Source organism: Mesorhizobium sp. B2-2-3 (genome assembly GCF_006442405.1).
Lineage (GTDB): Bacteria > Pseudomonadota > Alphaproteobacteria > Rhizobiales > Rhizobiaceae > Mesorhizobium.
Map to the genome: position 1 here is coordinate 225,918 of NZ_VFWC01000002.1, position 54,671 is coordinate 280,588.

59 protein-coding genes and 1 tRNA gene (2 of these 60 cut by a window edge) are annotated in these 54,671 nt (G+C 64.1%); 33 read left to right on the plus strand and 27 right to left on the minus strand.

Annotated elements, in window-relative coordinates:
* The 6 genes from FJ951_RS04200 to FJ951_RS04225 form a co-directional block, all read left to right on the plus strand.
* Window positions 1-63, plus strand: the end of a protein-coding gene (locus tag FJ951_RS04200; RefSeq protein WP_140496334.1) for a tetratricopeptide repeat protein. It extends 780 nt beyond the left edge of the window; the window shows 63 of its 843 coding nt (coding positions 781-843); its start codon lies off the left edge, out of view; it ends in the stop codon at window positions 61-63.
* Window positions 64-264: 201 nt separating this feature from the next.
* Window positions 265-741 (plus strand): DUF992 domain-containing protein, encoded by a 477-nt coding sequence (locus FJ951_RS04205; protein ID WP_140513720.1) that lies wholly within the window; start codon window positions 265-267, stop codon window positions 739-741.
* Between the two features lie 415 nt (window positions 742-1,156).
* Window positions 1,157-2,167: a hypothetical protein gene (locus tag FJ951_RS04210; RefSeq protein ID WP_140513721.1), complete on the plus strand. Its 1,011-nt coding sequence runs from the start codon at window positions 1,157-1,159 to the stop codon at window positions 2,165-2,167.
* Between the two features lie 9 nt (window positions 2,168-2,176).
* A complete protein-coding gene (locus FJ951_RS04215) occupies window positions 2,177-3,184 on the plus strand; it encodes a hypothetical protein (protein ID WP_140496337.1) in 1,008 nt (335 codons plus the stop codon).
* 73 nt (window positions 3,185-3,257) lie between these two features.
* Window positions 3,258-3,740: a DUF992 domain-containing protein gene (locus tag FJ951_RS04220; protein ID WP_140513722.1), complete on the plus strand. Its 483-nt coding sequence runs from the start codon at window positions 3,258-3,260 to the stop codon at window positions 3,738-3,740.
* Between the two features lie 178 nt (window positions 3,741-3,918).
* Window positions 3,919-5,355: an MFS transporter gene (locus FJ951_RS04225; RefSeq protein ID WP_140513723.1), complete on the plus strand. Its 1,437-nt coding sequence runs from the start codon at window positions 3,919-3,921 to the stop codon at window positions 5,353-5,355.
* A gap of 16 nt (window positions 5,356-5,371) precedes the next feature.
* Here the strand turns inward: FJ951_RS04225 and FJ951_RS04230 are convergent, their stop codons facing one another.
* The 9 genes from FJ951_RS04230 to FJ951_RS04270 all read right to left on the minus strand — a co-directional run bounded on the left by FJ951_RS04230 (window position 5,372) and on the right by FJ951_RS04270 (window position 14,567).
* Window positions 5,372-6,064: a response regulator transcription factor gene (locus FJ951_RS04230; protein WP_140513724.1), complete on the minus strand. Its 693-nt coding sequence runs from the start codon at window positions 6,062-6,064 to the stop codon at window positions 5,372-5,374.
* Window positions 6,061-8,793: a sensor histidine kinase KdpD gene (locus FJ951_RS04235; RefSeq protein ID WP_140513725.1), complete on the minus strand. Its 2,733-nt coding sequence runs from the start codon at window positions 8,791-8,793 to the stop codon at window positions 6,061-6,063. Before FJ951_RS04235 ends, FJ951_RS04230 begins: the two co-directional genes overlap by 4 nt.
* A gap of 53 nt (window positions 8,794-8,846) precedes the next feature.
* The gene (gene kdpC / locus FJ951_RS04240; protein WP_140513726.1) at window positions 8,847-9,416 is read right to left on the minus strand and encodes a potassium-transporting ATPase subunit KdpC; all 570 of its coding nucleotides are present in this window, start codon (window positions 9,414-9,416) and stop codon (window positions 8,847-8,849) included.
* Between the two features lie 12 nt (window positions 9,417-9,428).
* Window positions 9,429-11,522 carry a potassium-transporting ATPase subunit KdpB gene (kdpB, locus tag FJ951_RS04245; protein WP_140513727.1) on the minus strand — a complete coding sequence of 698 codons (2,094 nt, stop codon included), beginning with the start codon at window positions 11,520-11,522 and terminating at the stop codon, window positions 9,429-9,431.
* Window positions 11,519-11,734 (minus strand): hypothetical protein, encoded by a 216-nt coding sequence (locus FJ951_RS04250; RefSeq protein ID WP_140496344.1) that lies wholly within the window; start codon window positions 11,732-11,734, stop codon window positions 11,519-11,521. The genes kdpB and FJ951_RS04250 overlap by 4 nt, the downstream gene beginning before the upstream one ends.
* A gap of 27 nt (window positions 11,735-11,761) precedes the next feature.
* Window positions 11,762-13,462 carry a potassium-transporting ATPase subunit KdpA gene (kdpA, locus tag FJ951_RS04255; RefSeq protein ID WP_140513728.1) on the minus strand — a complete coding sequence of 567 codons (1,701 nt, stop codon included), beginning with the start codon at window positions 13,460-13,462 and terminating at the stop codon, window positions 11,762-11,764.
* Between the two features lie 22 nt (window positions 13,463-13,484).
* Complete coding sequence (gene kdpF / locus FJ951_RS04260) at window positions 13,485-13,574, minus strand: K(+)-transporting ATPase subunit F (protein ID WP_015315765.1); 90 nt, start codon at window positions 13,572-13,574, stop codon at window positions 13,485-13,487.
* A gap of 418 nt (window positions 13,575-13,992) precedes the next feature.
* A complete protein-coding gene (locus FJ951_RS04265; RefSeq protein ID WP_140513729.1) occupies window positions 13,993-14,217 on the minus strand; it encodes an alkylphosphonate utilization protein in 225 nt (74 codons plus the stop codon).
* A gap of 260 nt (window positions 14,218-14,477) precedes the next feature.
* Window positions 14,478-14,567 (minus strand) — tRNA-Ser (locus FJ951_RS04270).
* 375 nt (window positions 14,568-14,942) lie between these two features.
* On the opposite strand from FJ951_RS04270, the gene FJ951_RS04275 reads away from it, so the two are divergent.
* The 4 genes from FJ951_RS04275 (at window position 14,943) to FJ951_RS04290 (ending at window position 17,871) form a co-directional block, all read left to right on the plus strand.
* On the plus strand, window positions 14,943-15,692 hold the full coding sequence (locus FJ951_RS04275) for a hypothetical protein (RefSeq protein ID WP_246671679.1): 750 nt from the start codon (window positions 14,943-14,945) through the stop codon (window positions 15,690-15,692).
* Window positions 15,693-15,822: 130 nt separating this feature from the next.
* Window positions 15,823-16,140, plus strand: coding sequence for a hypothetical protein (locus tag FJ951_RS04280; RefSeq protein ID WP_140513730.1), 318 nt, complete (start codon window positions 15,823-15,825; stop codon window positions 16,138-16,140).
* 194 nt (window positions 16,141-16,334) lie between these two features.
* Window positions 16,335-17,324 (plus strand): BMP family ABC transporter substrate-binding protein, encoded by a 990-nt coding sequence (locus FJ951_RS04285; protein WP_140496350.1) that lies wholly within the window; start codon window positions 16,335-16,337, stop codon window positions 17,322-17,324.
* 241 nt (window positions 17,325-17,565) lie between these two features.
* Window positions 17,566-17,871 carry a GNAT family N-acetyltransferase gene (locus tag FJ951_RS04290; protein ID WP_246671680.1) on the plus strand — a complete coding sequence of 102 codons (306 nt, stop codon included), beginning with the start codon at window positions 17,566-17,568 and terminating at the stop codon, window positions 17,869-17,871.
* On the opposite strand, the gene FJ951_RS04295 is transcribed toward FJ951_RS04290, so the two are convergent.
* Window positions 17,866-18,252 (minus strand): hypothetical protein, encoded by a 387-nt coding sequence (locus FJ951_RS04295; protein ID WP_140513731.1) that lies wholly within the window; start codon window positions 18,250-18,252, stop codon window positions 17,866-17,868. The genes FJ951_RS04290 and FJ951_RS04295 overlap by 6 nt on opposite strands.
* Before the next feature lie 18 nt (window positions 18,253-18,270).
* Window positions 18,271-18,480: a SlyX family protein gene (locus FJ951_RS04300; RefSeq protein WP_140513732.1), complete on the minus strand. Its 210-nt coding sequence runs from the start codon at window positions 18,478-18,480 to the stop codon at window positions 18,271-18,273.
* Window positions 18,481-18,695: 215 nt separating this feature from the next.
* Here FJ951_RS04300 and FJ951_RS04305 point away from each other — a divergent pair, with 215 nt between their 5' ends.
* The 6 genes from FJ951_RS04305 to deoA all read left to right on the plus strand — a co-directional run bounded on the left by FJ951_RS04305 (window position 18,696) and on the right by deoA (window position 24,916).
* A complete protein-coding gene (locus FJ951_RS04305; protein ID WP_140513932.1) occupies window positions 18,696-20,228 on the plus strand; it encodes an ABC transporter ATP-binding protein in 1,533 nt (510 codons plus the stop codon).
* Window positions 20,225-21,364: an ABC transporter permease gene (locus tag FJ951_RS04310; protein ID WP_140513733.1), complete on the plus strand. Its 1,140-nt coding sequence runs from the start codon at window positions 20,225-20,227 to the stop codon at window positions 21,362-21,364. The genes FJ951_RS04305 and FJ951_RS04310 overlap by 4 nt, the downstream gene beginning before the upstream one ends.
* Entirely contained in the window at window positions 21,365-22,336 is a 972-nt protein-coding gene (locus FJ951_RS04315) for an ABC transporter permease (protein WP_140513734.1), read from the plus strand.
* 65 nt (window positions 22,337-22,401) lie between these two features.
* Window positions 22,402-22,794 carry a cytidine deaminase gene (gene cdd / locus FJ951_RS04320; RefSeq protein WP_140513933.1) on the plus strand — a complete coding sequence of 131 codons (393 nt, stop codon included), beginning with the start codon at window positions 22,402-22,404 and terminating at the stop codon, window positions 22,792-22,794.
* Window positions 22,791-23,597, plus strand: a complete 807-nt coding sequence (locus FJ951_RS04325) for a purine-nucleoside phosphorylase (protein WP_140513735.1) — start codon at window positions 22,791-22,793, stop codon at window positions 23,595-23,597. Before cdd ends, FJ951_RS04325 begins: the two co-directional genes overlap by 4 nt.
* Window positions 23,597-24,916, plus strand: a complete 1,320-nt coding sequence (gene deoA / locus FJ951_RS04330) for a thymidine phosphorylase (RefSeq protein ID WP_140513736.1) — start codon at window positions 23,597-23,599, stop codon at window positions 24,914-24,916. The genes FJ951_RS04325 and deoA overlap by 1 nt, the downstream gene beginning before the upstream one ends.
* 30 nt (window positions 24,917-24,946) lie before the next feature.
* Here the strand turns inward: deoA and FJ951_RS04335 are convergent, their stop codons facing one another.
* The 3 genes from FJ951_RS04335 to FJ951_RS04345 all read right to left on the minus strand — a co-directional run bounded on the left by FJ951_RS04335 (window position 24,947) and on the right by FJ951_RS04345 (window position 27,431).
* Window positions 24,947-25,510 carry a TIGR02281 family clan AA aspartic protease gene (locus tag FJ951_RS04335; RefSeq protein ID WP_140496364.1) on the minus strand — a complete coding sequence of 188 codons (564 nt, stop codon included), beginning with the start codon at window positions 25,508-25,510 and terminating at the stop codon, window positions 24,947-24,949.
* A 186-nt stretch (window positions 25,511-25,696) separates the two neighbouring features.
* Window positions 25,697-26,326, minus strand: a complete 630-nt coding sequence (gene upp / locus FJ951_RS04340) for a uracil phosphoribosyltransferase (RefSeq protein ID WP_140496366.1) — start codon at window positions 26,324-26,326, stop codon at window positions 25,697-25,699.
* A 130-nt stretch (window positions 26,327-26,456) separates the two neighbouring features.
* Entirely contained in the window at window positions 26,457-27,431 is a 975-nt protein-coding gene (locus FJ951_RS04345) for an adenosine deaminase (RefSeq protein ID WP_140513737.1), read from the minus strand.
* Between the two features lie 133 nt (window positions 27,432-27,564).
* On the opposite strand from FJ951_RS04345, the gene ubiE reads away from it, so the two are divergent.
* The 4 genes from ubiE (at window position 27,565) to coaBC (ending at window position 31,687) form a co-directional block, all read left to right on the plus strand.
* Complete coding sequence (ubiE, locus tag FJ951_RS04350) at window positions 27,565-28,341, plus strand: bifunctional demethylmenaquinone methyltransferase/2-methoxy-6-polyprenyl-1,4-benzoquinol methylase UbiE (protein ID WP_140513738.1); 777 nt, start codon at window positions 27,565-27,567, stop codon at window positions 28,339-28,341.
* Window positions 28,342-28,354: 13 nt separating this feature from the next.
* Entirely contained in the window at window positions 28,355-29,929 is a 1,575-nt protein-coding gene (gene ubiB, locus FJ951_RS04355; RefSeq protein WP_140496372.1) for a 2-polyprenylphenol 6-hydroxylase, read from the plus strand.
* Between the two features lie 73 nt (window positions 29,930-30,002).
* A complete protein-coding gene (locus tag FJ951_RS04360) occupies window positions 30,003-30,212 on the plus strand; it encodes a plasmid stabilization protein (RefSeq protein ID WP_140496375.1) in 210 nt (69 codons plus the stop codon).
* A gap of 2 nt (window positions 30,213-30,214) precedes the next feature.
* On the plus strand, window positions 30,215-31,687 hold the full coding sequence (gene coaBC / locus FJ951_RS04365) for a bifunctional phosphopantothenoylcysteine decarboxylase/phosphopantothenate--cysteine ligase CoaBC (RefSeq protein ID WP_210239736.1): 1,473 nt from the start codon (window positions 30,215-30,217) through the stop codon (window positions 31,685-31,687).
* Between the two features lie 74 nt (window positions 31,688-31,761).
* On the opposite strand, the gene FJ951_RS04370 is transcribed toward coaBC, so the two are convergent.
* Complete coding sequence (locus FJ951_RS04370) at window positions 31,762-32,337, minus strand: invasion associated locus B family protein (protein ID WP_140513739.1); 576 nt, start codon at window positions 32,335-32,337, stop codon at window positions 31,762-31,764.
* 366 nt (window positions 32,338-32,703) lie between these two features.
* Here FJ951_RS04370 and FJ951_RS04375 point away from each other — a divergent pair, with 366 nt between their 5' ends.
* Complete coding sequence (locus tag FJ951_RS04375) at window positions 32,704-32,982, plus strand: hypothetical protein (RefSeq protein ID WP_224557047.1); 279 nt, start codon at window positions 32,704-32,706, stop codon at window positions 32,980-32,982.
* Window positions 32,983-33,104: 122 nt separating this feature from the next.
* Window positions 33,105-33,581: an NUDIX hydrolase gene (locus tag FJ951_RS04380; RefSeq protein ID WP_140513741.1), complete on the plus strand. Its 477-nt coding sequence runs from the start codon at window positions 33,105-33,107 to the stop codon at window positions 33,579-33,581.
* A gap of 5 nt (window positions 33,582-33,586) precedes the next feature.
* On the opposite strand, the gene FJ951_RS04385 is transcribed toward FJ951_RS04380, so the two are convergent.
* The 5 genes from FJ951_RS04385 to FJ951_RS04405 all read right to left on the minus strand — a co-directional run bounded on the left by FJ951_RS04385 (window position 33,587) and on the right by FJ951_RS04405 (window position 38,821).
* Window positions 33,587-34,432 carry a citryl-CoA lyase gene (locus FJ951_RS04385; protein WP_140513742.1) on the minus strand — a complete coding sequence of 282 codons (846 nt, stop codon included), beginning with the start codon at window positions 34,430-34,432 and terminating at the stop codon, window positions 33,587-33,589.
* 16 nt (window positions 34,433-34,448) lie between these two features.
* Window positions 34,449-35,633: a CoA transferase gene (locus FJ951_RS04390; RefSeq protein ID WP_140513743.1), complete on the minus strand. Its 1,185-nt coding sequence runs from the start codon at window positions 35,631-35,633 to the stop codon at window positions 34,449-34,451.
* Between the two features lie 15 nt (window positions 35,634-35,648).
* The gene (locus tag FJ951_RS04395; protein WP_140513744.1) at window positions 35,649-37,172 is read right to left on the minus strand and encodes a tripartite tricarboxylate transporter permease; all 1,524 of its coding nucleotides are present in this window, start codon (window positions 37,170-37,172) and stop codon (window positions 35,649-35,651) included.
* Window positions 37,173-37,176: 4 nt separating this feature from the next.
* On the minus strand, window positions 37,177-37,713 hold the full coding sequence (locus FJ951_RS04400) for a tripartite tricarboxylate transporter TctB family protein (RefSeq protein ID WP_140513745.1): 537 nt from the start codon (window positions 37,711-37,713) through the stop codon (window positions 37,177-37,179).
* Between the two features lie 130 nt (window positions 37,714-37,843).
* Complete coding sequence (locus FJ951_RS04405; protein WP_140513746.1) at window positions 37,844-38,821, minus strand: tripartite tricarboxylate transporter substrate-binding protein; 978 nt, start codon at window positions 38,819-38,821, stop codon at window positions 37,844-37,846.
* A gap of 183 nt (window positions 38,822-39,004) precedes the next feature.
* On the opposite strand from FJ951_RS04405, the gene FJ951_RS04410 reads away from it, so the two are divergent.
* Window positions 39,005-39,853 carry an IclR family transcriptional regulator gene (locus FJ951_RS04410; RefSeq protein WP_224680568.1) on the plus strand — a complete coding sequence of 283 codons (849 nt, stop codon included), beginning with the start codon at window positions 39,005-39,007 and terminating at the stop codon, window positions 39,851-39,853.
* Between the two features lie 112 nt (window positions 39,854-39,965).
* Here the strand turns inward: FJ951_RS04410 and FJ951_RS04415 are convergent, their stop codons facing one another.
* Window positions 39,966-40,505 (minus strand): GNAT family N-acetyltransferase, encoded by a 540-nt coding sequence (locus FJ951_RS04415; protein ID WP_140513747.1) that lies wholly within the window; start codon window positions 40,503-40,505, stop codon window positions 39,966-39,968.
* A 309-nt stretch (window positions 40,506-40,814) separates the two neighbouring features.
* Between FJ951_RS04415 and FJ951_RS04420 the strand changes: the two genes are divergently transcribed.
* The 3 genes from FJ951_RS04420 to FJ951_RS04430 all read left to right on the plus strand — a co-directional run bounded on the left by FJ951_RS04420 (window position 40,815) and on the right by FJ951_RS04430 (window position 43,848).
* Window positions 40,815-41,792 (plus strand): tripartite tricarboxylate transporter substrate-binding protein, encoded by a 978-nt coding sequence (locus FJ951_RS04420; RefSeq protein ID WP_140513748.1) that lies wholly within the window; start codon window positions 40,815-40,817, stop codon window positions 41,790-41,792.
* A 75-nt stretch (window positions 41,793-41,867) separates the two neighbouring features.
* Window positions 41,868-42,329 carry a tripartite tricarboxylate transporter TctB family protein gene (locus FJ951_RS04425; protein WP_140513749.1) on the plus strand — a complete coding sequence of 154 codons (462 nt, stop codon included), beginning with the start codon at window positions 41,868-41,870 and terminating at the stop codon, window positions 42,327-42,329.
* A 10-nt stretch (window positions 42,330-42,339) separates the two neighbouring features.
* Entirely contained in the window at window positions 42,340-43,848 is a 1,509-nt protein-coding gene (locus FJ951_RS04430; RefSeq protein WP_140513750.1) for a tripartite tricarboxylate transporter permease, read from the plus strand.
* Between the two features lies 1 nt (window position 43,849).
* On the opposite strand, the gene nth is transcribed toward FJ951_RS04430, so the two are convergent.
* Window positions 43,850-44,653 carry an endonuclease III gene (gene nth, locus FJ951_RS04435; protein WP_140500181.1) on the minus strand — a complete coding sequence of 268 codons (804 nt, stop codon included), beginning with the start codon at window positions 44,651-44,653 and terminating at the stop codon, window positions 43,850-43,852.
* 22 nt (window positions 44,654-44,675) lie between these two features.
* Here nth and FJ951_RS04440 point away from each other — a divergent pair, with 22 nt between their 5' ends.
* Entirely contained in the window at window positions 44,676-45,170 is a 495-nt protein-coding gene (locus FJ951_RS04440; RefSeq protein WP_140500184.1) for a DUF2244 domain-containing protein, read from the plus strand.
* Between the two features lie 45 nt (window positions 45,171-45,215).
* Here the strand turns inward: FJ951_RS04440 and FJ951_RS04445 are convergent, their stop codons facing one another.
* Window positions 45,216-46,031: a class I SAM-dependent methyltransferase gene (locus FJ951_RS04445; protein WP_140500186.1), complete on the minus strand. Its 816-nt coding sequence runs from the start codon at window positions 46,029-46,031 to the stop codon at window positions 45,216-45,218.
* A 114-nt stretch (window positions 46,032-46,145) separates the two neighbouring features.
* On the opposite strand from FJ951_RS04445, the gene FJ951_RS04450 reads away from it, so the two are divergent.
* From FJ951_RS04450 to FJ951_RS04465, 4 genes are all read left to right on the plus strand, one after another.
* Entirely contained in the window at window positions 46,146-47,024 is an 879-nt protein-coding gene (locus FJ951_RS04450; protein ID WP_140500187.1) for a bifunctional helix-turn-helix domain-containing protein/methylated-DNA--[protein]-cysteine S-methyltransferase, read from the plus strand.
* Between the two features lie 161 nt (window positions 47,025-47,185).
* Window positions 47,186-48,091, plus strand: coding sequence for a ribokinase (locus tag FJ951_RS04455; protein ID WP_140513751.1), 906 nt, complete (start codon window positions 47,186-47,188; stop codon window positions 48,089-48,091).
* Between the two features lie 9 nt (window positions 48,092-48,100).
* Window positions 48,101-49,540: an amidase gene (locus FJ951_RS04460; RefSeq protein ID WP_140513752.1), complete on the plus strand. Its 1,440-nt coding sequence runs from the start codon at window positions 48,101-48,103 to the stop codon at window positions 49,538-49,540.
* A 110-nt stretch (window positions 49,541-49,650) separates the two neighbouring features.
* Entirely contained in the window at window positions 49,651-50,265 is a 615-nt protein-coding gene (locus FJ951_RS04465; RefSeq protein ID WP_140500192.1) for a LysE family translocator, read from the plus strand.
* Window positions 50,266-50,437: 172 nt separating this feature from the next.
* Here FJ951_RS04465 and FJ951_RS04470 read toward each other — a convergent pair whose 3' ends face one another.
* Window positions 50,438-51,379 carry a nucleoside hydrolase gene (locus FJ951_RS04470; protein WP_140500193.1) on the minus strand — a complete coding sequence of 314 codons (942 nt, stop codon included), beginning with the start codon at window positions 51,377-51,379 and terminating at the stop codon, window positions 50,438-50,440.
* Window positions 51,380-51,680: 301 nt separating this feature from the next.
* Between FJ951_RS04470 and FJ951_RS04475 the strand changes: the two genes are divergently transcribed.
* Together FJ951_RS04475 and FJ951_RS04480 are read left to right on the plus strand one after the other, a co-directional pair.
* On the plus strand, window positions 51,681-52,106 hold the full coding sequence (locus tag FJ951_RS04475) for an Hsp20 family protein (RefSeq protein WP_013893014.1): 426 nt from the start codon (window positions 51,681-51,683) through the stop codon (window positions 52,104-52,106).
* 76 nt (window positions 52,107-52,182) lie between these two features.
* Complete coding sequence (locus FJ951_RS04480; protein ID WP_140500195.1) at window positions 52,183-52,452, plus strand: DUF1150 family protein; 270 nt, start codon at window positions 52,183-52,185, stop codon at window positions 52,450-52,452.
* A 67-nt stretch (window positions 52,453-52,519) separates the two neighbouring features.
* Here FJ951_RS04480 and ptsN read toward each other — a convergent pair whose 3' ends face one another.
* The 3 genes from ptsN to rpoN all read right to left on the minus strand — a co-directional run.
* Window positions 52,520-52,984: a PTS IIA-like nitrogen regulatory protein PtsN gene (gene ptsN / locus FJ951_RS04485; protein WP_135898701.1), complete on the minus strand. Its 465-nt coding sequence runs from the start codon at window positions 52,982-52,984 to the stop codon at window positions 52,520-52,522.
* A gap of 58 nt (window positions 52,985-53,042) precedes the next feature.
* Window positions 53,043-53,621 (minus strand): ribosome-associated translation inhibitor RaiA, encoded by a 579-nt coding sequence (gene raiA / locus FJ951_RS04490; protein WP_140500197.1) that lies wholly within the window; start codon window positions 53,619-53,621, stop codon window positions 53,043-53,045.
* Window positions 53,622-53,885: 264 nt separating this feature from the next.
* A protein-coding gene (gene rpoN / locus FJ951_RS04495) for an RNA polymerase factor sigma-54 (RefSeq protein ID WP_140513753.1) crosses the window boundary here: on the minus strand, window positions 53,886-54,671 show its 3' portion. The gene runs 741 nt beyond the window's last position; only the last 786 of its 1,527 coding nucleotides appear in the window; its start codon lies beyond the right edge, outside the window; it ends in the stop codon at window positions 53,886-53,888.

The following is a 54,671-nucleotide window of genomic DNA, read 5'->3' on the forward strand; positions in this document are numbered from 1 at the left end:
GAAGCCGTTCGGCTCGATCCCACCTACCAGCCGGCCAAGGATGGCCTCGCCCGCGTCAGCTGACATCAGGCAAGGCCGGCCAAGCCCACACGCGTCGGATGCGTGTCCGAAAGGACACGTATCGCCGCAGATCGCCATCAATCCGGCAACCGCGCGCTGACCCCGCTGCAAGCCGTGATCGCCTGCCTTGTTCGCGCCAAGGTTTCAGCGGAACGGTCTGGCCCCCCAGCCGTTACTTTGAAGCGTTTTGCGAAAGGACCTCCCATGATCAAGAAACTCGTCTGCGCCGCTGCGCTCGTCACGACCATGTTCCCTGTCGCACCGGCAAGCGCCGGCAGATTGCAGCTCGGCACGCTCGACTGCACCATCGACGGCGGCACCGCCTATATCGTGACCTCCAACAAGGGTGTGTCCTGCGTCTTCCGTCCTTCCCATCACGGGGCGCCGGAAATTTACACCGGGGTCATCTCCAAGCTCGGCGTCGACGTCGGCCAGACGCACCAGGGCCAGTTGGTATGGGCCGTACTGGCGGCGACCCGTGACCGCGACGCGGGTGACCTTGCCGGCAGCTACTACGGCGTCAATGCCGAGGCGAGCGTAGTGACCGGCGGCGGCGCCAATCTGCTGGTCGGCGGCTTCGACAGCGCCTTCATGCTGGAGCCGCTCAGCGTCCAGGCTCAGACCGGCGTCAACCTGGCCGTTGCCGTGACCTCGCTTGAGCTGATCCACTCTCTCAAGTAACGGCACGTTGATCTTCTCGGCACGGACGGCAACCGCGCGATGATCAAAATAGCGCGCGGTGGACTTGGTTCCGCCGCGCGCTTTGCATTTGCGAACTGCTGTGACCAGGCCAAGCTAGCAGATCGAAATTATTGCCGATGGAAGACTTGCTCGTTCTGTGCTACCAACCGGAAATGTTGCTGGCTCTGCGCGAAAATGCGCGCGAGCTCCGGCAGATGTAAAGACATCGTCGAATGCAATTTTGTTGCAGCTGCCGGAGGCCGTGATGGATTTCATCGAGCAGTTATTCGGATTTTCGCCCGATGGCGGGTCGGGATCCTTCGAACTTCTTCTGATACTCGCACCATTCTTGATTGCCGCTGTCTGGTTTTTCATGCGTCGACAGCGACGTTGACGAAATGGCCGCGGACTGGCCATGAACCCGCTCCCCAAAGTACTGGATTTCCTGAACGCGCTCGCCGACGCGTTCACCGAGTGGCCATCGAACCTGCGCCAGATCGCTGCCCGGATCTGCGCCCTCGCCAGATTGCTCTGCGAAAGAATGAAGCTCCCCGATCGGTTGGACCGAAGCGGGCCGCAACGTTGCGTCAAGATCAGCGACCCCGCCTACAAACGCCCGGATCCCCTGATCTACGCGCAGCATTATTTGATGGGCCAGGGCCTCGCCGTCACATGGGACAACCCCGACATCGAGATCCGAAGCGGCGGCAATCCTGTCGCACCACATATGCTGGCGCCCGACACCGAATATGAAATCGTCGCCCGTATCTGGAACAACTCGACCGAGGCCCCGGTCGTCGATCTGCCGGTGAAATTCTCCTATCTGAGTTTCGGCATCGGCACGGTGTCGCATTGGATCGATGAGACCAGGACCGATCTCGGCGTCAAGGGCGGGGCCAACCATCCGGCTTTCGCGTCGGTCAAATGGCGAACTCCGGCAGCGCCTGGTCACTATTGCATCCAGGTCCTGCTCGACTGGCTCGACGATGCGAACCCGAACAACAACCTAGGCCAGGACAACACCACCGTCGGTGTCGCCCATTCGCCCGCAAGATTTGAATTTCGCCTGCGCAATGGCGAGCGGGAGAGGATGGGATTTCGTCTCGAGGCCGATGCCTATTCCCTTCCTGAATTGCCGGTCTGTGAGCCGCGCCCTCGCCCGAGGCCGCGTCGCCGGCCCTTGCGCACCTTCCCCGGCACCATCGCGGCAGTGCCTGTCGGCCACACCCGTCAATCGCATCCTTTGCCCGCCGGCTGGCTTGTCACGTTCGAGCCCGCACAAGCGGACCTTGCCCCGGGTGAGGAAATCCCCGTCACTGTCAATATTGAACCGCCAGCCGGTTTCACCGGCCGTAAGGCAATCAACGTTCATGCTTTCTCGGCCCGCGGCCTCGCCGGCGGCGTGACGCTCTATGTCGAGCGATAGGGGGTCGCCATGGCTTATCGGCACTACACCAAATGCGTATCGGTCGGAAATCACCACGGCAAACAATACGGGCAGATGATCATTGCGGCGGCCGTGGTCGCTTTGCCGCTCATCCTTGTGGGCGCCCTTCCCGGACCGGCCGCCATGCTGGTGGCGCTTGCGGCCATATTGGCCTATTGCCGCTGGTGGCTGTACGACCGGCTGATCTGTCTCGGTGGCGACGAATGCGCGGTGGGCTGGCTGCTCAAGGTCGATCCGCCGGAGGAGAAGTCGGGACTGGACCGGTTCGACACCGACTACAGTCTTAATCTGGTGCCGGGCAATGTCGTCGAATTCACCAACCAGGCAACGGCCGAAAAGATAGCGCCGTTTGGACGCCTGATCGCCAACACGCCTGCGATCCAGGGCGCGGGCCTCGACTGGAAAGGTCAGGAAGCGCGCCAATGGGCCAATGACGACCCGACCGCGGTGCTGCATTGCGAGTTCGAAGGCGCCGGCGTCTACGACCTCATGATAGCCTGCCTTGCGGCAATTCCAGTCGCCACGGCCGCCGCGGTTGCTTGCGCCATTCCCTTCTTCGGCTGGATCGCCTGCGCGGTCCTGTCGCTCATCGCGGCGGTCATCGTCATCATAGGCGGCATAGTCGGCCTGCTCGACACAGCCAATCCGACGGATCTCGACGAGAATCTCGGCGATCTTCACGTCAACGATCCGACGCGCCGCGGCGCGGACATCCTGTTCGTCAAGGGAACGTGGGTCTACGATTCGGCACATGACGGCTGGAACGAAATCCATCCCATCAAGCACTGTCAGAAGATCGGCACCTGGAACGGCAGCTGGAACGAATCCCCGGTTCCCGACGGCAGCCCCGCGCGCTGGTGTGAAGCCGTTGAGACGGCAGGATCGCCATTGACCGTCGCATCCCAGCAGGAGCCTCAGAACCAGTGGACGATACATCCCGCCATAGACGGTTGCCGGCCAAAGCCCGACGATCACCGACCGGACCCCGTGCACTGACCTGGCATCCTTCGCTCGCGAAGCAGTGTCATCTGCTCCTCAAAGATGGCTGCAGCGAATGCACGAGGGGCCCATGACACGCAAAATGATCCTTGCTGCCATCGTTGCCATTGCCAGCCCCGCCTTGGCCCAGGCACAGGACCAGGGCATCGAGCTCGGCACGCTTGAATGCGCCATATCGGGCGGCACCGGCTTCATCTTCGGCTCGAGCAAGGATCTGAGCTGCACCTTCACCCCTGCCGACAAGACTTTCGCGCCGGAAGCTTATTTCGGTGCCGTCAACAAATACGGCCTCGACATCGGCACGACCAAGCAGGCGGTGATGCGATGGCTGGTGCTGACGCCGCTGAAGAACATCTACGCGCCGGGCGCATTGGCCGGCGACTATGTCGGCGCCAGCGCCGAGGTGACGGCAACCGTCGGCGCCGGGGCCAATCTGCTGGTTGGCGGCTCCTCGCAGTCCTTCACCTTGCAGCCGCTCAGCCTGCAGACCCAGACCGGCATCAATTTCGCCATCGGTGTCAGCCAGTTCCAGCTGCGCAGCACGGAGAACTGATTGGCCGGCGATGCCGGCCGGCCAGGGATGCGGGCATCCACGAACATGTCCAAAAAATCGCTTGAGCTCAAGCTTGGTTGAGGTTCTACAAACCCATCCGACCATGGTCCTGCCGGACCCCCGAGCCGGCTCCTGGCGCCATGCGTTTGCATCGGGATATGAAATTCGAGGGACCGAAGTGACCGACATCAGCACAAACAGGGTCGACTGGCGCGCATTGTGGGCGAGCGGCGACCTCGCGCGCTTCTGCTTCATCAGCCTCGGCATCCTGCTGCACGCCACCAACGAGACGATGGTGGCGACCGTCATGCCCGCCATGATCGGCGAACTGGCGGGCGTGCAGCTCGTCGGCTGGTCGCTGGCGATCTATGAACTGGGCGCCATCGTCGCCGGTGCCGCGGCCGGACGGCTGGTCAGCTATGTGGCGCTGCGCACCAACATGGTGGTCGCGGCGCTGCTTTACGCGGCCGGCGCGCTGATCTGCGCCACCGCGCCCTCGATGCAATTGTTCCTGGCCGGGCGCCTGATCGAGGGCCTGGGCGGCGGCGCGCTGGTGTCGCTGGCTTTTGTCTCGGTGGAGCGCCTGTTTCCGCGGGCCATCTGGCCGCAGCTTTTCGGTATCATGTCGGCGATCTGGGGCGTCGCCGCCTTCAGCGGGCCGATGCTTGGCGCGATCATGACAGAGCTTCTGTCATGGCGCTGGGCGTTCGGCATCTTCGTGTTCGGCGGTGCGGCGATGGCGCTGGCGAGCTTCGTCGTGCTCGACACGCCGGAAGCGACGAGGCCTAGTGCCGGCGCGGGCAAGGCACCACCCTTCCCGCTCATAGCGCTTGGCTGCCTTGCCGTCGCCGTCGGGCTGATCGCCTCGGCGGGCGTCGACATCGCCCTTCTGCGCTCATCGCTGCTGATGGTGCTCGGCCTGGTCGGGCTTGTGTTGTTTTTCCGTATCGATGCGCTGAAGCCGAAATCGCGGCTTTTCCCCTCGCAGCTGTTCTCGTGGCGCACGCCGGTCGGCAGCGGCATGACCATGGTCGCCGCCTTCTCGGTGGCGACCTGTTCCTTTGCCATTTACGGCCCGCTGCTTCTGACCACGCTGCACCACGTTCCGCTCCTGACCACCGGCTACATCATCGCCGCCGAATCGATCGCCTGGTCGATCCTGTCGATCCTTGTCGCCAACGCGCCACAGGAGCGTGAGAGATTGATCATCGTCATCGGCGCCCTGATGATCGCCACCGGCCTGGCTGGTTTCGCCTACACCATCCCGGCAGGCTCGATCCCGCTGATCCTGGTATGCGCCCTTTTGCAGGGTGGCGGCTTCGGCGTTGCCTGGCCGTTCCTGACGCGCGTCATCGTGGCCTCCGCGCCGGAAGATGAGCAGACCATCGCCTCGGCCGCGGTGCCGACCATGCAGCGCATCGGCTATGCGGTGGGTGCCGCCCTTGCCGGCATCGTCGCCAATGCCAGCGGCTTCTCGCAAGGCCTGAACCGGGACGCGGCGGCTGATGTGGCAACCTGGCTGTTCCTCGCCTTCGTGCCGCTCGGCATCATTGGCTGCCTCGCCGCCCTGCGCACATCGACGACCGCGAACCGGCTGCCGGAAGCTGTCGGCTAATCAGGCCAGGCAACGCTCATTCGACCTCGCGCAGGCGGTAGCCGACGCCGGTCTCGGTGGTGATGTAGCGCGGCTGGTCCGGCGTCTTCTCGATCTTCTGCCGCAACTGCCGGACATAGACCCGCAGATACTGCACGTCGGTCGAATCGTTCCACACCTGCTTCAGCAGGAACTGGTGCGTGAGAACCTTGCCCACATACTGCACGAGAATGCGCAGAATATCGTATTCCTTGGGCGACAGCTTCACCTCCTTGCCCCCGACCTTGACGATGCGCTTGACCAGGTCGACGGAAAGATCTCCGGTTTGGAATACAGGCCTCTCGCCCTGCTGCTGGAACCTGTGCCGCAGTGCCACACGGATGCGCGCCACCAGCTCGTTCATTCCGAACGGCTTGGTGATGTAATCGTCGGCGCCGAGTTCGAGCGCGTCGACGATGCCGGCCTCGTCGGTGCGGCTGGAGAGAATGACCACCGGCATGTCGAAGCCGTCGTCGCGCCATTTGCGCAGCAGTTCATGGCCGCTCATGCCGGGCAGGCCTAGGTCGAGCAGCACGAGATCCGGTTTTTCCTGCACCATCAGCTCGATAGCCGCCTTGGCGTTCGGCGCCTCGCTGACCGCGTAGCCCTGGCTGGCGAGGCCGACCCGGAGCAACTTGCGGATCGGCGGCTCGTCATCGACGACCAGTATCCTGACGTTCGAATTGGTCATCGAGTCTGATCCGTGCTGGAGCCGATGCGATTGCCGATGTTGGGCAACTCCGCCGGCACCGGCATCCTGATGGTGAAGGCAGCACCCGAACGGTCGGTCCGGTTGGCGGCCGAGATCGTGCCGCCCATCGCCTCGATGAAGCCGCGGCAGATCGACAGGCCGAGCCCGGTGCCGGCGCGCACCTGGTCGCCCTTGCGCACCCGGTAGAAAGTATCGAACACGCGCTCAAGATCCTGCGGAGGGATGCCCAATCCCTCATCCATGATTTGAAGCACGACGGAGCCGATGTCGGTCCAGCCCTGCAGGCGGATCGTCGAGCCGGGCGGCGAATATTTCGACGCATTGTCGAGCAGATTGAACAGGACCTGCTCGAACAGCACAGGGTCGAGCCTCAGCATCGGCAGGTCGGGCGGAATATCGACCTCGATCTTGTGCTCGCTGGTGATCTTGCGGGCGCGATCGAGCGCGGTGCCGACGGCGTCGCCGACATAGTGCAGCGCATAGTTCGGCTCCATCGCACCGGATTCGATCTTGGTCATGTCGAGCAGATTGGCGATGAAGCGGTTCAGCCGTTCCGCTTCGTCGACCACCGTCGACAACAGCTCGGTCCGGTCCTGCTCGGGTAGATCAGGCGCGAACTCCCTGAGGGTGCCGGCCGCGCCCATGATGGCGGCGAGCGGCGTCTTCAGATCATGGGAGATGGAGGTCAGCAGCGCCGAGCGCAGCCTGTCGGCTTCGGCCGCGAGCTTGGCACGGTCGACATCGGCGACGAGCTGGATGCGCTCGATGGCGACCGCTGCCTGGTCGGCCAGCGCGTCGAGCAGCCGCTGCTGCTCGGGCGTCAGCAGCGGACCCTGCTTGTCGTTGTCGAGGCCGACCACGCCGACCGCCGTGCGCCCGGTGCGCAGCGGCAGATACAGCCGCTTCGCACCGGGCAGCGTATCGGCGCCGCGGCCGGCGGCGCGGTCGTGCTCCCAGGCCCAGCGGGCGGCGGCGATGTCGGCCTCGGCCAGCGTGTCGTCGGGCGGATAGCCCGCCTTGACGGTGATGGCGCCGTTTTCGGGCAAAAGCAGCACCACCCGCAATTTCAGCATCGAGGCGATCTGGAAGGCCGTGACCCACAGGACGTCGTCGAGCGTACCGGCGCCGGCAAGCTTCTTGGAAAACAGATAGATATCCTCCGTGGCCCGCGCCCGTGAGCGGGCGGCGGCGGCCTGACGCTGCACGCGCGCCGTCAGGTTGCTGGCGATGACGGCAACGACGAGGAAGACGGCAAACGCAACGATGCTCTCGGGATCCCTGATCGTCAGCGTGTAGCGCGGCTCGAGGAAGAAGTAGTTGAAGGCAAGGGCGCTCAGGAAACAGGCGTACAAGGCCGGCCACAGTCCGAACGTCACCGCCGATGTCAGTACCGCCAGCAGCAGCACGATCGCCAGATTGCGCACGTCGAGGAACTGATCGAGAACCGTGCCGACGGCCAGCGAGCCCGCGACATAGGCCGTGGCGAACAGATACGGCCATATCTGGAACGGCCGCTGCTCGGCCGCCGTCCTGACCTTTCTCGATGCTGCGTCGGTATCGCGCTCGGTTCCCGAGATGACATGGACGCTGATGTCGCCGGCATTGCGGATCAAATCATAGGTGAGCGAGCCCTCGATCAATTCCCGCCAGCGCGACCGGGTCGGCCTGCCGATTACGATATGGGTGAAATTGTTCGCCGTCGCATGGCGCACGATGTCCTGCGCGACGTTCTGGCCCGGAATGGTCGTCACCTCGGCGCCGAGCTGCTCGGCGAGGCGCAGATGGTTCGCCAGCCTGTCCTTCTCTTCTTCCGACATGGCGGCCGAACGGGGGGTGTCGACATGAAGCGCAGTCCATGGCGCACGGAGCCTGTCGGCCAGCCTGCGCGCATAGCGCACGCGCGCCGCCCCGCCCGGACGCGCGTCGAGGCAAACGAGCACCCTTTCCCCCGCCGCCCATGGGCCCTGGATGGCATGGGACTGCATGTGGTTGAGCAGTTGTTCGTCGACACGCTGGGCGGTGCGGCGCAGCGCCAGCTCGCGCAGCGCCGTAAGGTTGCCGGGCGAGAAATAGTTCTCGATGGCGCGCTGGGCGGTGTTGGGGAAATAGACCTTGCCTTCCTCCAGCCGCTTGATCAGGTCGTCGGGCGTCAGATCGATGATTTCGACGTCGTCGGCCTGGTCGATGATGGAATCGGGAACCGTCTCGCGCACCCTGACCCGCGTGATCTGGGCGACGACGTCGTTCAGGCTTTCGACATGCTGGATGTTGAGCGTCGTGTAGACGTCGATGCCGCGCGCCAGGATTTCCTGCACGTCGAGATAGCGCTTGGGGTGACGGCTGCCGGGCGCGTTTGTATGGGCGAGTTCGTCGACCAGGACCAGTGCCGGGCGGCGTGCCAGGATGGCGTCTATGTCCATCTCGTCGAGGGTGCGTCCCTTGTATTCGACCGGGCGGCGCGGAATGACCTCGTAGCCCTCGACGAGGGCCAGGGTTTCCTTGCGGCCGTGCGTCTCGACCACGCCGATCACCACGTCGATGCCGTCGGCCAGCCTGGCGCGTCCCGACATCAGCATTTCATAGGTTTTGCCGACGCCCGGTGCCGCGCCCAGAAAGATGCGCAGACGCCCGCGGCCCTCGCGCTCGGCATGCTCGAGCAGCGCGTCGGGGGAAGGTCTGTTTTCGACGTTGCTTCTGTCGTCCGGCATCGGCATCCAGTTTGAACGGCGCGGGGGACGGTGTCGATCCCCGGCGCTGTTCTTCATTGCTTGGCTGTGTCGTCCAATGCGAGGTTAAGGGCCAGCACATTGACCACCGGCTCGCCCAGCACGCCGAGCTCCCGGTCCTCGACATGGCTGTCGACGAGCGCCTTGACTTTGGCTTCATCGATGCCCCTTGCCTTGGCGACACGCGGAACCTGGAAAGAAGCGTCCTCGGGGCTGATGTCGGGATCGAGCCCGCTGCCCGATGTCGTGAAAAGGCCCATCGGAACCGGCGCATTGGGGTTTTCGGCCTTCAACTTCGCCGCGTCGCCCTTGATGCGCTCGATCAGCTTGGGGTTGGACGGACCCAGATTCGAGCCGCTGGAGGCGCCGGCGTCGTAGCCATTGCCGGCGGCCGATGGCCGGCCGTGGAAATAGCGTTCGCTGGCGAAGGCCTGGCCGATCAGTTCGGAACCGACCACCTTGCCGTCCTTCTCGATCAGGCTGCCATTGGCCTGTTTCGGGAACAGCGCCTGGGCGATGCCGGTCATGCCGAGGGGATAGATGAGCCCGGTCAGCACGGTGAAGAAGACTATCATGACGATCGCGGGTCTGATTTGCTTGAGCATCGGAGTGATCCCTTATGCAAGGCCGAGGGCCGTGACGGCCATGTCGATAATCTTGATGCCGGCGAACGGCACGATGATGCCGCCGAGGCCGTAGACGAGCAGGTTGCGGCTGAGCAGCGCCCCGGCGCCGATTGCCCGGTATTTGACGCCGCGCAGCGACAGCGGGATCAGCGCGATGATGATCAGCGCGTTGAAGATGATGGCCGACAGGATGGCGCTCTGCGGCGTCGCCAGATGCATGATGTTGAGCGCCTGCAGCGGACCTGTGGTGTGGCCGGGTGCGACGTAGAACACGGCGAACATGGCCGGGATGATGGCGAAGTACTTGGCCACGTCATTGGCGATGGAGAAGGTGGTCAGCGAACCGCGCGTCATCAGCAGCGCCTTGCCGATCTCGACGATCTCGATCAGCTTGGTCGGATCGCTGTCGAGGTCGACCATGTTGCCGGCCTCGCGCGCCGCCACCGTGCCGGTGTTCATGGCGACGCCAACGTCGGCCTGGGCAAGGGCCGGCGCGTCGTTGGTGCCGTCGCCGCACATGGCGACCAGCTTGCCCTTGGCCTGCTCGTCGCGGATCAGTTTCAGCTTGTCCTCCGGCGTCGCCTGGGCAAGGAAGTCGTCGACGCCGGCTTCTGCCGCGATGGCCGCCGCCGTCATCGGATTGTCCCCTGTGATCATCACCGTGCGTATGCCCATGCTGCGCAGCTCGGCGAAGCGCTCGCGGATGCCGCCCTTGACGATGTCCTTGAGGTGCACGATGCCGAGCAGGCGCCCGTCGCGCTCCACCGCAAGCGGCGTGCCGCCCGATTTGGCGACCTCGTCGGCGATCGCCTGCAAATCCCTGATCGTATCGCTGTTCGGGCGCGTTGCGTGGCTGGCTGATGTCGTCTGGTTGACATGGCCGAGCACGGAATCGACCGCGCCCTTGCGCACGGAGGAGCCGTCTATGTCGACGCCGCTCATGCGGGTTTGCGCGGTGAAGTGCACGAAGGTGGCGTGCAGTGTCGCCATGTCGCGGGCGCGGATGGCGTATTTCTCCTTGGCCAGCACGACGATCGAGCGGCCTTCCGGTGTTTCGTCGGCGAGCGAGGCAAGCTGCGCCGCGTCGGCCAGTTCCTGCTCGGTGACGCCCTTCACCGGCCGGAATTCGGTCGCCTGGCGGTTGCCGAGCGTGATCGTGCCGGTCTTATCGAGCAAAAGCGTGTCGACGTCGCCGGCCGCTTCGACGGCGCGGCCGGACATGGCGAGCACATTGAAGCGCACCAGACGGTCCATGCCGGCGATGCCGATGGCCGACAAAAGCGCACCGATAGTGGTCGGGATCAAGGTCACGAACAAAGCGACGAGCACCGTGACCGGGATATAGCCCCCCGAATAGGAAGCGAAGCTCGGGATGGTAGCGGTGGCCAGCACGAAGATAAGCGTCATGCCGACCAGCAGGATGTTGAGCGCGATCTCGTTCGGGGTCTTCTGGCGCTCGGCGCCCTCGACCAGCGAGATCATGCGGTCGAGAAAGGTGTGGCCGGCGGCGGCGGTGATGCGCACGCGGATCCAGTCGGAGAGCACCTGCGTGCCGCCGGTGACCGCGGAGCGGTCGCCGCCGGATTCGCGAATGACAGGCGCCGATTCGCCCGTGATCGCCGCCTCGTTGACCGAAGCCACGCCTTCGATCACCTCACCGTCGGAGGGGATGATGTCGCCGGCCTCGACCAGCACGGCGTCGCCCACCTTCAGGCTGGTGCCGGGCACCAGCTTGAATTTCGTCCGGTCCTCGCCGGTCAGGAGCTTGGCCTGGGTCTCGGTGCGCGCCTTGCGCAGCGAATCGGCCTGCGCCTTGCCGCGGCCTTCGGCGACGGCTTCGGCGAAGTTGGCGAACAGCACGGTGAACCACAGCCAGATGATGATCTGGATGGTGAAGCCGAGATTGCCGCCGCCGCTGGCGAGGTCCTTGACGAAAAGCACTGATGTCAGCGCCGAGACGACGGCAACGACGAACATTACCGGGTTCCTGGCCAATGTGCGTGGGTTCAGCTTTCTGAAGGCGCCGCCGATGGCGGGCCATAGGATGCCGGCATCCATGATGCTCGCTGATTTTGACTGGCTCATTTTGAAGCTCCAGCTTCGGTGTTGGTGAGCGGCACCGAGCGATCGGATGCCGAAAGAAGATGCGGAAGCCCGTAGGCCAGCAACCACAGAACGATCATGACGGCGGCGATGCCGAGGAATGTCGACATGGTGGGGAAAGGAGGAGGCCGTTCCTCCTTTCCGTTGTCGGCGGGATGGCGATCGTTGCGATGCCTGTTGTTGAACCAGGACATTTCCGTTTCAGCCAGGACACTTCCGTCTCAGAATGTCTGCCCGTGGATGGCGGCCAGATGCTCGACGATCGGTCCGACGGCGAGTGCCGGGAAGAAGGTCAGGCCGCCGACGATGACGATGACGCCGACCAGCAGCCCGACGAACAGCGGGCCGTCGGTCGGGAAGGTGCCGGCCGAGGCGGGCACGGTCTTCTTCGCCGCCAGCGAGCCGGCGATGGCGAGCGCCGGGATGATGACCAGGAAGCGGCCCATGAGCATGCCGAGGCCCAGCGTGATGTTGTACCAGGGCGTGTTGCCGGTGAGGCCGCCGAAGGCCGAGCCGTTGTTCGCCGCCGCCGACGTATAGGCGTAGAGGATCTCGGAGAAGCCGTGCGGACCGCCATTGGCGATCGATGCCACGGCGCTCGGCAGGACCACCGCGATGGCCGTGAAGGTCAGCATCGCCAGCGGCAGGCACAGGATTGCCAGCATCGCCATCTTGACCTCCTTGGCCTCGATCTTCTTGCCCAGATATTCGGGCGTGCGCCCGACCATCAGGCCGGCGACGAAGACGGCGATGAGGATGAACATCAGCATTCCGTAGAAGCCGGCGCCGACGCCGCCGACGATGACTTCGCCGAGCTGCATGTTGATGAGCGGGATCATGCCGCCGAGCGCGGTGAAACTGTCATGCATGGCGTTGACCGCGCCGCAGGAAGCCGCCGTGGTGATGACCGCGAACAGCGCCGAAAGCGCGATGCCGAAGCGGGTTTCCTTGCCTTCCATGTTGCCGCCGTCAATGCCCAGCGCATGGACCAGCGGATTGCCCGCGGCTTCCGCCCAATAGCAGACCGCGACCCCGGCGATGAACAGCGCGCCCATAGCGGCCAGGATCGCCCAGCCCTGGCGCTGGTTGCCGACCATGCGGCCGAAGACGTTGGTGAGCGCCGCGCCGATGGCGAAGATCGACAGCATCTGGATCAGGTTGGAGATGGCGTCCGGATTCTCGAAGGGATGCGCGGCATTGGCGTTGAAGAAGCCGCCGCCATTGGTGCCGAGCATCTTGATGGCGATCTGCGAGGCGACCGGCCCGACGGCGATGGTCTGCTGCACGCCTTCGAGCGTGGTGGCGTCGACATAGGCTCCCAGCGTCTGCGGCATGCCGAGCCAAACATAGACCAGGGTGAGCACGACGCAGAGCGGCAAAAGCACGTAGAGCGTGGCACGGGTCATATCGACCCAGAAATTCCCAATCGACTTGCCGGAAGCGCGGGCAAAGCCGCGGATCAGCGCCATGGCGATGGCGATGCCGGTGGCCGCCGACAGGAAGTTCTGCACGGTGAGGCCGGCCATCTGCACGAGATAGGACATCGTGCTCTCGCCGCCGTAGTTCTGCCAGTTGGTATTGGTCATGAAACTGGCGGCGGTGTTGAAGGCGAGCCCCGGCTCGACCGCGCTCATGCCGGCCGGGTTGTAGGGCAGGCCGCCTTGCAGGCGCTGCAGGAAATAGAGCGCCAGGAAACCGGCAAGGTTGAACAACAGCATGGCGGCGGCATAACCCGTCCAGTGCTGCTCCTGGTCGCCGGTTCCAGCCAGGCGGTAAAGGGCCCGCTCGACGGGGCCGAGCACCGGCGACAGCAAGGTGCGGTCGCCGGTGAAGACGCGATGCATGTAGCCGCCCAGCGGCTTCACGAGCAAAACCAGGATCCCGCAATAGAGAAGGATCTGTATCCATCCGTTGATAGTCATGATGTGGCTTTCCGTGCGCCGGTCAGAAGCGTTCCGGGCGGATCAGGGCGTATGTCAGATAGGCGAGCAGGAACAACGTCACGCCGCCACCGAGGATGTAATCGACAAGCATGGCCCGATCGCTCAAATTCTGTCGCAGGCTTTGACGTAGGCAAAGGAGAGGGCGAAAAACAAAACCCCGATCCCGAGAACAATGATGTCCATTGTGCTTGTCCTTGCTTTGATTTTTCCACTTTGCGCCCGCTCGAAGCAGCTTGGCGATTACGTGAGAACGCCCCGCCCACTTGGGTGACGGCGTCCGACGTTTTTCTCAAAGCGGAATATGGACCCGATCGCCATAAAGGTTCGAGACGGGGCAAAGCGGAAAGAAATAGGAATTTTATAAAGATTTTCGGCGGATGAATTGGAAGTGGTGAACGCGTCCTGGCGCTCCAGCGATATCGTCAGTCGTAAGGGGTAACAGGTTGGCCGACGAAACGGCTCGCCGCCGGTAAACGCATTCTACCCCTGCGGCTCGACCGCCTTGAGGGTCACGCCTTCTTTACGAACTCGGTTTTGAGCACCAGGCCCTTCACTTGCCTGGTACTGCATTCGATCTCACCGGGATTACCGTTAAGGCGAATGTTCTTCACCAACGTGCCGCGCTTGATCGTCTCCGAAGTGCCCTTGACCTTGAGGTCCTTGATCAGCGTAACGGAATCGCCGTCACTCAACTGAGCGCCGTTGCTGTCGCGCACCATTACATCGTCCGGCATGCCATCTCCTGTGGTCGGGATCACCCATTACCAGATCACCGGGAATTCCAAAACCGGGTCGGGGGCGGCGTGTTCATAGAATGCCCAAGGATCACTCGACGCGCTTCCCAAAGCGCTCGAAACTAACAGCTGCTTTTTTAATCGTGCAAGCCGGTCGGCAAGGTTGATGACCCTGCCCTCCTACGCTGAAGCTTCGGAGGGCATCCTGCTTCGCGCTGTCGATTGAGCCAATCCTGCGAAGCTCGAAGAGCGAAGCAGGGTGGCGGAGAGAGCGGGATTCGAACCCGCGTTACGGTTTCCCGTAAACACACTTTCCAGGCGTGCGCCTTCAACCACTCGGCCACCTCTCCGTCCTTGCCTTTCGCGTCGGCCGGTTTCGCCGCGCGGGTTGGGGAGATGCTCTCCCTTTGGGGATGCGTGCGGAACTGCCCGCACCGGGCGCCGCCAACCAGCGGACGCCCTGCCCGCACCTGAGCCGTCGAAGCAACAGGCGCGGGGCTCATCTAGTCGATCCGGCGCCGAATGCCAAGCCATAACGGCGGTCAATTCGCTTTGCCGGCCACACGGCGTTCATGGGGGCCGCCGGCACATCCGTTTGGAGTCCCGCCACTTCAATCGCTGCTTGATGATGTGCACGGGCAAGGCTGCGAGGCCAGCCGCGCTTGACTTCGTCCCGAGCGGCCTGTCGAGTGTCCGAAAGGCTTTGCGGGGGGCATCGTCGAGACATGGCGTCGAGCAGCGGAATTCCGGGCGGTACGCCGGACAAGGGACAGCCACCGGCCGAGGGAAAGGTCCCGGCCCGACATCCCGACAGCGGACTTTCCTATGTCCCGGTGGGCTGGCTCGTTATCGTCATGGCCCTGTCGGTCTATTGGCTGGCGTCGGCCTTGTGGCTGGTGGGGAGTTCAGGCCTGCCGAACGCCGTTTTCTATTTCCTCTTCAGCGGGCTCGTCGCCGACGTCATCACCATCCTATGGGGACTTTACCTACTCGGCCTCGCCTTCGGCCGTTCGGCGCGCTTCCCCAGCCACTTCACCATCTGGCAGGCCGCCACGATCATGTGGCTGCTGGCAAGTCACGCTTACGCACTTGCCGTGCCGGGCTTCGTCTTCTCCGCCAGAAGCCTGGCCATCACCGCCGCCGAGATCGCCATCGGCCTGCTTTGCATCTACCTGTTGCGCCGCGGCTCCGGCGCCGAGACCGTTTATGCCAAGCCGCGAGCCGAAGCGCCGTCGGTCTTCGTTTCCATTGTCGCCGCGCTGCTCGGCATCATCCTCGGCGCGGTCGTCGGCGCGGTGGGCGGTTTCCTGGCCGGTTCGCTCATCGCCGAAGTCACCGACGTGAGTTGCTTCGAGGGTGCGTGCGGCTACTTCGCCGCGTTCATCGGCCTGGCCGGGTTGGTGGTCGGCGCCATTGCCGGCGGCATTCTCGCCGTCTGGCTCGCCAACCGGCGCAAGCGCAGGCCGGCCGGCTAGGCTGCGTCGGCCGCGATTCAATTCGCGTGCCGTGATTGCGAACGGGGCCCATGCGCTCTATTTCTCATTTCGGAACACCGCCGGAGATCCTCGGGAAGATGTTGAGGATCGGCCAGGGGAAAGGTCTCTGATGTTTCGCTTCGTCTTTCGTCTCGCGGCCATGGTCGCGCTGTCGATTTCGGTCATCATGGCGGTGCTTGACACGACACGCACGGTGGCCGCCTCGGCACTGGTGCTGACCCCGCTCAATGCAAGCTGGCTGGCCGTGTCGCCCGACACGCGCGCCGCCTTTGAAAGCTTCGTTCGCGCCAAGGCCGGCCCGCTGCTATGGGACGGCGCCATCGCCTGGGTGCTCAACCAGCCGGGCTTTGCCGTGTTCGCGGTGCTGGCCTTGCTGCTCTATGCCATCGGCTACAGGCGGCAGCGGCGCACCGGGCAGTTCGCCTGAAGGGCACGGGCATCGCACCCCGCCATGCTTTTCCAAAAGGTCAAAATTCCACGTGAATTTTGTTTCGGGCCGTGCCAGATTGCCGCTGAGCGGGAGGGGAATATACACTCCTGGCTGACGTCGCGCGCATGCCGCAGAACCGGGCAGGCGGGCGGGGCGTAACGGAAAAAAATAACCGACAGGGTGTGGATCACATGAAACGTATCGTTCTCGGCCTTCTGGCCGCAACTGCAATGGTTCTTCCGGCTTTCGCCGCGGATGTGCAGCCGGCCATCCTTTATGATCTCGGCGGCAAGTTCGACAAATCCTTCAACGAGGCGGCCTACCATGGCGCCGAAAAGTTCAAGACCGAGACCGGCGTCCCCTATGTCGAGTTCGAAGTGTCCAACGCTTCGCAACGCGAGCAGGCGTTGCGCCGCTTCGCCGAGGACGGCCACAACCCGATCGTCATGGCCGGCTTCGCCTGGGAGGATGCGCTTAAGAAGGTCGCGACCGAATATCCTGACCTCAACTTCGCCATCATCGACGATGCCGTCGACCTGCCCAATGTCCGCTCGCTCGTATTCAAGGAGAACGAAGGCTCCTATCTCGTCGGCATCATGGCGGCGATGGCCTCCAAGACGAAGAAGGTGAGCTTCGTCGGCGGCATGGACATTCCGCTGATCCGCAAGTTCGAATGCGGCTATGTCGGCGGCGCCAAATCGGCAGGCGCGACCGACGTCATCCAGAACATGACCGGCGACACGCCGGCCGCCTGGAATGACCCGGCCAAGGGCGGCGAGATCGCCAAGACGCAGATCGACCAGGGTTCCGACGTGGTCTATGCGGCCGCCGGCGGCACCGGCGTCGGTGTGCTGCAGGCGGCGGCTGATGCCGGCAAGCTCGGCATCGGTGTCGATTCCAACCAGAACGGCCTCCAGCCCGGCAAGGTTCTGACCTCGATGCTGAAGCGCGTGGACGTTGCCGTCTACACCGCCTTCATGGACGGCAAGAACGGCACCTTCAAGGGTGGCGTCGAAAATCTCGGCCTCAAGGAAGGCGGCGTCGACTACGCCATGGACGACAACAACAAGGCGCTGGTGACCGACGAGATGAAGGCGGCGGTCGAGAAGGCCAAGGCCGACATCATCGCCGGCAAGGTCGAGGTGCACGACTACACCGCCGACAACGCCTGCCCGTATTGATCGGTAAGCACTAAGTTTCGAACCGCCGGGCCTTGTCCCGGCGGTTTTGTTTTTGGAAGACCTTGATGACATGCACCGAGGCAAGAGTGGCGCCGATGATAGAACCCATGACCGAAAGCGACGTCGAGGCGATGGCACGATTGCGGGTTGCCGCCTTTTTCGAGGGTAGCGCAAGGACGCCGGACGAGGATGCCGCCGGGCTCCGCAGGCTGTTGGCCGGGACGGCTTCGAGACGGCGCTTGTGGCCCGGATCGGCGAAGTATCGGTTGGCACATGCCTGCTGGTTCGCCACGAATTGGAACCTTCGCACGACCTGACGCCATGGCTTGCCGGCTTGGTCGTGGATCGCAACCACCGCAACAAAGGGATCGGTGGCGCACTGGTCCGGGCCATCGAAGCACATGCGGCGTCAATCGGTGCGGAGCGACTCTATCTCTATACGTGGGAAGCGCGTGATTTCTATGCTGGGCTCGGTTGGGTAGTCGTCGAGCCGTTTGAACAGGACGGTCATCCAATGCTGCTAATGGTGCGCGAGCTTCGGCTATAGCTGGCCCACCAGATGACCGAGCGCGAAAACCGCGATCAGCAAGATGGCGATGACCGCGCCGCGCCGGGCGCCGCCGAGCGCGGGCACGCCCACGCCGTAGGGCTGGCGTTCCAGCTTGCGGATTACCACCGAAAGTTTCGCCTCGTCATCGCCGGGCGAGCGCATCTGCGGCAGTTCGGCGATGCGTTGCGAGATCAGCCGCCAGCGATCGTCGCCGGAAGGTTCGGCGCGGTCGAAAATATGCATGCGCTCGGCAAGCTGGACCACCGCATCGCGAAAGGCGGGGTCGACCTCCAGATCGCGCTCGGCCCTTTGGCGTTGCGCATCGTTCATCAGGCCAAGCACGTAGTCGCCGGCTCTTGCGATGCGATCGGTGGCCATCGCTCCCGCTTCCCTTCCCTACCAGTGCGGCGGTTTGGTCACCGGCACGTCGGGTGCCGCCTGTTCCTCCAGCGCCAGGAAGCGGTCGGTCAGCGCGTCGAGCTTGCGCTGCATGCGCTCGATCACCTTCCACTGCTCGGCGATCTGGCCGGACAGCTCCTCGATGGTCTTCTCCTGCTCGGCGGAGCGGATCTCCAGCGTCGTCAGCCGGTCGGCGGGCATGGTCATGCGAAGTCCTCAGGCGTTGCGCCGCAGCGTCAAATCGGCTTGCCCATATTAGCGAATATGAGAGCTTCGGCCACGTTCCAAATTGACAAGCGCGCCGGGATTTGTCGAGAGTGGACGCTGCTCCGACCAATTGGCACGGGCGGAGCGTCATGCTAGGCATTTTGACCAAGCGATAAAAAAATAAGAGTGGGACAGGCTGCATGGCGCATGCCGCGATCGAACTGGCTGCAATCGAACTGATCGGCATCAACAAGAGTTTTGGCGCCGTGCGCGCCAACCGCGACATCAACCTGGAAATCGCGCGCGGCACCATCCACGGCATCGTCGGCGAAAACGGCGCCGGCAAGTCGACGCTGATGTCGATCCTCTATGGCTTCTACCAGGCCGACAGCGGCGAGATCCGCGTCGGCGGCAAGCCGGCATCGATAAGCACGCCCAACGATGCGATCGCGCTCGGCATCGGCATGGTGCACCAGCATTTCATGCTGGTCGACAATTTCTCGGTCCTGGAGAACGTCATCCTGGGCGCCGAAAGCGACGCCTTGCTGAAGAAAAGCATCGCCAAGGCGCGTTCCGAACTGGAGCGGCTGGAGCGTGAATACGGCCTCGAGGTCGATCCCGACGCCATCGTCGAGGAATTGCCGGTCGGCCTGCAGCAGCGCGTCGAGATCCTCAAGGCGCTTTATCGCGGCGCCGAGATCCTGATCCTCGACGAGCCGACGGGCGTGCTGACGCCGGCCGAGGCCGACCACCTCTTCCGCATCCTCAAGCAATTGAAGGAGCAGGGAAAGACGGTGGTGCTGATCACCCACAAATTGCGCGAGATCATGGCCATCACCGACACGGTTTCGGTGATGCGCCAGGGCACGATGGTGGCGACCAGGGAAACGAAGAAGACCACCGTCGCGGAACTGGCCGAGCTGATGGTCGGGCGCCGCGTGCTCTTGCGGGTGGAGAAGGGCGAAGCGGAAGCCGGCGCGGTAAAACTCGCGGTCAAGAACCTGACGGTCAAGGATTCCCGCGGCGTCACCATGGTCGACGACATCTCCTTCGACCTGCGCGCCGGCGAGATCGTCGGCATCGCCGGTGTCGCCGGCAACGGCCAGTCCGAACTGCTCGAGGCGATCTCCGGCATCAGGCACGCCGTTTCCGGTTCGGTGATGCTCGAGGGCAAGCCGATCGATCTCACCGGCAAGGCCGATCCCGGCGAACTGCGCGACCGCGGCCTCGCCCATGTGCCTGAGGATCGCCATCATGTCGGGCTGGTGCTGGCCTTCGAGGAGAACGAGAATTCCATCCTCGGCTACCATGACGATCCCCGCTACCTCAGAGGACCTTTCCTCAACATCGATGCCATCGTTGCCGATGCCAAGGACAAGATCGAGAAATACGACATCCGCCCCGGCAATCCACGGCTGAAGACCGCCAACTTCTCCGGCGGCAACCAGCAGAAGATCGTGCTCGCGCGCGAAATCGAACAGGACCCCGGCGTTCTCATCGTCGGCCAGCCGACGCGCGGCGTCGACGTCGGCGCCATCGAGTTCATCCACAAGCGCCTGATCGCCATGCGCGACCAGGGCAAGGCCGTGCTGGTCGTGTCGGTCGAGCTCGATGAGATCCGCTCGCTCTCCGACCGCATCCTGGTCATGTTTGCCGGCCGCATCGTCGGCGAACGCGGGCCGGAGGCGAGCGAGGGCGAGCTCGGCCTTCTGATGGCGGGTGTTGAGCGCCAGGAGGCGGCGCAATGAGCACGCCCTATGCCAAATTGCCGGCCTGGGCCGACTATGGGCTGATCCCGCTGATCAATCTGTCTGTGGCCTTCATCGTCGCGGGCTTCGTCGTGCTTCTGGTCGGCGAGAACCCGTTCCGTGCCGCCGTCATCCTGGTCGAGGGCGCCTTCGGCAAGGGAACAGGTATCGCCTTTACCCTCTTCTATGCCACCACCTTCATCTTCACCGGACTTTCGGTGGCGGTAGCAGCGCATTGCGGCCTGTTCAACATCGGCACCGAGGGGCAGGCCTACATCGCCGGCCTCGGCATCGCCATCGTCTGTCTTTCCTTCGACAGCGTGCTGCCATGGTGGCTGACATTTCCGCTGGCCATCGTGGCTTCGGCGGCCGTGGGCGCCTTGTGGGCGCTGATCCCCGCCTATCTGCAGGCCAGGCGCGGCTCGCACATCGTCATCACCACCATCATGTTCAACTTCATCGCTGCTTCGATCATGGTATACCTGCTGGTCGGCCCGTTGAAACCGGCAGCCTCGCAGGCGCCGCAGACGCGCAACTTCCTGGCGGGCGCGGAATTGCCGAAACTCAACTGGGTCATCGAGCTGTTCGGCGCCAAGATCCGGTCGGCGCCGCTCAACATCTCCTTCCTGCTCGCGCTGCTCATGGCCTTCCTGGTCTGGCTGCTGATCTGGCGCACCAAGCTCGGCTATGAGATGCGCACCTACGGCCACAGTCCAAAGGCGGCGCGCTATGCCGGCATTTCCGAAACCCGCATCATCATCACCGCCATGATGATCTCGGGCGCGCTCGCCGGCATGATGGCGCTCAATCCGGTGATGGGCGACCAGCACAATGTCGCGATCGACTTCGTCAGCGGCGCCGGTTTCGTCGGCATCGCCGTGGCGCTGATGGGTCGCCTGCACCCTGTCGGCATCGTGCTGGCGGCCATCCTGTTTGGCATGCTCTACCAGGGCGGCGCCGAACTCGCCTTCGAGATGCCTGCGATCAGCCGCGACATGATCGTGATCATTCAAGGGTTGGTCATCCTGTTCGCCGGTGCGCTCGAACACATGTTCAGGCCTTACATCCAGGCGCTGTTCGCCTCGCTCAGCCCGAGGTCGGTCGGCATGGAAGCGGTCAAGGGAAAAGGCGCCTGAATGGACACCTTCAACGCCATCGTCCAGACGCTGGATTCCACCATCCGCCTCTCGGTGCCGCTGCTGCTCGCCTGCCTGGCCGGCCTCTATTCGGAACGCGCCGGCATCTTCGACATCGGCCTCGAAGGCAAGATGCTGGTCGGCGCCTTCGCCGGTGCGGCGGCCGCGTCGGTCTTCCATTCCGCCTTCCTCGGACTGGGCATGGCGATCCTGATCTCGGTCGCGTTCGCGATGATCCACGGCTTTGCCTCGATCACCCATCGCGGCAACCAGATCGTTTCCGGCGTGGCGATCAACTTCATCGCCGCCGGCTCGACCATTATCCTCGGCCAGGCCTGGTTCCAGCAAGGCGGGCGCACGCCGGCGCTGCAACCGGCCGAGCGGTTCGAAGCCATTATCTGGCCCGGCGCCGAGGCCGTCCGAGGCGTGCCGGTCCTCGGGCCGATCTACGCGGAACTGATCTCCGGCCACTCGATACTGGTCTATCTCGCCTTCGCGATGGTGCCTTTCACCTGGTGGGTGCTGTTTCGCACGCGCTTTGGGCTGCGGCTGCGCGCGGTCGGCGAAAACCCGGCCGCCGTGGACACCGCCGGCATCTCGGTCGCCTGGCTGCGCTACAGGGCGCTGATCTGCACCGGCATCCTGACCGGCGTCGCCGGCGCCTATCTGTCGATGGTGCAGAATGGCGGCTTCGTGAAGGACATGACCGCCGGCAAGGGCTACATCGCGCTGGCCGCATTGATCTTTGCCAAGTGGAAGCCGGTCAACGCCATGCTCGCCTGCCTGCTGTTCGGCTTCCTCGACGCCCTGTCGATCCGCCTGCAAGGCTCGCCGCTGCCGCTCATCGGCAAGGTGCCGGTGCAGTTCATGCAGGCCCTGCCCTATATTCTCACCGTCATCCTGCTCGCCGGTTTCATCGGCAAGGCGATCCCGCCGCGCGCCGGCGGCGTGCCTTATGTCAAGGAACGCTGAGGATCGAGGGCGCGACGCAAAAGGCGCGCCGGCTTATGGACAAGATCATCGGAGAGAACACTGAAATGTCGCATGAATTATTCGAAGCGGCGAAGGCTGCCATGGCCAAGGCTTATGCCCCCTATTCCAAATTTCCGGTCGGTGCCGCACTTCGCACCGAGGACGGGCGCATCTTCACGGGCGCCAATATCGAGGTCGCCTCCTATCCGGAAGGCTGGTGCGCCGAGACGACGGCGCTCGGCCATTACATCATGGGCGGCGGCGGCAAGATCATGGAAATCGCCGTCCTTGCCGAGCGCATGGCCAAATGCTCGCCTTGCGGCGGCTGCCGGCAGCGGCTAGCCGAATTCTGCCGTCCGGAAACGAAACTCTATCTCTGCGACAATGCGGGCGTCGCCGAAACCGTGACCATGGACGACATGCTGCCTTACGGCTTTCGCGGCGACATGCTGAAATGAAGGAAGCGCTCGACCATCTGATCGAACGGCTGGACGGCCTGGCGCCGACCACGGCGCTGGTGCTGGGTTCTGGCCTGGGAGGGCTGGTCAGCCAGGTCGAGAACCCGATCCGTGTTTCCTATGCCGATCTGCCCGGCTTTCCCAGAAGCGGCGTTTCCGGCCATGCCGGAGAGGTGGTGGTCGGGCTGTTTGCCGGCACGCCGGTGCTGATGCTGTCGGGCCGCGCCCACTATTACGAGCACGGCAACGCGGCGGCGATGCGGCCGGTGCTGGAGGTGCTTGCCGGCACCGGCATCACCAAGCTGATCCTCACCAATGCCGCCGGCTCGGTCGATCCGGAGATGGGGCCGGGTTCGGTGATGCTGATATCGGACCACATCAATTTCTCCGGCACCAACCCGCTGATCGGCGAGCCGAGCGACCGCCGTTTCGTCGGCCTGACCGAAGCCTATGATGCCGGCATCCGCAAGGCGATCGAACAGGCGGCGAAGGCGACCGGCACGGCGCTGCACGAAGGCGTCTACATGTGGTTCTCCGGCCCGTGCTTCGAAACGCCGGCCGAGATCCGCATGGCGCGCATCATGGGCGCCAACGCCGTCGGCATGTCGACCGTGCCGGAAGTCATCCTTGCCCGCTTCCTTGGCCTGCGTGTCGCCGCCTGCTCGATCATCACCAATCTTGCGGCCGGCATGACCGGAGCCGAGCTTTCGCACCAGGAGACCAAGGATATGGCCCCGGTCGGCGGCGCGCGCCTGGCGACGATCCTGAAGCATGTGTTCCGCGACGGGCTGTTGGAGAACTGATGCTTCCGCAGGAAATCATCCGCCACAAGCGTGACGGCCACAGGCTGCCGGCGCGCGAAATCGCCGACTTCATCGCCGGCGTAACCGATGGCGCCGTCACCGACGGCCAGGTCGCGGCTTTCGCCATGGCGGTGTTCTTCAACGGCATGAGCCGCGACGAGGCCGTGGCGTTGACATTGGCCATGCGCGATTCCGGCGACGTTCTCGACTGGTCGGACCTGCCCGGCCCGGTCACGGACAAACATTCGACAGGCGGCGTCGGCGATAACGTCTCGCTGATGCTGGCGCCGATCGTCGCTGCCTGCGGCGCTTATGTGCCGATGATATCCGGCCGCGGTCTCGGCCACACCGGCGGCACGCTGGATAAAATGGATTCCATCCCCGGCTACGCCAGCCAGCCCGACATCACGCTGTTTCGCAAGGCGGTGCTGGAGGCGGGTTGCGCCATCATCGGCCAGACCGCGGACCTCGCGCCAGCCGACCGCCGGCTCTATGCCATCCGTGACGTGACCGGAACCGTGGAGTCGGTGCCGCTGATCACTGCCTCGATCCTGTCGAAGAAACTGGCGGCGGGCCTGGGCTCGCTAGTGCTCGACGTCAAGGTCGGCAATGGCGCCTTCATGGAGAAGTCGCGCGACGCGACGGCGCTCGCCAACAGCCTGGTCGAAGTCGCAAGCGGTGCCGGATTAAAAGTTTCGGCGCTGATCACCGGCATGAACGAACCGCTGGCCTCGGCCGCCGGCAATGCGGTCGAGGTGCGCAACGCCGTCGATTTCCTGACCGGCCGCCTTCGCGACCGGCGGCTGGAGGATGTGACGCTGGCGCTCGCCGCCGAAATGCTGCAGGGGGCGGGTCTGGTGCCGTCCAACCAGGACGGCATGCGGCGCGCCACCGAAACGCTTGCCAGCGGCCGCGCCGCCGCCACCTTCGCGCGCATGGTGACGGTGCTCGGCGGCCCCGCCGATTTCATTGACAAGCCGGGACGGTATTTGTCGGTTGCGCCAACGGAACACGCGGTGAGAGCGACCGCGGACGGCTTCGTCACCGGCATTGCCACGCGCGATATCGGCCTTGCCGTGGTCGGGCTGGGCGGCGGCCGCACCCGGCCAGACGACAAGGTCGACCCGGCGGTCGGCATCACCAGGCTGTTGCCGGTCGGCGCCGAGGTTCGAGCTGGCGAGCCGCTGGCGCTGGTCCATGCCCGCTCGGTGTCCGACGCCGAAGCCGCGGCGGCAACGGTGCTTTCGGCCTATGGGATCGGCGCTTCCAAGCCGCCTGCCGACAAGTCGGTCATCCGGCGCATCCTGCCGCGTGGCTGATATGACCCAGCCCCGAACGGCCGTGCCCGCTCACTGGACAAGAAGCAGCGTGCCGTTTTCGGCCTGATATTTGCCCAGCCGATTGAGAAAGCTCATGCCGATCAAATTGGTGTGCAGCGCCTTGTCGTCGAGCACGATAGCCTGCACGTCGTTGACGGTGATGCTGCCGATCTGCAAGCGGTCGATCATCACCACCGCCGCCTTGATCGTGCCGTTGGCCGTGTTGACCTCATGACTGAAATCCGATGGGTTCAGCGACAATCCGATCCTGCGCGCCGTCGAGGTGTTGACGGCGACCAGTGTCGCTCCGGTATCGATCATGCCGTCGATCTGGCGTCCGTTCAGTTTGAAGGCCGACGAGAAATGCCCTCGCGCGTCGGCCGTGACGACAACCTTGCGGCCCATCGGCAACGGCGCCACCGGCTTGTCGGGAGCCGCTGCCAAGGCGACCTCCGGACGGGCGTCGGCCGCTGGCTTGGCCGTCACCGCCGTTTTCAGCAGGCTTTCGAACATCTGCGGATTCGACTGATAGACAATCGGGATGGATGCCGATGTACCGGCAAAGACGCTGAGGATAAGTAGCTTGCGCAGCATGGATCGGCCCCGGCGCATGACCCCGAAAATCGGGATCGATTTCGGAAAGGATCACGCGCAAATCAAAGTGCCGCAGCGTCCGACAGGACGCACGGCGCTGTCGTGAAGGCCGATCCTTAACGCCGGGATGGTGTTTGCCGTTTTAACGCCGCTCGAAACCGCGCCGTTGCGTAAACTTTCGGTAAATCACTTTGTCCCGTACATGCGGTCGCCGGCGTCGCCGAGGCCGGGCATGATGTAGCCCTTCTCGTTGAGCTGGCGATCGATGGAAGCCGTGAAGACGGGAACGTCGGGATGTGCCTTGGTGAAGCGCTCGATGCCTTCGGGCGCCGCCAGCAGGCACAGAAAGCGGATGTTGGTGGCGCCGCGCCCCTTCAGCTTGTCGATCGCCGCGATGGCGGAATTGGCGGTGGCCAGCATCGGATCGACGACGATGACCAGCCGGTCGGCAAGGTCGCTCGGCGCCTTGAAGAAATATTCGACCGCCTCCAGCGTCTCATGGTCGCGATAGAGGCCGATATGGGCGACGCGGGCCGCCGGAACCAGGTCGAGCAGGCCTTCGAGCAAGCCATTGCCGGCGCGCAGCACCGAGGCGAAGACCAGCTTCTTGCCTTCCAGCGTCGGCGCCTCCATCGTTTCGATCGGCGTTTCGATGGTCGTCGTCGTGAGTTCGAGATTGCGTGTCACCTCATAGCCGAGCAGCAGCGAGATCTCGCGCAGCAGCCGCCGGAAACCGGCCGTCGATGTCTCCTTCTTGCGCATGATGCTCAGCTTGTGCTGGACAAGCGGGTGGTCGACGACGGTGACGCCCTTCATGATGTGCTCCGACGTGGTTCGTGGTGAGTAGCCAATAGTGAGTAGTGAATAGTGAGCCGATTTGCGAGTCCCGATGCGCGCTCCGCCAAACTGCTCACTGCTGGCCACTCCCTGTCCACCCAGCCTTCATTCACCTGGCCTTCGCATCCAGCCGGCTGAGCAGCGTTGCCTTGGTCTTCCTGTCGACGAAAGCGGCCTCGATGGCCGTTCGGGTAACGGCCGCCAGCGCCTTCTCGTTCATCGAGAAATACTCGGCCGCAATGTCGTATTCGCGTTTCAGCGAGGTCCAGAAATAGGGCGGATCATCCGAGTTGAGCGTCACCTTGCAGCCGGCCGCTAGCAGGGCGGGGAACGGGTGGGCGGCGAAACTGTCGAACACTTTCAACGCAATATTGGAGCCGGGACAGCATTCCAGCACCACGCCCTCATCGGCGATGCGCCGGACAAGATCGGGGTTTTCGATGGCGCGCACGCCATGGCCGATGCGCGACGGGCGGATGTGATCGAGCGCCGCCTGGACCGTCTCCCACCCCGTCAGTTCGCCTGCGTGAACGGTAATGCCGAGCCCGGCCTCGCGGGCGATTTCGAATGCCCTGACGTAGTCCTCCATCTCGCCGACCCTCTCGTCGCCGGCGACACCGAAGCCGGTTACCAGCGGATGTCCGCAGCGCGCGGCAAAGCGCGCTGCCTGCTCGATGGACTCGACGCCGGCATGGCGCACGCCGGTGACGATCATGCGGCCCTCGATGCCGGTCTTGGCCTTGGCGCGGGCCATGCCTTCGCCGAGCGCGTCAGTATAGGCCTTGGGCGACAGGCCCGCCTTCATGGCATGATCCGGCGAGGTGAAGACCTCTGAGTAGATGGCGCCGTCACGAGCCAGGCTGGTCAGATAATGGTCAGCCAGCCGCGCATAGTCTTCCTCGGTCCGGAACAGGTCGGAGGCGAAATCATAGGCGGCGAGAAAAGAGGTGAAATCGTGCCAGACGAAAGAGCCGTTCTGGATATAGGGCGAGATGTCCTTGCCGTATTTCTGCGCCTGTCGGATGACGAGTTCCGGTGCCGCTGCCCCTTCGATGTGGCAGTGCAGTTCCGCTTTCAAAGGCATTCAAACATCCCGTCGGTCAGTCCAGGTCTCGAAACCCGCCACCTGGAAGCGCGGCCGAACACCGCGCCTTAAACAATAGCGCCCGCACCATCGATCGGCTATGGTCCCGCCGGTTTTATGACGGATCAAAAAAATGTCAGTTGAGAGAACCACGGCCGCCGGCGGCATGGAAACCTCCTATGGTTTCAAGCGTGTAGGGGCAGGCGACAAGCAGCCCCTGGTCAACGATGTTTTCCACAAGGTCGCCAACCGCTACGACCTGATGAACGACCTGATGTCGGGCGGCCTGCACCGGCTGTGGAAGGATGCCATGGTAACCTGGCTCAATCCGCCGAAGCGGCCGGGCTGGCGCGTGCTCGATGTCGCCGGCGGCACCGGCGACATCGCCTTTCGCATCGTCGATGCCAGCCATGGGCATGCTCATGCCACCGTGCTCGACATCAACGGCTCGATGCTCGCCGTCGGTCGCGACAGGGCGCAAAAGAAAGGCATGTCCGGCAACACCGACTTCGTCGAAGCCAATGCCGAGGAACTGCCGTTCGCGGACGCCACCTTCGACGCCTACACCATCGCTTTCGGCATCCGCAACGTCCCCAGGATCGACGTCGCTCTCAGCGAAGCGTTGCGCGTGCTGAAGCCGGGCGGGCGATTCCTGTGCCTGGAATTTTCCGAGGTCGAGATGCCGTTGCTCGACAGGGTCTATGAGGCCTGGTCGTTCAAGGCCATTCCGAAGATCGGCAAGGCCGTCACCGGCGACGGCGAGCCTTATTCCTATCTGGTCGAGTCGATCGCGAAATTCCCCAACCAGGCGAATTTTGCTTCCATGATAACCCGCGCGGGCTTCGATCGGGTCTCGTTCCGCAACTATTCCGGCGGCATCGCCGCGCTTCATTCGGGCTGGAAACTTTGAGGCAGGCCCGGGCATGAGCACCGTCAGCGCTGGATTTCGGCTCATGCGGGCCGGCTGGGTGCTTGTGCGCGAGGGCGTCGTCGCCGCTTTGCCCGGCGAGGAACTGTCCGGCCTGCCGAAATTGGGCTGGCGGCTGGCGCGGCTGTTTACCCGCCGCCGCGCGCTCGCCTATGAGCGCAGCGATCGGCTGGCCAAGGCGGTGGTCCGGCTCGGGCCGTCCTATGTCAAGCTTGGCCAGTTTCTGGCGACACGACCCGATGTCGTCGGCAACGACATGGCGCTCGATCTCGCCATGCTGCAGGACAAGATGCACACCTTCCCGACGGCCGAGGCGGTGGCGGCCATCGAGGGCTCGCTCGGGCGCAAGCTCGGCGACCTCTACACGCGGTTCGGCGACCCGGTCGCCGCGGCCTCCATCGCCCAGGTCCATGCCGCTGAAACCGTCGATGGCGGCGTCGCCAGGAAGGTAGCGGTCAAGGTGATCCGGCCGGGCGTGCGCCGCCGCTTCTTCCAGGATCTCGAAAGCTATTTCCTCGCCGCCCGCCTGCAGGAGAAATACATCCCCTCCTCACGCCGGCTGCGGCCCGTGGAGGTGACCGAGACGCTGGCGCAGACCACCAAGATCGAGATGGACCTGCGCCTCGAGGCGGCCGCGCTTTCGGAACTTGGTCAAAGCACCAGGGAGGATCCGGGCTTTCGCGTCCCTTCCGTCGACTGGGAGCGCACTGGCCGCGACGTGCTGACCATGGAATGGGTCGACGGCATCAAGATGAACGACATCGCCGGACTCGCCGCCGCTGGACACGATCTGAGGGCAATCGCGGCCAACCTCATCCAGTCGTTCTTGCGCCATACGCTGCGCGACGGCTTCTTTCACGCCGACATGCATCCGGGCAACCTGTTCGTCGAGGCTGATGGCACGATCGTCGCGGTCGATCTCGGCATTGCCGGCAGGCTCGGCAAGAAGGAGCGCCGGTTCCTCGCCGAAATCCTCTACGGCTTCATCACGCGCGACTATCTGCGCGTCGCCGAGGTTCATTTCGAGGCCGGCTACGTGCCGCGCCAGCACAATGTCGCGGCCTTCGCCCAGGCGATCCGCGCCATCGGCGAGCCGATCCATGGCCAGCCGGCCGAGACCATTTCCATGGCCAAGCTTCTGACGCTGCTGTTCGAGGTGACCGAACTCTTCGACATGGCGACGCGGCCCGAACTGATCCTCCTGCAGAAAACCATGGTGGTGGTCGAGGGCGTGGCGCGCACGCTCGATCCGGCCTTCAACATGTGGAAGACCGCCGAACCCGTGGTCAGCGGCTGGATATCAGGAAATCTCGGGCCAAGCGGCCTGCTGGCCGACGCCCGCGACGGCGGCAAGGCGATGCTGACGCTGATCCGCCAAGCCCCCGAGTTGGCAGCGCGCACCGAGCGGCTGTCGCGCGAGATCGACCTGATGGCCGAGCATGGCCTGCGCTTCGACGAGGCGACGGCCCGCGCCATCGGAAAGGCCGAAGCGCGCTACAACCGCTCCGGCCGCGTGGCGCTGTGGGTGATAGCCCTGACGCTGGTCTATATAGCCTGGAAGCTGCTCTGAGTGACTGCAATGACAGCAATGCGGTCATTGCAGTCGAAGACGGGATAGCTATATTGTGCGCAGGAGTGCGACTATGGCCAGGATTACTGTCCGGAATCTGGAAGATCATGTCATGCAGCGATTGCGTGAACGCGGTGCCGCGCGCGGCGTTTCCATGGAGCAGGAGGCGCGGGATGTGCTCGCGGCATCAGTGGGGCTTCCGACCACGAAAGGCTTCGATGGTGGACGCCTGACATTTAAGGACGAGGCCAAGGTTCAACCAATGGCAGGGAGGCAAAGTTAGCCATGGGTACCCTGACCATTCGCAATCTCGACGAGGATTTGAAACAAAGACTGCGCGAGCGGGCTGCCCGTCATGGTGTGTCGATGGAGCAGGAGGCAAGAAGTCTGCTGCTCAAGGAAGTGGCGCCCACCTTCAAAGGTGCCGAGGATTTCGTTACGGCGGAGGAGATCCTCGAATTCGGCCGGGAGCTGCAAAAAGCAGATTTTGATCAGAAGAAAGTCGCTGATGATCTCTGGTCCTTCATGAGCCTCTCCGGCAAGCGCATCCTGCTCATCATCGGCGGCGGCATCGCCGCCTACAAGGCACTCGACCTGATCCGCCGTCTGCGTGAAAGGGGTGCGGCGGTGCGCGTGGTCATGACGTCGGCTGCGCGGGAATTCGTCACCACGCTGTCGGCCGGTGCGCTCTCGGCAGACCATGTCTTTACCGATCTCTTCGATCGCAATGACGAGCACGATGTCGGCCATATCAGGCTATCGCGCGAGGCCGATCTGCTAGTGGTGGCGCCCGCCACCGCCGACCTGATGGCCAAGCTCGCCAACGGCCACGCCAATGATCTTGCCTCCACCGTGCTCCTGGCCACCGACAAGCCGGTGCTGATGGCGCCGGCCATGAACCCCAGAATGTGGGCGCATCCGGCGACGCGGCGCAATCGTGCGGCGCTGCACAAGGATGGCATCACCTTCGTTGGCCCCGCCAAAGGCGAGATGGCCGAGAGCAACGAGGCTGGCGAAGGTCGCATGGCCGAGCCGCTGGAGATCGTCGCCGCCATCGAGGCGCTGCTCGATACCGGATCCAAGCCGCTGGCCGGCAAGAAGATCATCGTCACGTCAGGCCCGACGCACGAGCCGATCGACCCCGTTCGCTACATCGCCAACCGATCGTCGGGAAAGCAGGGCCATGCCATTGCGGCGGCATTGGCCAGGCTCGGCGCCGACGTGAGGCTGGTCTCCGGTCCCGTCAGCATCGCCGATCCGGCTGGTGTGAAGACCATCCATATCGAGCGGGCGCAGGAGATGCGCGATGCCGTGGAACAGCTTCTACCGGCCGATGCGGCGGTATTCGTCGCCGCCGTCGCCGATTGGCGCGCCGACAGCCCGGCCGGCGAGAAGATCAAGAAAGCGCCGGGCGAAGGCCCGCCGGTGCTGCGCATGATCGAGAACCCCGACATCCTTGCGGGCGTCGGGCATCACAAGCAGCGGCCGGCGCTGGTGGTCGGCTTCGCCGCCGAGACGCAGGACCTTTTGCGCAACGCCGAAGCCAAGCTGAGGAAGAAGGGCGCCGACTTCATTGTCGCCAACGACGTGTCGCAGACCAGCGGCGTCGGCCCATCCGGTGTGATGGGCGGCGACCGCAACCGTGTTCGCATCGTCTCGAAGACCGGCGTCGAGGAATGGCCCGAGATGAGCAAGGACGAAGTGGCGACCCGGCTCGCCACCCTGATCGCGGAACGGCTGAAAACGATCGTGGTTTGACGAGCTGGATCGTCGGAATTCCGCAAAAACAAAGGTTTAGCGCGGGCTGGCGATTCTATCGAACGCTGAACGTGTTAGTCGGCAAGAAGCTCCGCGGTCCGTGCAAGCGCACTGCCGAAGCCATTGAGCGGAATGGAGAAGCTAACCGCTTGCCCCGTATCCGCCGCGAAGGCATCGACCTTCAAGGTGGTGCCCGCCTTGAGCACGGGGACGACATTGGCATCGAACGCCACCGGCACCAGGCAGCCGACAGCCTGGCAAGTGTTGAACTGCAGGCTGCCGTCCAGCTTCTGGTCGTCGATCGTCAGGCTGACGCCCTTGGCGAGCGCCAGGCCGAACGGCAAAGCGAGCGTGCCGGTCGCGTCTTCGCCCGTCTTGCTCGACAACTCTATCGCCAGCAGACGCTGGTTGCTTTGCTTGTTGAACTGCTGGTGTGACAGGCTGCATGCCTTGGCCGCGCCCGATATCTGGCAGTTGACCGCCCAGTCGCCGTGGGTTTCGGACAAGGCCGATGCGCCGCCGGGCAGCTGTGGCTGGTTGGCGGCGGGCGCGGCCGCCGCTTTGTCGCCTTTTGTCTGCGCCGCCGTGGCCGGAAGACCGGCGATGCAGGCAGCCGCCAGCATCGCCAGCAGATACGCATGCTTCCTCATAAGGACCCCTTTTGCCCGGCTCCATCCCTGAGCCAGCTGGATGCTGACCCTGAGGACGCACTGTCGGCGTTCTGTTTGACCGTTTCCTCGAAGGCGCCGTTGCATCCGACGGACATGCCGACGCCGTTGACGCCATGGAATTCGAGGCCAGCGTCAACCCGATAGAGCGGTGAATCGACCGCTTCCGTCAAGTGCGATGCGGGCGGCGGGGCAGATTCTCCTCCGCCGCGAAGGGGGCGCGATCACGCGATTTCCTGTTAATCGGCACTCTGGCGTGGCACGAGGGGACAACCGCACTATATGTAGAGTGAATTTTGTTTGTGCGGGAATGAGCAGATGTTGGCGCTTCGGCCATCAACGGTTTTCATGACGGCGGCATTGGCAGCCTCGACGCTGGCGGGCATCTGTCTGCCTGCTTCCGCGCAGGTGCTCATTCCCTCCGTCGACAACAACGCGTTGATCCAGCAGAACGATCTGCAGGCCTTGCAAAACCGTGTCCAGCGGCAGCAGTTTCAGCAACAGCAGCAACAGAATCGGGCTCAGGACCGGGTGATCGTGCAACAGCCGCCGCCCATCGTGCCGCGGGTCAGGCCGAACTGCCAGACCCAGATAATCGGCAACACCGCCGTAAGCACCTGCCGCTGAGGCGGGCTTCCCTTTTATTTAGCCGACTTACATGGTAGGGGCGTTCCGGTGCCCTTGCGGCAGTTTGGGTTTTGTAACGACACCGCGTCACGGTATGGGCACTGCACCGACTGGATTTTCGAATGGCAGCCACCAAGAAAAAGGCCGTGCGCAAGGCCAAGAAGGGCGAGACGATCCGCCAGGTCGCGGCTATCCCTTTTCGGCTGGACCAGCGCGGCGACATCGAGGTGATGCTGGTCACCTCGCGCACCACCAGGCGCTTCATCGTACCCAAGGGCTGGCCGATGAAAGGCAAGAGCGGACGCAAGGCGGCCACCATCGAGGCGCAGGAAGAAGCGGGCGTACTCGGCAAGACCCTGAAGCAGCCGGCGGGCACCTATTCCTATTGGAAGCGGCTGGCCAACCGTTTCGTCCGCGTCGATGTCATCGTCTATCTGTTGGAAGTAACGCAAGAGCTTGCCGACTGGCAGGAAGCCAAACGGCGGCAACGGGCCTGGCTGGCGCCGGCCGATGCGGCCATGCTCATCGACGAACCCGAACTTTCGACGCTGGTGAGGACCTTGAAGCTTCCCCAGCCCGCACAAATCGACCCCGCGTAAAGGCCTCACGCCCCGGCGCCGTCCTCTTCGGGGAGCGATCGCACCGGCGTACCGGCATAGGCCCACAGCCATTCGCGTGGCAGCGGACCTTTGTTCCGCTCGGCTTGCTGCGATTGTTCCCAGGCATGCGCCAGGATGCCGACCGAGCGCGACAGCACGAAAAGCCCGCGCGTCAGCGGTGGCGGAAAGCCGAGCTCGCCGTAAATGACGGCGGTCGCGCCATCGATGTTGAGCGGTATCTTTTTGCCCTTGCGTCGCGCGACCTCCGCCTCGATCGCCTCGGCGATGTCGGCGAAGCGGCCATTGATCACGCCGCGCGCGGCAAACTCCCGAGTCAGTTCCATCAGGCGCGGCGCGCGCGGGTCGACCGGATGGAAGCGATGGCCCAGCCCCGGCACGTAGCCCTTTTCCCCGGCAAAGAACCGGTCAAGCCGCCCCGAGACAGCCTCTTTCAGCGTCGTGCCGCCATCCAGCGCCGCGGCAATGTCGCCATAGAAGGCAAGCGCCTGCTCGCCGGCGCCGCCATGGACGTCGCCAAGCACGTTGATGGCCGAAGCCATGGCGCTGTTGATGCCGACACCGCAGGTCGCCGCCATGCGGGCGATGGCGATCGACGGCGCCTGCGGCCCGTGGTCGACTGCGGCGCCCAGCGCAATGCCGAGCAGCGCGGCCTGTTCCTCGCTGGGCAATTCGCCGCGCAGCATCAGCCAGATGACAGCCGGGAAGCTGACGCGGCCGATCAGGTCCTGGATTTCATAGCCGCGCAGCCGGATGACGCCCGGCCGCATTTCGATAATGCCGGTCTGCCACCACTCCTCTGCACGCTCGCGGCCCGTCTTTTGCTCACTCATATCGTCTTTTGCTCGTTCATGTGAGTGCCTTTGTCTTCGCTCGCGGCGACAGGCCGGCGAAAACCTCGTCCATGTGCTCGCCCAGGGCCGGTGGCGGGGAGGCCGGCAATGGAGCCGTGCCATCGACCATGAAGCCGCCGCGCAGAACCGTCAGCGGTCTCTCCATGTCAGCCACGCCGTCGAAAGCCCTGATCATCTGGCGCTCCAGCACCTGCGGTTCGGCCAGCACTTGCGGGATCGTCAGCACCCTGCCCGCCGGCACCCCGGCGCGGTTCAGTTTTTCTTCCCACGCAGCCGCCGGGCCATTCGCCAGGGCCCCCTCGATCTCGATCTTCAGCGCCGCACGGTTCCGCTTGCGCGTCTCGCGCTCGGCAAAGCGTGGATCCGACGCCAGCTCCGGCCGTTCGATAAGCCGGCAAAGCGTTACGAACTGCTCCTGCTTGTTGGCGGCGATGTTGAGCAGACCGTCGCCGGTGCGAAAGGCGCCCGACGGTGCCGCCGTCATGTTCTCATTGCCCATCGGCTTGGGATCGACCCCGGCCGTCAGATAGTTGGAAACCGGCCAGCCAAGCGCCGACAATGTGCATTCAAGCATCGACACGTCGAGAAAAGCACCCTCGCCGCTCGTCTTCTGCCTTACCAGCGCCGAGACGATGGCGAAGGCCCCGACCAGTCCGCCGAGCGTGTCGGCGACGGGATAGCCGACCCGCAAGGGTGCCGTCTCCGGCGTGCCGGTGATGCTCATAATGCCCGAAAGGCCCTGGATGATCTGGTCATAGGCCGGATTGTCGCGCATCGGCCCGGTCTGGCCGAAGCCCGATATCGCGCAGTAGACAAGGTTGGGGCGGACCGCCTTCAGCGCCTCGTAGCCGAGGCCAAGCCGGCCCATGACGCCGGGGCGGAAGTTTTCCACCAGCGCATCGGCGCTGGCGACCAGGTCGAGGAAGCGTTCGCGCTCGGCTTCCTTCTTGAGATCGAGCACGACGGAGCGTTTGCCGGCATTCTGCGCCAGGAACGAAGCGCCCATGCCGGCCCGGTTGAGTTCCGGCGAACCGCCGAGCTGTCGCGCCAGGTCGCCGCCTTGCGGCGCCTCGACCTTGATCACGTCGGCGCCGAGCAGCGCCAGCTGGTAGGCGCAATAAGGCCCGGCCAGGACGTTGGTCAGGTCGAGCACGCGAATACCGGAAAGCAGGTCTGTCATGTCACTTCAAATCGATCAGGCATCGCCCGGCACATGCTCCGGCCCCCGCAATCGGCGGCGTTCGATGTAGGCCCAGATACGCGGCCCGACCAGGCCGATGAAGGCCAGCGTCAGCAGGATCAGCGACAGCGGGTGCTTGTAGAACACCGACCAGTCGCCGTTCGAGATCGTCATGGCGCGGCGGAATTGAGTTTCGGCGAGCGGTCCCAGGATCATGCCGATGATGACGGGCGCGGTCGGGAAATCGAAGCGCCGCATCAGGAAGCCGGCAGCACCCAGGAGATAGAGGATGGCGAGGTCGATCGGCGACTGCGAAATGCCGTAGGTGCCGACGGTGGCGAAAACCAGGATGCCGGCATAGAGCTGCGGCGCCGGGATCTTCAGCAGCCGCACCCAAAGCCCGATCAGCGGCAGATTGAGGATGACGAGAATGACGTTGGCGATGAACAGGCTGGCGATCAGTCCCCAGACCAGGTTGCCTTGTGTCGTCAGAAGCAGCGGGCCTGGATTGATGCCGTAGCTCTGGAAGGCCGAAAGCATGATTGCCGCCGTCGCCGAGGTCGGCAGGCCGAGCGTCAGCATCGGCACCAGCACGCCGGCAGCCGAGGCATTGTTGGCGGCCTCCGGACCGGCTACGCCCTCGATGGCGCCAACCGTGCCGAATTCCTGCTTGTGCTTCGAAAGCTTCTTTTCGATGGCATAGGACAGGAAGGTCGGGATCTCGGCGCCGCCGGCCGGCATGGCGCCGATCGGGAAGCCGATCGCGGCGCCGCGCAACCAGGGCTTCCACGAGCGCCTCCATTCGGCCGCCGTCATATAGAGCGAGCCCTTCAGCGGCACGATCTCGTCCTTGCCGGCATAACGGCGCGAGGCCATGTAGAGCGTCTCACCGACGGCGAACAGGCCGACGGCGGCGATGATGACGTCGACGCCGTCGAGCAGTTCGGTCATGCCGAAGGTGAAGCGCGGCTGGCCGGTCTGCAGGTCGACCCCGATCATGCCGATAACAAAGCCGGCGAACAGGCTGGTCAAGCCGCGCACCGAGGACGAGCCGAGCACCGCCGAAACCGTGATGAAGGCCAGCACCATCAGCGAGAAATATTCGGCCGGGCCGAAGGCCAGCGCGAACCTGACCACGATAGGCGCCAGGAAGGCGACGCCCAGCGTGCCGAGAGTGCCGGCGACGAAGGAGCCGATCGCCGAGGTGGCAAGTGCGGCGCCGCCGCGCCCGGACCGGGCCATCTTGTTGCCTTCCAGCGCGGTGACGATGGTAGCGCTTTCGCCTGGCGTGTTGAGCAGGATCGAGGTCGTCGAGCCGCCATACATGGCCCCGTAATAGATGCCGGCAAACAGGATGAAGGAGGCCTCCGGCGCAACCTGGTAGGTGATCGGCAGAAGCAGCGCGATGGTCAGCGCCGGTCCGAGGCCGGGCAGCACGCCGATGGCGGTGCCAAGCGTGGTGCCGAGCAGGCACCACAGAAGGTTGACCGGAGTGAAGGCGACGGCGAAACCGTGTGCCAGATGGCCTAGCGTTTCCATGGCGTCAGCCCCTCAGCGTGCTGGTGAACGCATCGATTACCGTATTCAGCTGGTTCTCGATGAAACCGGCGCCGATATTGACGCCGAGCGCCCTGGCGAAGCCGAAATAGGCGGCCAGCGCCAGCACGAGGCCAGTGAGCGCATCGCGCAGCGTATGCCGGCTGCCGAAGCCGTAGCAGACCAGAACGAACATGATGACGGATGCCGCGGTGAAGCCGAGCGGCTGGATCAGGAGCAGGTTGGCGACAAGGCCGATGACGACGAAGCCCATCGCCTTCCAGTCGGTCGGCGTCTCCTTTTCCTCCTCCGGCTGCCAGCCGCCGCGCAGTGCGGCGACGATGAGCAGGAGCGAAAGAACCACCAGGCCGAACATGGTGAGGTAGGGAAAGACGGTCGGGCCGACCTTGGAGTAGAGCGGCGACACCGGGATCGCCAAGGTCTGCCAGGCGACCGCCCCGGCACAGGCCAGAAGCCCGATGCCGATCAGCAGTTCGGGTACGGCAAGGCGCGAGGACGCAGCCTGCTGGTCGCTGGTGCTCATGAATGTCCTCCCAAGACAGCCGGCGTCTCACAGCCGGCTTTTATCCTATCTTCATCCCCGGTGGATCGCATGTCCATGCGAACGGCGGGAGGAAAAAGGGCGGACCATGGACCCGCCCCCTTCAGGGAAATCAGGCGAGCCCGAGATCCTTGAGGATGGCTTCGATGCGAGCCGTATCCTCGGCAAGGAACTTCGCATAGTCGTCGCCGGTGAGCAGGATGGGCGTCCAGTTGCGGTTCTTGCATTCCGTGGCCCAGGCATCGCTCTTGGCCATGGTCTCGACCAGCGTGATCATCGCCGCCTTATCGGTATCGGAGACGCCGGGGGGTGCGAAGACGCCGCGCCAGTTGAACAGTTCGACGTCGATGCCGGCTTCCTTCAGCGTTGGCGCATCGATGCCCTCCTGCCGCTTGTCGGCGGAAATGGCGAGCAGCCTGAGCGCCCCGGCCTTGACCTGTTCGGAGAACTCGCCAAAGCCGGAAATGCCCGCCGCCACCTGGTTGCCGAGCAGCGCTGACAGCGCCTCGCCGCCGCCCGCGAACGGCACGTAGGACAGGTTTGTCGCCGGCACGCCCGCCGTCTTGGCGATCAGGCCGAACAGGATATGGTCCGAACCGCCGGCCGAGCCGCCGGCGACGGGAACCTTCGTCGGATCCTCTTTAAGCGCGGCGACGAAGTCGGCGGCCGTCTTGAACGGCGAGGCCGCCGGCACCACCAGCGCTTCGAACTCGCCGGTGAGCCGGGCGATCGGCGTGACCTGCGTCAAATTATTGGCAGCCTTGTTGGCGATGATGGCGCCGACCATGACCATGCCGCCAACCATCAGCGAATTGCCCTTGCCGTTCCATTGACTGATGAATTGCGGCAGCCCGACCGTGCCGCCGGCGCCGCCGACATTGGTGATCTGCGAGCCGGAGATCAGCTTCTCGCTGCGCAGCACCTGGTCCATCGTGCGCGCGGTCTGGTCCCAGCCGCCACCGGGCGCCGCCGGCACGAAAATCTGGATCTGCGGCGTGCCTTGGGCAAAGGCGGGAGAAAGACGCGACGCCACCAGCCCGGCGGCCCCCGCGGCAGCGGTGCTCATCAAAAATTTGCGTCTGTTCAGCATGGGATTCCTCCAAATCACGACACCTCCTCCGGTGCCCGCCAAAAACGCGCCTGAAACCAGACCCGTGCTTGAGTTCAAGCAGACTTTACCGCGTTCCGTCAACAGGAACGATATTCTGCTGGACAGAATGCTTGAGCTGCGCGACACAATCGCGCCGCTCGACCTTTGTTCGACTGGGAACCAATGAATTCGGCAGGCAAACCAGCTGGCATCGAAATCCGGAGCGCGTCAGCCGACGGTGTTGCCGCGCTTGACCGGGCCATTGCCATCCTCGATGCATTCACCACGGCGGACCGCTCGCTCAGCCTTTCCGAGATCGCGGCCCGAACCGGCCTCTATAAGAGCACCATTCTGCGCCTGGCCAATTCGCTTTTGCGCGGACAATTGCTCGAACGCCTGGACGACGGACGCTACCGCATCGGGCCGGCCAGCTTCCGGCTCGGCGCGCTCTATCAGCGGTCGGTCGTGGCGGTCGACATCCTGCTGCCGATCATGCGCGATCTCTGCGAGCTAAGCTGGGAAAGCGTTGCGTTCTATGTCCGGTCGGGAGACGTGCGCACCTGTCTCTATCGCGTCGAGTCCAAGCATCCTATCCGCTATACGATCCGCGAGGGTGACGTCCTGCCGTTGCTGGTGGGCTCCGGCGGGCGTGTGCTGGCGGCGTTTTCCGGACAGCCGGGCGAACCGTACGAAACCATCCGCAAGACCTGCAACTGCCTCGCCATCGGCGACCGCGACCCGCAGACGGCGGGCGTCTCGGCGCCGGTGTTCGGGCCTGGGCGGGTTCTGCTCGGCGCCTTGACCCTGGCCGGCCCGAGCACACGCGTCGACGCGGCCTTCCTGCGGCGCATGCGGCGGCCGCTGCTCGAGGCGGCGGCCCGTGCCACCCGCGCCTTCGGCGAGGATGCCTCGATGCTCGATGAAGCGGCTCGCGAAGCCGCGGTGCAAACGGATAATGCCAGTCCCGGCGCGGTTATCAGGAGCAGACGGCGTTCTCGGATCATTTCGACGCCCTTGCGGAACGACCGCTAATGCATGCCGCCCAAAGGGACCTCGGCTTTGGGAGAACGACGTAAAACAAGAAAGCTAAGCGCAGCGCATGAATCCGTTTCGACGCCGCGCGCTTTAGGCACTTGGCGAGTGCTCAGGCCAACCGCTCCAGCAGGATGGTCGGGGTTTCGTGATAGATGGTCCGCGCCACCTCCCGGTAGCCGCACTTCGTCGCCACGTTCAAGGAAGCGGTGTTTTCGGGGTCGATGATGCAGACGGTTTTGCCACGTCCGAAGGTCTCGTCGCCCCAGCCAAGCACGCGGCTGACGATCTCGGTGGCGAGGCCGGCGCCGTGGGCGGCCGGAGCGAGCGCCCACCCGGCCTCCGGAATGCCCTCTATCGGCGGCTCCATATCGCGCTTGAGGTCGTGAAACCCGGCCTCACCGACGAAACGGCCCGTCGCCTTGTCCTCGATCGCCCAGAAACCGTAGCCGAGCAGCGACCAGAGCCCGGCGTGACGCAGGAAGCGCATCCAGCTCTCTTCCCGCGTGCGCGGCCTGCCGCCGATGAAGCGGGTGACGACCGGATCGGCCCACATGGCGACATAGGCGTCGAAATCCTCCAGCCGGTGCGCTCGCAGGATGGCGCGCGTCGTTTCGATAATCGGAACGCCGCTTGTGTCGTGATGGGTCATGGGTCGCCCTCGCTCAAACCTGCAAAGCACCTAGCAAATCACCGGCCGCGAGCAAGGGCCAGGCCGGCGCGGATCATCTTCCAGACAGACGGCGCGCGCTTGGCGTGTCTCGATCCAGCCGGGACAGTCGTTCCTCCGATGGTCCGGCCGCGCCTCATGGGCCGCCAGCCAGAACGGTTGCGGATATCAGCACTTTGCCATTTGAGTACGATTGCAATCTGTTAGCCTGCCCTAGTTGTATCCGTGCAGCCGGTGTCGAGGAGAACTCCGCGCGGCGGTTGAAGATTTAAGCTCTGGGAGGAAATCACGATGAGAAGATTTGTCGCCGCTCTGGCTGCCGCCGTGGCGGTCATGCTTTATCCCGTCGCCGCAGGCGCGCAAACCTATCCCGAACGCACCATCACCGTCGTGGTGCCGTTTGCGGCCGGCGGCCCGACCGACACGGTCACGCGTCTTGTCGCGGAAGCCATGTCCAAGGATCTCGGCCAGCAGGTCATCGTCGAGAATGTCGGCGGCGCCGGTGGCACGCTGGGCGCTGGCCGCGTCGCGAAGGCCGAGCCGGACGGTTACACCCTGCTCCTCCATCACATCGGCATGGCCACCAGTGCCACACTCTACCGAAAGCTCGCCTACGACACGCTGAACGCCTTCGAATATGTCGGCCTCGTCACCGAGGTGCCAATGACCATCGTTGGCCGAAAGGACCTCGAGCCGGCCGATTTGAAGGGATTGGTCGAGTACGCCAAGGCCAACAAGGATAGCGTCACCGTAGCCAATGCCGGCATAGGTGCTGCCTCGCATCTCTGCGGCATGCTGTTCATGAGCGCTATCAAGACGCCGCTGGTCACCGTCCCCTACAAGGGCACCGGCCCGGCCATGACCGATCTCCTCGGCGGCCAGGTCGACATCATGTGCGACCAGACGACCAACACCACCAAGCAGATCCAGGGCGGCACGATCAAGGCTTACGCCGTCACCTCGCCGGAGCGCCTCGATGTGCTGCCCGATGTCCCGACGACGACGGAAGCCGGCCTTCCCGACGTGCAGGTCAGCATCTGGCACGGTCTTTATGCCCCCAAGGGCACTCCGGCGGAGATCACCGAACGGCTGTCGAAATCCCTGCAGGTCGCGCTGAAGGACGAGAACGTCGCCGCCCGCTTCGCCGAGCTCGGCACCAGGCCGTCGCCGCAGGCCGACGCGACGCCGGCCGCGCTGAAGGCCAAGCTGGAAAACGAGATCGCGCGCTGGAAGCCGATCATCGAAGCCGCCGGCCAATACGCCGACTGAGTTTTGAACGGGGCGCCGCCGGCGCCCCGTTTTCGCTTCGGTATCGTCGCGCGCCCGCAGCTTGGGAGGAATGTCATGAAGGCTTTCGCAATCGACAGGACGAACGGCATATGCGCTGCGCTGTTCATCGTTTTCGGCGCATTTTTCGCGTTGCAGTCGCTCGGCCTGGAAATCGGCACCGCCTTCCGCATGGGGCCGGGCTATTTCCCGCTGGTGCTGGCGATCGTGCTGATCCTGCTTGGCCTCGTCATCCTCTTCCAGGCGGTGCGATTCGAGGGCGATCCGATCGGCTACATTGCGTGGCGTGGCTCGCTGTTCATCCTTCCCGCTCCGATCTTCTTCGGCCTGACGGTGCGCGGCCTCGGCTTCATTCCGTCAATCTTCCTGACGGCGCTGATCGCATCGTTCGCCAGCGGCCGCATGAAACCGCTGACCGCGTTCGTGCTGTCGGCTGGCCTGACCCTGTTTGCATTTTTCGTCTTCAGCTACGCACTCGGCCTTCCGTTCCGACGCTTTGGCCCATGGCTGCCATTGTGAGGAGATGAGCATGGAGCTCCTCGACAATCTGGCGCTCGGCTTTTCGACCGCTTCATCGCTGACGAACCTTGGTTTCTGCCTGATCGGCGTCCTTCTTGGCACGCTGATCGGCGTCCTGCCTGGAATTGGCGCCACCGCGACCATCGCCATGCTCTTGCCGATCACCTTTCAGATCGGCGACCCGGTTTCCTCCCTCATCATGCTCGCCGGCATCTATTACGGTGCGCAATATGGCGGCTCGACCACGGCCATTCTCATCAACATGCCCGGCGAATCGTCCTCGGCCGTCACGGCGATCGACGGCTATCAGATGGCCAGGAACGGCCGCGCCGGCGCGGCACTCGCGATCGCGGCGATCGGTTCGTTCTTCGCCGGCACGGTGTCGACCTTCCTCGTCGCCATCTTCGCCCCGCCGCTGACCTCGATCGCGCTGGAGTTCGGCGCGGCCGAATATTTTTCGCTGATGGTCGTCGGCCTCGTCTCGTCGGTCGCGCTTGCGCACGGTTCGATCGTCAAGGCGCTGGCGATGGTCGTGCTCGGTCTGTTGCTCGGCATTGTCGGCACCGATATCTACACCGGCACGCCGCGCTTCACGCTCGGCATCCCCGAATATGCCGACGGGCTGAATTTCGTCGCCGTGGCGGTCGGCGTCTTCGGCATTGCCGAGATCCTGCGCAACCTCGAGAACGAGCATGAGCGCTCGGTGATGATCCGAAAGGTTTCAGGGCTCATGCCCACCCGCGACGACTTCAGGCGCATGGCGGCGCCCATCGTGCGCGGAACGATCATTGGTTCAGCGCTCGGCATCCTGCCGGGAGGCGGCGCGATCCTTGCGGCCTTTGCCTCCTACACGGTCGAGAAGCGCGTATCGAAAAACCCGGAAGAATTCGGCAAGGGCGCGATCGCAGGCGTCGCCGGGCCGGAATCGGCCAACAATGCCGGCGCGCAGACCTCCTTCATCCCCATGCTGACGCTCGGCATTCCAGCCAATCCGGTCATGGCGCTGATGATCGGCGCGATGATCATCCAGGGCATCGTGCCCGGCCCGAATGTCGCGACCGAACAGCCGGCGCTTTTCTGGGGCATCATCGCCTCCATGTGGATCGGCAACCTGATGCTGATCGTCCTGAACCTGCCGCTGATCGGGCTCTGGGTGAAGCTGCTCACCATCCCCTATTACGTGCTTTTCCCGATCATCATGGCGTTCTGCTCGATCGGCGTTTACAGCGTCAACACCAATGTCTACGACCTCTACGCCGTCGCCTTTTTCGGCTTCCTCGGCTATCTCCTGACCAAACTGCGCTGCGAACCCGCGCCCCTGCTGCTCGGCTTCGTGCTTGGCCCCCTGCTTGAGGAAAATCTCCGCCGGGCCATGATTCTGTCGCGTGGCGATCCCAGCGCCTTCGTGACGAGACCGATCAGCGCCGGCCTGCTCCTCATCGCGCTCGCCGTGCTCGTCATCGTCTTCCTGCCCGCGGTCAAGAAGAAGCGCGAAGAGGTGTTTGTGGAGGAGAGTTAACTTATTGAATTCCGCTCGCTTCCTCGAGCGGAGCGATCTCGACCAGCGGCGCCGGCACGCTGGTCGTCTTTTCCTGCGCCTTGCAGAGGTCGGCGATGACGCAGGCCGGGCAATCCGGCTTGCGCGCCTTGCAGACGTAGCGGCCATGCAGGATCAGCCAGTGATGCGCGTGGCGCATATATTCGTCGGGAATGATCTTCAACAGCCCCTGCTCGACCTGGTCGGGCGTCTTGCCGGGCGCCAGTCCTATGCGGTTGCCGATGCGGAAGATGTGCGTGTCAACGGCCATCGTGTGCTGGCCGAAGGCCATGTTGAGCACGACGTTGGCGGTCTTGCGCCCGACCCCCGGCAATTTGACCAGTTCGTCCCGGCTGTCCGGCACCTCGCCACCATGATCGCGAATCAATGCCTGCGACAGCGCGATGACGTTCTTGGCCTTGTTGCGCCACAGACCGATGGTCCTGATATAGTCGCCGACCCTGGCCTCACCCAGATCCAGCATTTTGCGCGGCGTATCGGCGATCTTGAACAGCGCCCGCGTCGCCTTGTTGACGCCGGCGTCGGTCGCCTGCGCCGACAGCACGACGGCCACCAGCAGGGTGAAGGGATTTACATGTTGGAGCTCGCCCTTCGGCTCCGGCCGCTGGACGGCAAAGCGCCGGAAAATCTCGTGCACCTCCGCCGGACTGTAGAGCGTTCTGGATCGGGCCGGCCTGGGGCTCGGCTTGGCGTTCGAGCCGTCGCGCCGTCCAGGCGGTGGCTTCTTTTCGGATTGTGCGGGTACTTTGGACTTGGGGCTTGCCATTTCCTTCCTATAATATCCAGATATGAACGACACAAATGCCTCGTTCCAGGCGGACGAACCCTTCTTCAGCGCCTTGCTGACCCCGCACCGGTCGCTGGGCAAGACCGGCTTCGCCGTGCTGATGGTCGCGCTGCTGTTCGGCTGGCTGGTGACCGGGGCTTTTTTCCTGTCGCGCGGCGCCTGGCCGGTTTTCGGCTTCTTCGGTCTGGACGTTGTCGCCGTCTACATTGCCTTCCGCATGAACTACCGTGCCGCCCGCGCCCGCGAGGAGGTGTCGATCTCGCGCACCAGCCTCGATATCCGCAAGACCGCGCCGTCGGGAAAATCGGAAGCGCACCGCTTCAACCCGTTCTGGGCGCGCTTTTCGGTCGCCCGTCACGCCGAAATCGGCATCACCCGGATGGCGGTCGAGGCGCAGGGACAAAACGTGGCGATCGGCGGCTTTCTCGACCCCGATTCCCGCGAAAGCTTCGCCACCGCCTTTTCACGTGCGCTCGCCACCGCCAAGGCGCGCTAGCCGAACAGCTTGCGTCCGGACCGCGTCGAACAAGGGTACGACGTTTCAGAAGCGATAGCGCAAAAGCCTGCCGATCTTGCGCAGTGCGGGAATGTATTTCCAAAGCCGAACGAACAGCTGCGCGGGCCAGCCCATGCGGGCGGCGTGTTCAGGTCCATAGGCCGGGATGTCTTCGATGAATCGGAGCTTCGGGACAGCCAGTTCCAGTTCGTGCGGATCCTCGATCGCCCAGTGGACCTCGGCGCCTGTCGCCCTGATCGCCGGATTGAGGCGCAGCAGCTTCAGGCCGAAACCGCTGTAAGCGTCGAAAATCAGGTCGCCGCCGGCAAGATGTATGACCAGGCGCGAGAACAGGCGGAACCCTTCCTCGGCCGGGAGATAGGGCGTCAGCCCCTCCGCCACCACGATGGCCGGTCGGTTCCGGGGCACTTCAGCCAGCCAGTCCGGCTCTGTTACCGACGAAGCGATGAGGCGATAGCGGTCGCGCGGCGGGTAAAGCTTGCGCCTGAGTTCAATGACTTCCGGATAGTCGACATCGAACCAGTCGACGCCTGGTAGCGGATTGACCCGGAAGATGCGCGTGTCGAGCCCGCACCCCAGATGCAGCACGATGGCATCAGGATTTCTGGCCAGAAACTCCTCGACGCGGACGTCCAGCGTCTTTGCCCTGATCGCCAGGCCGATGCCGAGATTGCTGTCGACCTTGAGCCTTGAGAAATCATAGTCGATCTTGCGCACCGCCTCGTCGGCGAAACGATCCCCAAGCAGCGAATGGGGCATCCGGCTTTCCAGCGCCTTGCCGTAGAGCGTCATCAGCAAGGTTTCTTTCGCGCCGGCGAGATTTACCTTTTCACCCGCCATGGCGACTCCTGGGCCCGAAAACCAGAGTTTATCTGGGTATGCGCCGCAAGAAGGCAAGTTTCGGGTGGCGATCGGCGCCCCAAGGGCTGATATTCCGGCTCAAGGAGAAGTCCCATGAGTACACAGACAGCAGTCCTCAAGAAGGACATCACGCCCGAAGGCAGCGACTACGAAATCGTGCGCCGCGCCATCGAGAAGATCAGCCTCGACTATCGCGACCAGCCTTCCCTCGAGGAGCTTGCAGAGGAGGTCGGTGAGACGCCGACCGGCCTGCAGAAGCTGTTCACACGCTGGGCCGGCCTTTCGCCCAAGGCTTTCCTGCAGGCGGTGACGCTGGACCATGCCCGCAGGCTGCTCGATTCCGGCATGCCGCTGCTTGAAACATCATTCGAGCTCGGTATGTCCGGCCCCGGCCGGCTGCACGACCTGTTCGTCACCCATGAGGCGATGTCGCCGGGCGACTACAAGACGCGCGGCGCCGGGCTCACCATCCGCTATGGCTATCATAGCTCGCCATTCGGCACCGCCCTGATCATGGCCACCGACCGCGGGCTTGCCGGCCTCGCCTTTAGCGATCCGGGCGAGGAACGCGCCGCTTTCGCCGATATGTCCAGCCGCTGGCCGAATGCCGTCTATGTCGAGGACATGGCCGCGACCGGTCCCTACGCCGCACGCATCTTCGACCCGACGCTGTGGCGCCCGGACCAGCCGCTGCATGTCGTGATGATCGGCACCGACTTCCAGGTTCGCGTCTGGGAGGCCTTGCTCCAGATTCCGATGGGCAAGGCTCGCACCTATTCCTCGATTGCCGCCAGCATCGGCGCGCCGAGCGCCAGCCGCGCCGTCGGCGCCGCCAACGGCGCCAACCCGCTCTCCTTCGTGGTGCCTTGCCACCGCGCCATCGGCAAATCCGGCGACCTCACCGGCTACCACTGGGGCCTGACCCGCAAGCGCGCCATTCTGGGCTGGGAGGCTGGACAGGTCACCTCTTGAAATCGGGAACGCCGGCAACTTCCGCCGGCATTGTCACGTGGAAAACGACGACGCCCCGCTGACTCGCATGACGCGGCACCGCGGCGCTTGCCATATCGGCATGCACTGGAAAGCAACGATCTTACAGGATAGCTTCCCGCTCATTCATGAGGAGGCATTCCTTGATCATCGTCGTCGGCTCGATCAATCTCGACCTTATTGCCAATGTCGACCGCTTGCCGAGCCCTGGCGAGACGGTGAGCGGCTCCGGTTTCGCCACCGCGCCCGGTGGCAAGGGCGCCAACCAGGCGTTGGCCGCCGCGCGCGCCGGCGCCAAGGTGCGCATGGTGGGAGCCGTCGGCAAGGATAGTTTCGCCGGCGAGGCCCTGGCGCTGCTGCGCCAGGCCAAGGTGGATCTGTCTGGCGTGGGCGAAACTTTTGCCTCGACGGGCACCGCGCTGATCATGGTCGGCGACGATGGCGAGAACATTATCGCCGTGGTGCCGGGTGCCAACGCCTCGGTGCTGCCCGGCGACCTGGCCAAGGCCTTCCCCCGAAAAGGCGATGTCGTGCTCCTGCAACACGAGATCCCGCTTGCGACCGTCGAAGCCGCGCTCGATCAGGCAAGCGCGGCCGGTGCCGTCACCGTGCTCAACACCGCACCCTTCCATCGCGACGCGGCCGGCTTACTCGGCAAGGCCGACTATGTCGTCGCCAACGAGACCGAGTTCGACCTGTATGGCGAGGTGCTGTCGCTGAGCGGGCGCGACCACGCGGCACGGATGCGCGACTTTGCCGGGAAAACCGGCCGCACCATCGTCGTCACGCTCGGCGGCGACGGCGTGATGGCGGCGACGCCGACCGATTCCCTGACGGTTCCCGCATTGAAGATCACCCCGGTCGACACGGTTGGTGCAGGCGACACCTTTTGCGGCTATTTCGCCGCCGGCCTGTCGTCGGGCCTGCCCCTCGAACAGGCGCTCGCCCGGGCCGGCGCGGCCGGCTCGCTGGCATGCCTGAAGCCGGGCGCCCAGCCGGCCATCCCGTTGGCCGCCGATGTCGACCAGGCACTCCTGAAATCCCGCTGAGACGACAGAATGCGCCCCCAGACAAAGCATGCCGCGCCACCGGCCGGCGACATCTGCCGCCTGTCTGCCGTCGAACTGGCCGACGCGATCCGGCAAAGGAAACTTTCGGTACGTGAGGTCGTGACGGCATTCCTCGACCGCGTCGAAGCCGTCAACCCGCTCGTCAACGCCATCGTTTCCTTGCGCGATCGTAGCGATATCCTGCGCGAGGCCGACGCAGCCGATGCCCGTCCGGACCGGGCCGGTGCGCTCTTCGGCCTGCCGATCGCGGTCAAGGATCTCGCAATGACCCGCGGCCTGCGCACCTCCTTCGGCTCGCCGATCTTCGCCGATTTCGTGCCGCAGGAGGACGATTTCTTCGTCGAGCGCATGCGCAAGGCCGGCGCCATCATCATCGGCAAGACCAACGTTCCCGAATTCGGCCTCGGCTCCAACACCTACAATCCCGTGTTCGGCCCGACGCTGAACGCCTTTGATCCAGATTTGAGCGCCGGCGGCTCGAGCGGCGGCGCCGCGGTGGCGCTGGCGCTGGACATGGTGCCCGTCGCCGACGGCAGCGACTTCGGCGGCTCGTTGCGCAATCCAGCCGCCTGGAACAATGTCTATGGTTTCCGGCCATCGCAGGGGCTCGTCCCCGGCGGCCCGGACGTCGAGGTCTTTCATGCCCAGATGGGCGTCGATGGGCCGATGGGTCGCAATGTCGGCGACATGGCGCTGCTGCTCGACGTGCAGGCGGGCCATCATCCGCGCGCACCCTTGTCCTATGAGAAACAAGGCTCCTTCCTCGAAGGCCTGCATATGCCCGCCAAAGGCGGCCGTGTCGCCTGGCTCGGCGATCTGGGCGGGCATTTGCCCATGGAGCCCGGCATCCTCGAGCTCTGCCAGGCCGCGCTCGACCGCTTCGGGGAGGCCTCGTTCAAGGCCGAGGCACTGGTGCCGGATTTTGATTTCGAGGCCTTGTGGCAGGCCTTCGTGACGTTGCGCCAGGCAAGCAGCGGCTGCGCGCTGAAAGTGCATTATGACGATCCTGCCAGGCGCGCCCTGTTGAAGCCCGAAGCCGTCTGGGAGGTGGAGAACGCGCAACTCCTGACGGCGCCTCGGATTCGCGCCGCCTCGGTCGTCCGGACGTCCTGGTACCGGACGCTGCTGTCGCTGTTCGACCGCTTCGACCTGATTGCATTGCCGACCGCGCAAGTCTTTCCGTTCGACGTCGGCACCCATTGGCCGCGCGAGATCGCCGGCCGGCCGATGGACAGCTATCACCGCTGGATGCAGGTTTCGGCGCCCGCCACCATGGGCGGCTGCCCGGCCGTCAGCGTGCCGGTCGGCTTCGACGCCAGAGGCCGGCCGATGGGCATGCAGCTGATCGGCCGGCCGCGTGGCGACATGGCTGTGCTGAAGGCGGCGGCGGCCTATGAGACGACACTGCCGTGGCCGTCCGGCGCCTGAATCCGGTGCATCTGCGTATCGCGCGGCTCCATGTGCCGGCTTGCACCGGCATCGCCGCCGTGCATTGATTGTGGCGCCGCACAGGCGGCATTCTCCCCGAGGGAAAAATCATGTCGCTGGAACTCTATGCCGCCTATGTCCTTGCGTGCGTCGTCATCATCCTGGTGCCAGGGCCGACGGTCACGCTGATCATCGCCAACAGCATCCGTCATGGCGCCCGCGCCGGCCTGGCCAATGTCGCCGGCACGCAGGCCGGCCTGGCGGTCATGATCGCCATCGTCGGCATCGGCCTCAACACGCTGATATCGGGCATGGGGCACTGGTTCGAATGGGTGCGGCTGATCGGTGCCGCCTACCTGATCTGGATGGGCGTGCAGATGTTCCGGTCCAAGGGCAAGCTGAACGCCGACGGAACGGCGCGGAAGCCGCGCGGCGGCTTTTTCCTGCAGGGCCTGCTGGTAGCGCTCAGCAACCCGAAGACGCTGATCTTCTTCGGCGCCTTCTTTCCGCAATTCATCGCGCCGCAAGGCAATTATTCGCTGCAGATCGCCGTCATGGGCCTCACCGCCATGATCTTCGCCGCCATGTCGGATTCGACTTATGCGCTGGCCGCCGGCCGCGCCGGTCGCATCCTGTCCGCCCGCCGCGTCAAGCTCCTGTCCAGGATCAGCGGCAGCTTCATGGTCGGCGGCGGCCTGTGGCTGGCGTTTTCGCGGTCGAAGTAAGCACCGCCGCCTTTCCTTCCCCCTTGTGGGGAGGGTGGATCGGCGCGCAGCGCCGAGATGGTTGAGGGGTGCTCCAGCGGAGTGAGGCGTTGGCGTTCCCTGGAACAACCTCATCCGGCCTCGCTTCGCGAGGCCACCTTCTCCCGCAAGGGGAGAAGGTAAGGAGGCGGATTTAAAGCCGCCCCAGCCGTTCCAGCAACAGCGCGAAGAAGCCGTCATGGTCGATGTCGCCCATCACCTTGGCGTTCTTTTCCCGCTTGGTGACGCCCCACCAGTCGATCACGGTCATGCCCATGGTCAGTTCCGAGCTGGTTTCCACGCTGACATTGCAGTTGCGGCCTTTGAACAGCTCCGGTTTCAACAGGTAGGCGATGACGCAGGGGTCATGCAGCGGCCCGCCATCGGTGCCGTATTTCTCCTCGTCGAAACGCTCGAAAAACTCCAGCATCTCGGCCGTTGCGGTACCGACCTTGGTGCCGAGCTTGCGAAAGGCCTGGGTGCGCTTGGCGGTGGTCAGCGCCTTGTGGGTGACGTCGAGCGGCATCAGCACGATCGGAATGCCGGATTTCAACACCACCTCGGCCGCGTGCGGATCGACATAAATGTTGAATTCGGCCGCCGGCGTGACATTGCCGCCTTCGAAGAAGCCACCGCCCATCAGGATGATTTCCTTGATGCGCGGCGCGATCTTCGGCTCGCGGATCAGCGCCAGCGCGATATTGGTGAGCGGCCCGAGAGCGCACAGCGTGATGCTGCCGCTCTCTTCCTTCATCAGCGTCTCGACGATGAAATCGACGGCGTACTTATCCTGCAGCTTCATCGTCGGTTCGGGCAATTGTGGCCCGTTGAGGCCAGTTTGGCCATGCACCGCCTCGGCCGTAACCAGTTCACGCGCCAGCGGACGGACGGCGCCGGCATAGACCTTGATGTCGGGTCGGCCGGCCAGTTCGCAGATCTTGCGGGCGTTCTTTTCGGTAAGGTTCAGCGGCACGTTGCCGGCTACGGCTGATATGCCGACGATCTCCAGCTCGGGGCTGCCAAGCGCCAGCAATATGGCGACGGCATCGTCCTGGCCAGGATCCGTGTCGATGATGATCTTGCGTGTTTGGGGCATTTCAATTCCTTGTTTGGCCATGAGCTCATGCGTCCGAGCGAGCATGCGAAACGCACCGAACCGGCCTTGAGCTGCCGAACCGCTCCGCCCGGGGGACGAATCCCGGCGCAGCGCTTCTCCTTGCATCTCACTGCCGTTTCAAGCGCCATGTCGATCATTCTTGTGAGTCCACGACGTGGTCTTTTTGGGCGGGTGTTTTGATGGCTTGAACTTGGTCGTGGGGCGGACCATATCAAGACCATCGGGAAAAATGCCATCTGGGTTTTTCCAGTTTATGTCGCTCTTGAGAGGACAATGTAACATGAGCCGAATGACGCCTTTCTCCAGCCCGCTTCTCCTGGGTTTCGACGCCATGGAAAAGACGCTGGAGCGCCTGGCGAAATCCGGTGACAGCTATCCTCCTTACAACATCGAGCGGCTCAGCGGCGCCGACGGCAAGGCCGAAAGGCTGCGCATCACGCTCGCTGTCGCCGGTTTCGCCGAAAGCGATCTCGATGTCACCACGGAGGAAAACCAGTTGGTCGTGCGCGGTCGTCAGACCGACGATACCGAGCGCGAATTTCTTCACCGCGGCATCGCCGCACGCCAATTCCAGCGCTGCTTCGTGCTGGCCGACGGCATGCGGGTGATTGCGGCGGAGCTGAAGAACGGCCTTTTGTCGATCGATCTCGATCGGCCCGAGTCCGAGCGGCTGGTACGGAAAATAAACATATCGGTGAAAGACTGATCTTTGCCGATGGCTCTCATGCGGGATGGCCTACTGCCCAGAACCAGGGCGGCGTCTCGCGCCAAGGAGGCTTGAAATGACCAGAACTGACCAAAATCCTACACAAAATCCCACCATGACCAGCGGTGAATTCGCCCATCTCGGCGAGGGCTCGGTCGCTTATCTGCGCAAGGTTACGAGCGAGGAACTGCTCGGCCGTTTCCCGGGCATTGGCGAAATCGCGCCCGGCATGGAATTGTGGGCGCTGTTTGCCGCCAACGGCCAGCCGATCCTGCTTTCAGATGCGCGCGATCGCGCGCTGGCCGGCGCCATGGAAAACGACCTGACCACGGTCGCCATTCATTAAGGCGATTTTCCGCTGAAAACGAACGGGGCCGCCCGTGGCGGCCCTACCATTGTTCATCCAGAAAACGTCAGGCCGCGTGCGAGGCCTGGGTGTCCGATAAAAGCGCGTGGATCGCCACGGCGTCGCGCGTTCCCCTGATCTTGGCCACCGTATCGGCGTCGCGCAGCACCCGCGCAATGCGCGACAGCGCCTTCAGATGATCGGCGCCGGCCCCTTCAGGGGCCAGCAGCAGGAACACCAGGTCGACCGGCTGGTCGTCGAGCGCCTCGAAATCGACCGGCGTCTCCAGGCGGGCGAACACGCCGGCGATGCGCTTCACGCCGGCCAGCTTGCCGTGCGGAATGGCGATGCCGTTGCCGACCCCGGTCGAGCCGAGCCGCTCGCGCTGCAGGATCGTGTCGAACACCTCCCGCTCCGGAATGCCGGAAATCGCGGCCGCCCTCTCCGACAGCAATTGCAGAAGCTGCTTCTTGGAGTTCGCCTTCAACGCCGGCAATATCGCCGGAACGTTGATGAGATCGCTCAGATCCATACTTGAAAATCCCTTGTTCGCCTGCCGTCACCAGTCCCCACCCCTCGTGCGGCCGGTTTTATCCCTGTGCGACCTTGGTCGTGGACGGATCGATCCAGCCGATGTTCCCATCCGGCCGGCGATAGACGATGTTGACGTGATTGTTTCCGGCGTTGCGGAAGACGAAGACCGGACTGTCCTTTGTGTCGAGTTCTATGACCGCCGACGCCACCGACATGGTCTTCAGCGTCATGGTCGATTCGGCGACGATGGCCGGCGCAAAATCCTCCGGAATGTCCTCGTCGTCATCGGCGAGTGGCGCCATCACCGTGTAGGCGATATCGGTGAGCTCGCCATTGCCCGAATTGTGCGATTTCAGCCGGCGCTTGTAGCGCCGAAGCCGGGTTTCCAGACGATCCGCCGCGGCCTCGAAAGCCAGCGTCGGGTCCTGGGCATCGCCGGTCGCCTGCAGCGAAGCGCCGGAATCCAGCCGGATCATGCAATCCGCCGAATAGCGCGAGCCCGATTTGATGACGGTGACATGTCCGGCAAAGCCGCGGTCGAAATATTTGCCGATCGCCTCGCCGACACGATCGTTGATGCGCGTACGGAACGCATCGCCGATATCCATGTGTTTTCCCGATATGCGCAGATTCATCTGAAAACTGACCTTCCTTGCTCAGGCTTCAAACTGGCCGGAGTTTATACTCGTGGTCCGTGCGCACAAGCTTTGCGGCGTCACTCGCGCCGATTTAAATCCAAACTTTCCGGTTGATCACAAGCCGCCTTCTTGACCATCCCTAGGCCATTGTCGTGACGGACCATCCGCTAGCGGGCGCCGAGCCCGTCTCATGCGGGCGGGCTTCTAGCCACTTCACCGCAGCTTGTCAATGAAGCACGAACCCTGTGGAAATCGCCGAACCTAGCGCCCGGCGCTGGCAAGGGCCCGCTTCTCGCGCCGGCGCTGCACCGAGGACGGGATATTCATGCCTTCCCTGTATTTGGCGACCGTACGCCTGGCGATATCGACGCCGCTTTCGCGCAACATGTCGACGATCGCGTCGTCGGACAGGACGTCGACGGTTTTTTCCTCGTCGATCAATTGCTTGATGCGGTCACGCACCGCTTCCGACGAATGCGCCTCGCCACCGCCCGACGAGGCGATCGAGGCGGTGAAGAAATAGCGCAGTTCGAACACGCCGCGCGGCGTCAGCATGTACTTGTTCGCGGTGACCCGGCTGACGGTCGATTCGTGCATGCCTATGGCGTCGGCCACCGTGCGCAGGTTGAGCGGCTTCAGCTGGCGCACGCCATGGACGAGGAAGGCATCCTGCTGGCGCACGATCTCCGATGCGACCTTGAGAATGGTCTTTGCCCTCTGATCGAGGCTGCGCGTCAGCCAATTGGCGTTCTGCAGGCACTCGGCCAGGAAATCCTTTTCGGCCTGGTTCTTGGCGTGCGGCGAAACCTGGGCGAAATAGATGTGGTCGACCAGCACGCGCGGCAGCGTTTCGGCGTTGAGCTCGACCGTCCAGCTGCCGTCATTGGCCGCGCGCACCTCGACATCGGCAATGACGGCGTCGCTGGCGCCGCCCGAAAATGCCATGCCCGGCCGCGGATCGAGCGCCCGGATCTCGGCCAGCATGTCCAGCAGGTCCTCTTCGTCGACGCCGCAGATCCGCTTCAGCGTGTGGAAATCGCGGCGCGC

Coding starts and splice junctions, on each gene's coding strand:
- FJ951_RS04205 (WP_140513720.1), top strand. CDS start 265: ATGATCAAGAAACTCGTCTGCGCCGCTGCGCTCGTCACGACCATGTTC.
- FJ951_RS04210 (WP_140513721.1), top strand. CDS start 1,157: ATGAACCCGCTCCCCAAAGTACTGGATTTCCTGAACGCGCTCGCCGAC.
- FJ951_RS04215 (WP_140496337.1), top strand. CDS start 2,177: ATGGCTTATCGGCACTACACCAAATGCGTATCGGTCGGAAATCACCAC.
- FJ951_RS04220 (WP_140513722.1), top strand. CDS start 3,258: ATGACACGCAAAATGATCCTTGCTGCCATCGTTGCCATTGCCAGCCCC.
- FJ951_RS04230 (WP_140513724.1), bottom strand. CDS start 6,064: ATGACCAATTCGAACGTCAGGATACTGGTCGTCGATGACGAGCCGCCG.
- FJ951_RS04235 (WP_140513725.1), bottom strand. CDS start 8,793: ATGCCGGACGACAGAAGCAACGTCGAAAACAGACCTTCCCCCGACGCG.
- kdpC (WP_140513726.1), bottom strand. CDS start 9,416: ATGCTCAAGCAAATCAGACCCGCGATCGTCATGATAGTCTTCTTCACC.
- kdpB (WP_140513727.1), bottom strand. CDS start 11,522: ATGAGCCAGTCAAAATCAGCGAGCATCATGGATGCCGGCATCCTATGG.
- FJ951_RS04250 (WP_140496344.1), bottom strand. CDS start 11,734: ATGTCCTGGTTCAACAACAGGCATCGCAACGATCGCCATCCCGCCGAC.
- kdpA (WP_140513728.1), bottom strand. CDS start 13,462: ATGACTATCAACGGATGGATACAGATCCTTCTCTATTGCGGGATCCTG.
- kdpF (WP_015315765.1), bottom strand. CDS start 13,574: ATGCTTGTCGATTACATCCTCGGTGGCGGCGTGACGTTGTTCCTGCTC.
- FJ951_RS04265 (WP_140513729.1), bottom strand. CDS start 14,217: ATGCCGGACGATGTAATGGTGCGCGACAGCAACGGCGCTCAGTTGAGT.
- FJ951_RS04275 (WP_246671679.1), top strand. CDS start 14,943: ATGGCGTCGAGCAGCGGAATTCCGGGCGGTACGCCGGACAAGGGACAG.
- FJ951_RS04280 (WP_140513730.1), top strand. CDS start 15,823: ATGTTTCGCTTCGTCTTTCGTCTCGCGGCCATGGTCGCGCTGTCGATT.
- FJ951_RS04285 (WP_140496350.1), top strand. CDS start 16,335: ATGAAACGTATCGTTCTCGGCCTTCTGGCCGCAACTGCAATGGTTCTT.
- FJ951_RS04295 (WP_140513731.1), bottom strand. CDS start 18,252: ATGGCCACCGATCGCATCGCAAGAGCCGGCGACTACGTGCTTGGCCTG.
- FJ951_RS04300 (WP_140513732.1), bottom strand. CDS start 18,480: ATGACCATGCCCGCCGACCGGCTGACGACGCTGGAGATCCGCTCCGCC.
- FJ951_RS04310 (WP_140513733.1), top strand. CDS start 20,225: ATGAGCACGCCCTATGCCAAATTGCCGGCCTGGGCCGACTATGGGCTG.
- FJ951_RS04315 (WP_140513734.1), top strand. CDS start 21,365: ATGGACACCTTCAACGCCATCGTCCAGACGCTGGATTCCACCATCCGC.
- cdd (WP_140513933.1), top strand. CDS start 22,402: ATGTCGCATGAATTATTCGAAGCGGCGAAGGCTGCCATGGCCAAGGCT.
- FJ951_RS04325 (WP_140513735.1), top strand. CDS start 22,791: ATGAAGGAAGCGCTCGACCATCTGATCGAACGGCTGGACGGCCTGGCG.
- deoA (WP_140513736.1), top strand. CDS start 23,597: ATGCTTCCGCAGGAAATCATCCGCCACAAGCGTGACGGCCACAGGCTG.
- FJ951_RS04335 (WP_140496364.1), bottom strand. CDS start 25,510: ATGCTGCGCAAGCTACTTATCCTCAGCGTCTTTGCCGGTACATCGGCA.
- upp (WP_140496366.1), bottom strand. CDS start 26,326: ATGAAGGGCGTCACCGTCGTCGACCACCCGCTTGTCCAGCACAAGCTG.
- FJ951_RS04345 (WP_140513737.1), bottom strand. CDS start 27,431: ATGCCTTTGAAAGCGGAACTGCACTGCCACATCGAAGGGGCAGCGGCA.
- ubiE (WP_140513738.1), top strand. CDS start 27,565: ATGTCAGTTGAGAGAACCACGGCCGCCGGCGGCATGGAAACCTCCTAT.
- ubiB (WP_140496372.1), top strand. CDS start 28,355: ATGAGCACCGTCAGCGCTGGATTTCGGCTCATGCGGGCCGGCTGGGTG.
- FJ951_RS04360 (WP_140496375.1), top strand. CDS start 30,003: ATGGCCAGGATTACTGTCCGGAATCTGGAAGATCATGTCATGCAGCGA.
- coaBC (WP_210239736.1), top strand. CDS start 30,215: ATGGGTACCCTGACCATTCGCAATCTCGACGAGGATTTGAAACAAAGA.
- FJ951_RS04370 (WP_140513739.1), bottom strand. CDS start 32,337: ATGAGGAAGCATGCGTATCTGCTGGCGATGCTGGCGGCTGCCTGCATC.
- FJ951_RS04375 (WP_224557047.1), top strand. CDS start 32,704: ATGACGGCGGCATTGGCAGCCTCGACGCTGGCGGGCATCTGTCTGCCT.
- FJ951_RS04380 (WP_140513741.1), top strand. CDS start 33,105: ATGGCAGCCACCAAGAAAAAGGCCGTGCGCAAGGCCAAGAAGGGCGAG.
- FJ951_RS04385 (WP_140513742.1), bottom strand. CDS start 34,432: ATGAGTGAGCAAAAGACGGGCCGCGAGCGTGCAGAGGAGTGGTGGCAG.
- FJ951_RS04390 (WP_140513743.1), bottom strand. CDS start 35,633: ATGACAGACCTGCTTTCCGGTATTCGCGTGCTCGACCTGACCAACGTC.
- FJ951_RS04395 (WP_140513744.1), bottom strand. CDS start 37,172: ATGGAAACGCTAGGCCATCTGGCACACGGTTTCGCCGTCGCCTTCACT.
- FJ951_RS04400 (WP_140513745.1), bottom strand. CDS start 37,713: ATGAGCACCAGCGACCAGCAGGCTGCGTCCTCGCGCCTTGCCGTACCC.
- FJ951_RS04405 (WP_140513746.1), bottom strand. CDS start 38,821: ATGCTGAACAGACGCAAATTTTTGATGAGCACCGCTGCCGCGGGGGCC.
- FJ951_RS04410 (WP_224680568.1), top strand. CDS start 39,005: ATGAATTCGGCAGGCAAACCAGCTGGCATCGAAATCCGGAGCGCGTCA.
- FJ951_RS04415 (WP_140513747.1), bottom strand. CDS start 40,505: ATGACCCATCACGACACAAGCGGCGTTCCGATTATCGAAACGACGCGC.
- FJ951_RS04420 (WP_140513748.1), top strand. CDS start 40,815: ATGAGAAGATTTGTCGCCGCTCTGGCTGCCGCCGTGGCGGTCATGCTT.
- FJ951_RS04425 (WP_140513749.1), top strand. CDS start 41,868: ATGAAGGCTTTCGCAATCGACAGGACGAACGGCATATGCGCTGCGCTG.
- FJ951_RS04430 (WP_140513750.1), top strand. CDS start 42,340: ATGGAGCTCCTCGACAATCTGGCGCTCGGCTTTTCGACCGCTTCATCG.
- nth (WP_140500181.1), bottom strand. CDS start 44,653: ATGGCAAGCCCCAAGTCCAAAGTACCCGCACAATCCGAAAAGAAGCCA.
- FJ951_RS04440 (WP_140500184.1), top strand. CDS start 44,676: ATGAACGACACAAATGCCTCGTTCCAGGCGGACGAACCCTTCTTCAGC.
- FJ951_RS04445 (WP_140500186.1), bottom strand. CDS start 46,031: ATGGCGGGTGAAAAGGTAAATCTCGCCGGCGCGAAAGAAACCTTGCTG.
- FJ951_RS04450 (WP_140500187.1), top strand. CDS start 46,146: ATGAGTACACAGACAGCAGTCCTCAAGAAGGACATCACGCCCGAAGGC.
- FJ951_RS04460 (WP_140513752.1), top strand. CDS start 48,101: ATGCGCCCCCAGACAAAGCATGCCGCGCCACCGGCCGGCGACATCTGC.
- FJ951_RS04465 (WP_140500192.1), top strand. CDS start 49,651: ATGTCGCTGGAACTCTATGCCGCCTATGTCCTTGCGTGCGTCGTCATC.
- FJ951_RS04470 (WP_140500193.1), bottom strand. CDS start 51,379: ATGCCCCAAACACGCAAGATCATCATCGACACGGATCCTGGCCAGGAC.
- FJ951_RS04475 (WP_013893014.1), top strand. CDS start 51,681: ATGAGCCGAATGACGCCTTTCTCCAGCCCGCTTCTCCTGGGTTTCGAC.
- FJ951_RS04480 (WP_140500195.1), top strand. CDS start 52,183: ATGACCAGAACTGACCAAAATCCTACACAAAATCCCACCATGACCAGC.
- ptsN (WP_135898701.1), bottom strand. CDS start 52,984: ATGGATCTGAGCGATCTCATCAACGTTCCGGCGATATTGCCGGCGTTG.
- raiA (WP_140500197.1), bottom strand. CDS start 53,621: ATGAATCTGCGCATATCGGGAAAACACATGGATATCGGCGATGCGTTC.